At 59.0% G+C, this 50,238-nt stretch carries 46 protein-coding genes and 1 pseudogene (1 of these 47 cut by a window edge); 35 read left to right on the forward strand and 12 right to left on the reverse strand.

Annotated elements, in window-relative coordinates; all coding sequences use genetic code 11:
• Both ACTHXA_RS01820 and ACTHXA_RS01825 read right to left on the reverse strand, forming a co-directional pair.
• Positions 1 to 834, reverse strand: the 5' portion of a protein-coding gene (locus ACTHXA_RS01820) for a beta-ketoacyl-[acyl-carrier-protein] synthase family protein (RefSeq protein ID WP_441668752.1). It extends 459 nt beyond the left edge of the window; 834 of the gene's 1,293 nt are visible here — the first part of the coding sequence; its start codon is at positions 832 to 834; its stop codon lies beyond the left edge, outside the window.
• Positions 831 to 2,363 carry a class I adenylate-forming enzyme family protein gene (locus ACTHXA_RS01825; protein WP_441668754.1) on the reverse strand — a complete coding sequence of 511 codons (1,533 nt, stop codon included), beginning with the start codon at positions 2,361 to 2,363 and terminating at the stop codon, positions 831 to 833. The genes ACTHXA_RS01820 and ACTHXA_RS01825 overlap by 4 nt, the downstream gene beginning before the upstream one ends.
• A 200-nt stretch (positions 2,364 to 2,563) precedes the next feature.
• On the opposite strand from ACTHXA_RS01825, the gene ACTHXA_RS01830 reads away from it, so the two are divergent.
• On the forward strand, positions 2,564 to 4,081 hold the full coding sequence (locus ACTHXA_RS01830; RefSeq protein WP_441668756.1) for an MDR family MFS transporter: 1,518 nt from the start codon (positions 2,564 to 2,566) through the stop codon (positions 4,079 to 4,081).
• 62 nt (positions 4,082 to 4,143) lie between these two features.
• Complete coding sequence (locus ACTHXA_RS01835; RefSeq protein WP_441668758.1) at positions 4,144 to 4,464, forward strand: putative quinol monooxygenase; 321 nt, start codon at positions 4,144 to 4,146, stop codon at positions 4,462 to 4,464.
• Here the strand turns inward: ACTHXA_RS01835 and ACTHXA_RS01840 are convergent.
• Both ACTHXA_RS01840 and ACTHXA_RS01845 read right to left on the reverse strand, forming a co-directional pair.
• Positions 4,461 to 5,732 (reverse strand): alpha-hydroxy acid oxidase, encoded by a 1,272-nt coding sequence (locus tag ACTHXA_RS01840; RefSeq protein ID WP_441668760.1) that lies wholly within the window; start codon positions 5,730 to 5,732, stop codon positions 4,461 to 4,463. The two genes, ACTHXA_RS01835 and ACTHXA_RS01840, sit on opposite strands and share 4 nt — an antisense overlap.
• A 226-nt stretch (positions 5,733 to 5,958) precedes the next feature.
• The gene (locus ACTHXA_RS01845; RefSeq protein WP_441668762.1) at positions 5,959 to 6,636 is read right to left on the reverse strand and encodes a FadR/GntR family transcriptional regulator; all 678 of its coding nucleotides are present in this window, start codon (positions 6,634 to 6,636) and stop codon (positions 5,959 to 5,961) included.
• Positions 6,637 to 6,866: 230 nt separating this feature from the next.
• On the opposite strand from ACTHXA_RS01845, the gene ACTHXA_RS01850 reads away from it, so the two are divergent.
• Positions 6,867 to 9,164, forward strand: coding sequence for a sigma-70 family RNA polymerase sigma factor (locus tag ACTHXA_RS01850; protein WP_441668764.1), 2,298 nt, complete (start codon positions 6,867 to 6,869; stop codon positions 9,162 to 9,164).
• On the opposite strand, the gene ACTHXA_RS01855 is transcribed toward ACTHXA_RS01850, so the two are convergent.
• The gene (locus tag ACTHXA_RS01855) at positions 9,161 to 10,066 is read right to left on the reverse strand and encodes a TIGR01777 family oxidoreductase (protein ID WP_441668766.1); all 906 of its coding nucleotides are present in this window, start codon (positions 10,064 to 10,066) and stop codon (positions 9,161 to 9,163) included. The two genes, ACTHXA_RS01850 and ACTHXA_RS01855, sit on opposite strands and share 4 nt — an antisense overlap.
• Before the next feature lie 76 nt (positions 10,067 to 10,142).
• On the reverse strand, positions 10,143 to 11,222 hold the full coding sequence (locus tag ACTHXA_RS01860; protein WP_441668768.1) for a fatty acid desaturase family protein: 1,080 nt from the start codon (positions 11,220 to 11,222) through the stop codon (positions 10,143 to 10,145).
• Between the two features lie 261 nt (positions 11,223 to 11,483).
• On the opposite strand from ACTHXA_RS01860, the gene ACTHXA_RS01865 reads away from it, so the two are divergent.
• Positions 11,484 to 11,870: a hypothetical protein gene (locus tag ACTHXA_RS01865; RefSeq protein WP_441668770.1), complete on the forward strand. Its 387-nt coding sequence runs from the start codon at positions 11,484 to 11,486 to the stop codon at positions 11,868 to 11,870.
• Here the strand turns inward: ACTHXA_RS01865 and ACTHXA_RS01870 are convergent.
• From ACTHXA_RS01870 to ACTHXA_RS01880, 3 genes are read right to left on the reverse strand one after another with little or no spacing between them, the layout of a single operon-like run.
• Entirely contained in the window at positions 11,867 to 12,247 is a 381-nt protein-coding gene (locus tag ACTHXA_RS01870) for an AraC family ligand binding domain-containing protein (protein ID WP_441668772.1), read from the reverse strand. The two genes, ACTHXA_RS01865 and ACTHXA_RS01870, sit on opposite strands and share 4 nt — an antisense overlap.
• 6 nt (positions 12,248 to 12,253) lie before the next feature.
• The gene (locus ACTHXA_RS01875; protein ID WP_441668774.1) at positions 12,254 to 12,934 is read right to left on the reverse strand and encodes an FUSC family protein; all 681 of its coding nucleotides are present in this window, start codon (positions 12,932 to 12,934) and stop codon (positions 12,254 to 12,256) included.
• On the reverse strand, positions 12,916 to 13,395 hold the full coding sequence (locus ACTHXA_RS01880) for a hypothetical protein (RefSeq protein ID WP_441668776.1): 480 nt from the start codon (positions 13,393 to 13,395) through the stop codon (positions 12,916 to 12,918). The genes ACTHXA_RS01875 and ACTHXA_RS01880 overlap by 19 nt, the downstream gene beginning before the upstream one ends.
• 452 nt (positions 13,396 to 13,847) lie before the next feature.
• On the opposite strand from ACTHXA_RS01880, the gene ACTHXA_RS01885 reads away from it, so the two are divergent.
• The 14 genes from ACTHXA_RS01885 to ACTHXA_RS01950 all read left to right on the forward strand — a co-directional run bounded on the left by ACTHXA_RS01885 (position 13,848) and on the right by ACTHXA_RS01950 (position 28,286).
• A complete protein-coding gene (locus ACTHXA_RS01885) occupies positions 13,848 to 15,125 on the forward strand; it encodes a quaternary amine ABC transporter ATP-binding protein (RefSeq protein ID WP_441668778.1) in 1,278 nt (425 codons plus the stop codon).
• Positions 15,125 to 16,051 (forward strand): ABC transporter permease, encoded by a 927-nt coding sequence (locus tag ACTHXA_RS01890; protein WP_441668780.1) that lies wholly within the window; start codon positions 15,125 to 15,127, stop codon positions 16,049 to 16,051. Before ACTHXA_RS01885 ends, ACTHXA_RS01890 begins: the two co-directional genes overlap by 1 nt.
• Positions 16,052 to 16,126: 75 nt before the next feature.
• On the forward strand, positions 16,127 to 17,026 hold the full coding sequence (locus ACTHXA_RS01895; protein WP_441668782.1) for a glycine betaine ABC transporter substrate-binding protein: 900 nt from the start codon (positions 16,127 to 16,129) through the stop codon (positions 17,024 to 17,026).
• Positions 17,027 to 17,264: 238 nt separating this feature from the next.
• Positions 17,265 to 18,632 (forward strand): trigger factor, encoded by a 1,368-nt coding sequence (gene tig / locus ACTHXA_RS01900; RefSeq protein ID WP_441668784.1) that lies wholly within the window; start codon positions 17,265 to 17,267, stop codon positions 18,630 to 18,632.
• A 159-nt stretch (positions 18,633 to 18,791) separates the two neighbouring features.
• The gene (locus ACTHXA_RS01905; RefSeq protein ID WP_441669033.1) at positions 18,792 to 19,418 is read left to right on the forward strand and encodes an ATP-dependent Clp protease proteolytic subunit; all 627 of its coding nucleotides are present in this window, start codon (positions 18,792 to 18,794) and stop codon (positions 19,416 to 19,418) included.
• 26 nt (positions 19,419 to 19,444) lie between these two features.
• Positions 19,445 to 20,125: an ATP-dependent Clp protease proteolytic subunit gene (locus tag ACTHXA_RS01910; protein ID WP_441668786.1), complete on the forward strand. Its 681-nt coding sequence runs from the start codon at positions 19,445 to 19,447 to the stop codon at positions 20,123 to 20,125.
• A 194-nt stretch (positions 20,126 to 20,319) separates the two neighbouring features.
• Positions 20,320 to 21,393, forward strand: a complete 1,074-nt coding sequence (locus tag ACTHXA_RS01915; RefSeq protein WP_441668788.1) for a LacI family DNA-binding transcriptional regulator — start codon at positions 20,320 to 20,322, stop codon at positions 21,391 to 21,393.
• A 96-nt stretch (positions 21,394 to 21,489) separates the two neighbouring features.
• Positions 21,490 to 22,749, forward strand: coding sequence for an ABC transporter substrate-binding protein (locus tag ACTHXA_RS01920; protein ID WP_441668790.1), 1,260 nt, complete (start codon positions 21,490 to 21,492; stop codon positions 22,747 to 22,749).
• A gap of 179 nt (positions 22,750 to 22,928) precedes the next feature.
• Positions 22,929 to 23,711, forward strand: coding sequence for a carbohydrate ABC transporter permease (locus tag ACTHXA_RS01925; protein ID WP_441668792.1), 783 nt, complete (start codon positions 22,929 to 22,931; stop codon positions 23,709 to 23,711).
• Positions 23,712 to 23,796: 85 nt separating this feature from the next.
• The gene (locus tag ACTHXA_RS01930; RefSeq protein ID WP_441668794.1) at positions 23,797 to 24,534 is read left to right on the forward strand and encodes a carbohydrate ABC transporter permease; all 738 of its coding nucleotides are present in this window, start codon (positions 23,797 to 23,799) and stop codon (positions 24,532 to 24,534) included.
• A gap of 89 nt (positions 24,535 to 24,623) precedes the next feature.
• Positions 24,624 to 25,421 (forward strand): glycerophosphodiester phosphodiesterase family protein, encoded by a 798-nt coding sequence (locus ACTHXA_RS01935; protein WP_441668796.1) that lies wholly within the window; start codon positions 24,624 to 24,626, stop codon positions 25,419 to 25,421.
• Between the two features lie 2 nt (positions 25,422 to 25,423).
• Positions 25,424 to 26,281 carry an inositol monophosphatase family protein gene (locus tag ACTHXA_RS01940; RefSeq protein WP_441668798.1) on the forward strand — a complete coding sequence of 286 codons (858 nt, stop codon included), beginning with the start codon at positions 25,424 to 25,426 and terminating at the stop codon, positions 26,279 to 26,281.
• A gap of 61 nt (positions 26,282 to 26,342) precedes the next feature.
• Complete coding sequence (locus ACTHXA_RS01945; protein ID WP_441668800.1) at positions 26,343 to 27,074, forward strand: glycerophosphodiester phosphodiesterase; 732 nt, start codon at positions 26,343 to 26,345, stop codon at positions 27,072 to 27,074.
• Between the two features lie 108 nt (positions 27,075 to 27,182).
• Positions 27,183 to 28,286, forward strand: a complete 1,104-nt coding sequence (locus ACTHXA_RS01950; RefSeq protein ID WP_441668802.1) for an ABC transporter ATP-binding protein — start codon at positions 27,183 to 27,185, stop codon at positions 28,284 to 28,286.
• Between the two features lie 22 nt (positions 28,287 to 28,308).
• Here ACTHXA_RS01950 and ACTHXA_RS01955 read toward each other — a convergent pair whose 3' ends face one another.
• On the reverse strand, positions 28,309 to 28,452 hold the full coding sequence (locus ACTHXA_RS01955; protein WP_441668804.1) for a hypothetical protein: 144 nt from the start codon (positions 28,450 to 28,452) through the stop codon (positions 28,309 to 28,311).
• Between the two features lie 170 nt (positions 28,453 to 28,622).
• Here ACTHXA_RS01955 and ACTHXA_RS01960 point away from each other — a divergent pair.
• Positions 28,623 to 29,030 (forward strand): annotated as a pseudogene (locus tag ACTHXA_RS01960) (ATP-dependent Clp protease proteolytic subunit); the annotation flags it as partial.
• Positions 29,031 to 29,109: 79 nt separating this feature from the next.
• On the opposite strand, the gene ACTHXA_RS01965 reads toward ACTHXA_RS01960, so the two are convergent.
• Positions 29,110 to 29,778 (reverse strand): heme oxygenase (biliverdin-producing), encoded by a 669-nt coding sequence (locus tag ACTHXA_RS01965; RefSeq protein WP_441668806.1) that lies wholly within the window; start codon positions 29,776 to 29,778, stop codon positions 29,110 to 29,112.
• Positions 29,779 to 30,023: 245 nt separating this feature from the next.
• On the opposite strand from ACTHXA_RS01965, the gene ACTHXA_RS01970 reads away from it, so the two are divergent.
• From ACTHXA_RS01970 to ACTHXA_RS02030, 13 genes are all read left to right on the forward strand, one after another.
• Positions 30,024 to 31,448: a hypothetical protein gene (locus tag ACTHXA_RS01970; RefSeq protein ID WP_441668808.1), complete on the forward strand. Its 1,425-nt coding sequence runs from the start codon at positions 30,024 to 30,026 to the stop codon at positions 31,446 to 31,448.
• Between the two features lie 217 nt (positions 31,449 to 31,665).
• Positions 31,666 to 33,132 (forward strand): HtaA domain-containing protein, encoded by a 1,467-nt coding sequence (locus tag ACTHXA_RS01975; protein ID WP_441668810.1) that lies wholly within the window; start codon positions 31,666 to 31,668, stop codon positions 33,130 to 33,132.
• A 183-nt stretch (positions 33,133 to 33,315) separates the two neighbouring features.
• Positions 33,316 to 34,485, forward strand: a complete 1,170-nt coding sequence (locus ACTHXA_RS01980; protein ID WP_441668812.1) for a WxL protein peptidoglycan domain-containing protein — start codon at positions 33,316 to 33,318, stop codon at positions 34,483 to 34,485.
• A 54-nt stretch (positions 34,486 to 34,539) separates the two neighbouring features.
• Complete coding sequence (locus ACTHXA_RS01985) at positions 34,540 to 35,052, forward strand: LPXTG cell wall anchor domain-containing protein (protein ID WP_441668814.1); 513 nt, start codon at positions 34,540 to 34,542, stop codon at positions 35,050 to 35,052.
• A gap of 33 nt (positions 35,053 to 35,085) precedes the next feature.
• A complete protein-coding gene (locus ACTHXA_RS01990; RefSeq protein WP_441668816.1) occupies positions 35,086 to 36,348 on the forward strand; it encodes a heme/hemin ABC transporter substrate-binding protein in 1,263 nt (420 codons plus the stop codon).
• On the forward strand, positions 36,345 to 37,496 hold the full coding sequence (locus ACTHXA_RS01995) for a FecCD family ABC transporter permease (protein WP_441668818.1): 1,152 nt from the start codon (positions 36,345 to 36,347) through the stop codon (positions 37,494 to 37,496). Before ACTHXA_RS01990 ends, ACTHXA_RS01995 begins: the two co-directional genes overlap by 4 nt.
• Positions 37,493 to 38,347, forward strand: a complete 855-nt coding sequence (locus ACTHXA_RS02000) for a heme ABC transporter ATP-binding protein (RefSeq protein WP_441668820.1) — start codon at positions 37,493 to 37,495, stop codon at positions 38,345 to 38,347. The genes ACTHXA_RS01995 and ACTHXA_RS02000 overlap by 4 nt, the downstream gene beginning before the upstream one ends.
• Positions 38,344 to 39,621 carry a hypothetical protein gene (locus ACTHXA_RS02005; protein WP_441668822.1) on the forward strand — a complete coding sequence of 426 codons (1,278 nt, stop codon included), beginning with the start codon at positions 38,344 to 38,346 and terminating at the stop codon, positions 39,619 to 39,621. The genes ACTHXA_RS02000 and ACTHXA_RS02005 overlap by 4 nt, the downstream gene beginning before the upstream one ends.
• Complete coding sequence (locus ACTHXA_RS02010; RefSeq protein ID WP_441668824.1) at positions 39,621 to 42,356, forward strand: HtaA domain-containing protein; 2,736 nt, start codon at positions 39,621 to 39,623, stop codon at positions 42,354 to 42,356. The genes ACTHXA_RS02005 and ACTHXA_RS02010 overlap by 1 nt, the downstream gene beginning before the upstream one ends.
• Before the next feature lie 118 nt (positions 42,357 to 42,474).
• Positions 42,475 to 43,773, forward strand: a complete 1,299-nt coding sequence (gene clpX / locus ACTHXA_RS02015) for an ATP-dependent Clp protease ATP-binding subunit ClpX (protein ID WP_441668826.1) — start codon at positions 42,475 to 42,477, stop codon at positions 43,771 to 43,773.
• A gap of 250 nt (positions 43,774 to 44,023) precedes the next feature.
• Complete coding sequence (locus ACTHXA_RS02020; protein WP_441668828.1) at positions 44,024 to 44,542, forward strand: hypothetical protein; 519 nt, start codon at positions 44,024 to 44,026, stop codon at positions 44,540 to 44,542.
• Between the two features lie 193 nt (positions 44,543 to 44,735).
• A complete protein-coding gene (locus tag ACTHXA_RS02025; RefSeq protein WP_441668830.1) occupies positions 44,736 to 45,401 on the forward strand; it encodes a hypothetical protein in 666 nt (221 codons plus the stop codon).
• A 135-nt stretch (positions 45,402 to 45,536) separates the two neighbouring features.
• Positions 45,537 to 46,295 carry a lipoprotein LpqH gene (locus tag ACTHXA_RS02030; protein WP_441668832.1) on the forward strand — a complete coding sequence of 253 codons (759 nt, stop codon included), beginning with the start codon at positions 45,537 to 45,539 and terminating at the stop codon, positions 46,293 to 46,295.
• On the opposite strand, the gene ACTHXA_RS02035 is transcribed toward ACTHXA_RS02030, so the two are convergent.
• Entirely contained in the window at positions 46,292 to 48,013 is a 1,722-nt protein-coding gene (locus tag ACTHXA_RS02035; RefSeq protein ID WP_441668834.1) for an MBL fold metallo-hydrolase RNA specificity domain-containing protein, read from the reverse strand. The genes ACTHXA_RS02030 and ACTHXA_RS02035 overlap by 4 nt on opposite strands.
• Positions 48,014 to 48,121: 108 nt before the next feature.
• Between ACTHXA_RS02035 and ACTHXA_RS02040 the strand changes: the two genes are divergently transcribed.
• Genes ACTHXA_RS02040 through ACTHXA_RS02050 form a run of 3 tightly spaced genes read left to right on the forward strand, consistent with a single transcriptional unit; the run spans position 48,122 to position 50,141 of the window.
• Positions 48,122 to 48,505, forward strand: a complete 384-nt coding sequence (locus ACTHXA_RS02040) for a GntR family transcriptional regulator (RefSeq protein ID WP_441668836.1) — start codon at positions 48,122 to 48,124, stop codon at positions 48,503 to 48,505.
• Positions 48,502 to 49,383: an ATP-binding cassette domain-containing protein gene (locus ACTHXA_RS02045; RefSeq protein WP_441668838.1), complete on the forward strand. Its 882-nt coding sequence runs from the start codon at positions 48,502 to 48,504 to the stop codon at positions 49,381 to 49,383. Before ACTHXA_RS02040 ends, ACTHXA_RS02045 begins: the two co-directional genes overlap by 4 nt.
• Complete coding sequence (locus tag ACTHXA_RS02050) at positions 49,380 to 50,141, forward strand: hypothetical protein (protein WP_441668840.1); 762 nt, start codon at positions 49,380 to 49,382, stop codon at positions 50,139 to 50,141. The genes ACTHXA_RS02045 and ACTHXA_RS02050 overlap by 4 nt, the downstream gene beginning before the upstream one ends.
• Positions 50,142 to 50,238: the final 97 nt, after the last annotated feature.

Raw genomic sequence — 50,238 nt, forward strand, 5'->3', positions numbered from 1 at the left:
CGCGAGTTCGGCCAACGGTGTCGCACCGCGCGCTCGCGCAGTGTCCTCGGCTTCGAGTAGCATCGCGCTCGCTCCCGCCGACATCACGAATCCCGAACGGCCGCGATCAAAAGGCCTGGACGCTCGGGTCGGTTCGGACTCAAAGCCCTTCGCAAGCGCCCGCATATTTGCATTGGCCGAGAAATTGACCGGATTCACGCAATCCTCGTAACCCACGACGAGGATGGAATCGGCATAACCGTGACGGATTCGCCGCAGTGCTTCGCCGAGCGCAACCGCGCCGCTCGCGCAGGTTGCCGAAACGCCCTGAGCCGGACCGAGCGCGCCGTACCGCTGACTCAATAACGCGGCCGCCGCATCCGGAGCACCGTGCATCGAGACGAAGGGAGTCACCGCCCGCGGCCCACGTGTCTCGTAGGTTCGAGTCGCGTCTTGCATCGCCTGGATGGGGCCAGAGCCTGTTCCGGCGATGATCGCGAACCGCAGCGGGTCGCCCGGTAAGGATGCGCCCGGCATCGATGCGCTCGCCATCGTCTCTGTCAGGCCAGCCTGCCCCATTGCTTCGTCGGCCGCCGCAATCGCATACCAGAGCACTTCACTGAGCCGGCGCGACTCACGCGGCTCGAGCACCGCATCCGGGGTGAAACCTCGGATCTGACCGCCGATGCGTACCGCGACATCGGCAAACTCTTCACCCTGGAGCAGGTCGATACCGCTGCGGCCCGAGGCTATCGCATCCCAGGTGCTCGGTGCATCCAACCCCGAGGGGGTAACTGCGCCGAGCCCGGTGACGACAACGCGGCGCCGTTCTGCTTGCAGATTGATTGCGGTCATAGTCGCACCACTCTTGTCGCACCAGCCAGTACGAGTTCTTGGGTCTCGCCGCGACGGATTTTGCCGCCCACCGTTCGGGGCAGACGGTCGATCGAGTAGAACCGATGGGGGACGGCCTGCGGGGGGAGTTGTTTTCGGGCATGGGCGAGTAGCTCAGGCTTCGGTGGCACCGCTGCTGCCTCGAACACGATGCCGATCACATTGCCGAGCCGCTCGTGCGGAATACCGATTGCGCAGACCGCACCAATCTGGGGAAGCGTTTCAAAGGCTTGTTCCACTTCGATGAGGGAGACTTTGTGCCCGCCCGTCACAACGATGTCACCCGCCCGGCCCGCCAGCAGGAGCTTCCCCGCGACGAGACTGCCCTGGTCATTCACGGTCGCCCATCCATCTGGCCCGCGAAGCTGCGCGTCGGTGGTCGCGGTAACGTAGCCCTTTGCCGTGGACGGAACGCGAATCCAGAGCGTACCGATCGTCCCCTCGGGAAGGGCAGCCCCTGCTGGATCGCGAATCTCCGCTTCGACGCCCTCGTAGAGCGTGATTTGCGAACCATCACCCGCACGACTGTCACCGATGAAGCCAATCTCTGCGGCACCGTAATAGCTCGTGAGCCGTGCGTGGGGGACTGCGTCCGCGAAGCCGTCACGGATTGCTGCAGAAAGATTGGCCCCGCCGGTCACGACGAGCTCGAGCGAGGCAAACCGTTCCGGGTTACGTCGCGCAGCTGCGGCGAAGCCCTGTACGACTGCGGGCACCGCAACCACACGAGTGATCTGCTCCGCCGCAATCCGCTTCGCGGCGGTTAGGACATTGAACTCATCAGCGACGTGGCAAGAGCCGCCCGAGTTGAGGCACTCGACAAGCGCGAACAGCGTCAGGCTGTAGGAGAGCGGTCCCGGTGCGAGGGTGGCAACTCCGGGTTTCGCCTCGAGATAGTGACTCGAGACCTTAGCGTTGTAGCGATATTCGCGGCGAAGTCGCATAAATGCCTTTGGCGCGCTCGTCGTTCCGGAAGAAAACAGGAGCAGGAACGGCTCCTCCGGGTCGCGCATTTCGGGTGCTCCTGCGGGCGGCAAATTCCGCTCGAGCGCGCGAAACTCCTCGAGACCGATTACGGTACCCGTCCAGCCCGCATCCCGGAGTGCCTCTCGCAGCGCCGCCGAATCAGTAATGACCAATCCGACGCCGACCTGTCGAATCACCCCGAGTTGATGCTCGAGCGGCCAGCGCGGGTCAATCGTGGCTGAGACAGCGCGAAAACCAGCAAGCCCGGCAATAATCCGTGCGGTGTGGAAGGCATCCGTCGCACTAATGGCCGTAATTGGGATGCCCTCGGCCTCGCGTGCGGGTGTGGGCGGCGGAATATCGGCTCGCGCCGAAGCACGCGCATGTAGGTGCTCGACCGCGGCACGGACGCGTGCACCATCCTCGACGAGCTCGCCATAGGTAAGTCGAGCGTCATCGCCCACGATCGCCAACCGATCCGGATGCGTGGCCGCCACATCCAGAACTGTGCGGGTAATCGGCATAGACGCGTACTCCTTCGGCGGTGGAAAAATCTGCCACCAGTAATTTCTGGACCGCGACTAAGTATATTCGGCGCGGAGCGTTCAATTCTTTGCACTGTTGACAATCGCAGATACGGGGTACTCTAGACCGTTCGCATTCGCGACCCCCTTAGCACCGCATCTCGTGCTTTGCCGCATTACTTGTCATATCAGGAGTCACCGTGACGTCCACGGACACTGGGCCCATCCGCGCAGTTAATAATCCTTCGGAAGTGAAGCACGAATCGCTGCCACCTGGCGCAGCGCGTGTGATTTGGCTGCTCATCGTTGCAGCCTTCGTTGCGATTCTCAACGAAACCACGATGGCTATCGCCATCCCACATCTCAATGTCGATCTCGGCATCCCGCCTGAGCTCGGTCAATGGTTTACGAGCGCGTTCATGCTCACGATGGCCATCGTAATTCCCACGACCGGCTACATCATGCAACGCTTCACCACGCGCCAGGTATTCATTGCCGCGATGGTTGCTTTCACAATTGGCACGATCGTGTGTCTCATCGCGCCGGGATTCACGGTGTTGCTCATCGGACGAGTAATTCAGGCTGCCGGCACCGGCATCATGATGCCGCTGCTCATGACGACACTCATGACCGTGGTACCCGCGAGTCAACGCGGTCGGTGGATGGGCATGGTCAGCATGGTGATCTCGCTCGCACCAGCGCTTGGACCAAGCCTCTCGGGAGCGGTACTCGACTCGCTGCACTGGCGCTGGCTCTTCGGTATCGTGCTGCCAATTGCACTGGTCGCCCTGGCCGTGGGTGCGAAGTGGCTCACGAACCTCGGTGAAACGACCAAAGCACCGCTCGACATTCTGTCGGTGGTACTGTCGGCGATCGCATTTGGCGGCATCGTGTACGGCCTCAGTCAGTTCGGCATGGACCCTTCCGCAACACCTGCCGGTCAGCTTTCACCGATCACTCTCGGCGGGATCACCGTGGGTGTGGGCGTTGTGATGCTCGCGCTGTTCATTTGGCGGCAAATCATATTGCAGCGGAACGATGCCGCACTGCTCGATTTGCGCACCTTTAAATCACGCAACTTCACGATCGCAGTGGTGACCATGACCGTGCTCGCGATCGCAATGTTCGGTACCCTCACCCTGTTGCCGCAGTACCTGCAAAATGTTGCCGGTTTGGATGCGTTGCAGGCGGGTCTGGTGCTCATGCCGGGTTCCATCATGATGGGTATCCTCGGCCCGTTCATGGGGCAGATCTACGACGCTAAGGGGCCGCGGGCGCTGCTTGTTCCCGGAACAATCATGGTCAGTGCATCCCTGTTTGCCTATTCGCTGGTTGGCGAAAGCACCCACGTCGCCTGGCTGATTGCCGTGCAATCGGTGATGTCGATCGGTCTGGCAATGTCGTTCACGCCGCTGTTCTCCGCTTCGCTCGGATCACTGCCGATGAAGCTGTATTCGCACGGCTCCGCTTCGTTGAACACGATGCAGCAAGTTGGCGGTGCCATCGGTGTTGCGCTGCTCATCGCGGTTTACTCAAGCATCCTGCACCAGGGTGAGCTCGAAGGCTTGTCGGTGGCGCAGGCGGGAGCACCCGGTGCTCGGGCAGCCTTCCTCATTGCCGCGGTGATTTCGCTGGTTCCGGTGATCCTGGCCTGGTTTGTGCGTCGACCGAAAGACCAGACCGAACCCGTGAAGGCGGAAGACGCCGCAAAGGAGTAGTGAACGGTGGTTAGCTTGCCGAGGTTAAGGTCTCGGCAAGCTGACCGTGCTTTGCTTGAGCAATGATTTTTATTGTGGTCAAGTACGACGTGAAGCCTGAATTCGCCGACAACTTCATTGAGATCAATCGAGAATTCACCGAAGCGACGCGCGCTGAGCCGGGGAACAAGTGGTTCGAGTGGAGCCGCAGCGTGGAAAACCCGAACGAGTTCGTGCTCGTGGAGGCCTTTGACGATGACGCGGGGGAGGCACACGTGACTTCAGCGCACTTCGCCAAGGGGCTGGACGCGATGCGTCCCACGCTCGCGAGCACACCCAAAATCGTGAGCCGTCAGATTGAAGGTGAGGACTGGGACGAGATGGGCGAACTGCGGATCGACTAGCTCCGATCGAGATGCGCCTCAACTGAGCGGGGTTCCTGCTTTCTGGGTATCATGCGCACGAGTTGCGTGACGTGTTTCGGTTCGAGCTCCGCCAGTGACGACACTTGGAGCAGCCGCATCGTGCGTTCGATCTCGCCGCGAAGAATCGCAATCATGCGGTCGACACCCGCGCGACCGCCCGCCATGAGTCCGTAGAGATATGCGCGACCGACGAGCGTGAATTTGGCACCCATCGCGATCGAGGCGACGATATCGGCGCCATTCATTATTCCGGTGTCGATCGCAACTTCGGTGTCTTGTCCCACTTCCCGAACAACCTCGGGCAGCAAGTGGAAGGGGACCGGTGCGCGGTCAAGCTGCCGACCCCCGTGGTTTGACAGCACCAGGCCGTCGACACCGAGATCGACGAGTCGTTTCGAGTCTTCGACGTTCTGCACGCCCTTGACGACGATATTGCCGGGGAACAATGTTCGGATGATGGCGAGATCGTCGAAGGAAATGGATGGATCCATCGCGGAATCAAGGAGCTCGCCCACCGTGCCTCCCGTGGAACTGAGCGACGCAAACTCCAAGGCTGGAGTGGTGAGAAAATCGATCCACCACCACGGCCGGGGGAGCGCATCCAACACCGTGGCCGGCGTGAGCTGCGGCGGAATCGAGAACCCGTTGCGAATATCGCGCAGTCGCGCACCCGCAACCGGGGTGTCAACAGTGAAGAAGAGGGTGTCGTAGCCCGCCTTTGCCGCGCGTTCCACGAGGCCGTAGGAAATCTCGCGCTGCTTCATGACATAGAGCTGAAACCAATTCCGGCCGACCGGATTGACTGACTTGACGTCCTCGATTGACGTCGTGCCAAGCGTGGACAGTGTGAACGGAATCCCAGCGTCACGGGCCGCGCCGGCACCGGCAACCTCACCTTCGGTTTGCATGAGCCGGGTGAACCCGGTCGGTGCAATTCCGAAAGGCAGGGCCGAGGGGCCGCCAAAGATTGTTGTTCTCGTATCCACCACCGAGACATCGCGCAGAATCGAGGGGTGAAACTCGACATCGCGAAACGCGCGGCGCGCGCGAGCCAGCGAGATTTCGCCGTCGGCCGCCCCGTCCGTGTAGTCAAATGCCGCCTTTGGGGTGCGGCGCTTTGCAATGCGTCGGAGGTCTTCGATGGTGAGAGCCGAACTCAACCGACGCTTCTTGGCGTTCAGCTCAGGTTTCTTGAACTGCATGAGTTCAAGGAGATCTTTCGGGTTGGGAAGCTGACGTTTGACCACTATTTCCTCCGTTGCCTAAGGGTTCGATGAAGTCAGTTTGTTCGCCATTGAGATGACTTCACTTGTGAGGTGAATGAGGGGTATTCGATGTACTCCGGCCCATAATCGCGCATGTAGCTGACTGTGAGGTAAGACCATGTGGTCTGACCTCATGAATGTAGCGCTGTCGGATGACGGCGTCAACCCTCCAACGCGGTTCGATTCACTCGCGACCGACGCAGCGGAATTAGGCGGTTCGTTCGTAGTAACCAGTAATGTGCTGCTCAAGCTGGGACGCGGCGAGCTCATTTTCGCCGTTCTTGAGAGCCTGCAGAATTGCCCGGTGTTCACTGCGCAATTGCGCACCGAGGTCGTCCCAGTTTTCGACTGCGTGGGAGCGCGTCTGAGTTTGATCCGAGATCGACAGCCGCAGCGCATCCATCATGATGCTGACCAGTGGATTATTCGCCGCGCTTGAACAAATGACGTGAAACTCCGTGTCTAACCGCAAGAACGTGGGGATATCGAGTGCCGGGTCGTCCATGCGGTTGAGGACTTGCTCAGCCGCATCCCAATCGCCGAGCGCGGGATCGGCATTCGTTGCACACCAGGTTTCGAGCAGGATGCGCAACTGCACCATGTCGTATGCCTCAACCTGGCGGGTGGCGATCTGCAGATTCAGCGCGAGGCTGAGCCCCTGTTCTCCTGTTGCGGTGATGATCGTGCCGGAGGTCGGACCGGAACCCGTGGAAGTGCGAATAGTGCCGAGGACTTCGAGCACACGAAATGCTTCGCGAATTGCGCTGCGTGACACCTCAAGACTCTGGGAAAGGGTCCGCTCGCTCGGGAGATGATCGCCTACGCGAAGGCGACCGCTGCGCAATTCATTGGTCACCCATTCAAGGACGATCTGGTGTGCTTTCATCCGTACCAGTATCCCAGGGTTCGAGCCCGTACTGTCCGCGGGCCTGTTGCGTAGCGGATTGCTCGCACGTTCCGTAAATCGCGAAACATCGCCTCCGCAGATTTTAAAGGGTCGTTGCTGGCACGGTAAGCCCGAATCGTTCAATTCTTGCGGCACGGTAGTCGCGTCGATGCACACGCAAAAACTTTGCGAGAACGGGAAAGTCGGTGGATGTCGTTAGAGTGCACCCCGTGAGCCTGAAACCGACAATTGCTGCAAGTTCAAATGAACGAGTCCGACTACGACCTGTTTCCGAAGCGTCAAAAGCTGACGAGTTCAGCGAAACACTCGGGGGCGTTCGTCTGAAAACCGATGCCACGCAGTCTTGGGCAAAAACAATTCGTCGTTATGCGCTTTTGACTGCAGAGGATGAAGTTGAGCTTGCGCAAGTAATTGAAGCGGGATTGGTAGCGCGGGCGCGGCTCAACGGTGAATTCGGCGTCCCTGAGACTCGTCGTGAGACGAAAGACTTGCGGCAATTGGTGCGGGACGGAGAACGGGCGAAGCATACGTTCATTACGGCAAATCTTCGTCTCGTTGGGAATATCGCGAGGAACTATCATGGGCGAGGCTTGGATGACCTTGATTTGATGCAAGAGGGAACGTTGGGGCTCATCAGGGCACTGCAAAAGTTCGACTATCAGCAAGGTAACAAGTTTTCTACCTACGCAACATGGTGGATTCGGCAGGCCATTACCCGCGCGATTCAGGACCAGGGGCGAACGATTCGTGTACCAGTCCATATGGGCGAACAAATCAGCAAGGTCAACGTCGCACGCGCGTCAATTGAGACGCGAACCGCAGAGTCAGCCACGCGAGAACAGATCGCAAATGAACTCGGAATTTCACACGCTCAGGTCCGGCAGATCGAAATGGCTGACACCAAAATCCTCGCGCTCGAGGAGGTTCCAGAAAGCCTATTGGTTGCTTGCGAGGACACTGAAGCGCTTGTTGATGAGCTGGTGCTGTCGAGCGACGTCGCCATGGTGTTGGAGACGTGGGTCACAGATCGCGCTCGACAGATTCTTGTTGAACGCCACGGGTTGAATGGTGGCGAGCCAAAAACACTGGATGCGATTGGTGAATCACTCGGGGTCACGCGCGAACGCGTAAGGCAGCTGGAAGCGGCCATTGTCACATCGCTCGCGATTCATCCGGCTACAAGTTGGCTGCGTGATTTCCTCTTTGTCGAAGACGAATCCGAGGGAGTCCGGATCGGTCCCGGGGGAGACGACAGTCTTATCTCTGGCTCGACGAAAATGGACACCGCGCCGTCAATTGTTGATCTGAAAAAGCGCCGCCACATGCTGCGCCGGTCCTTCGAAGACGCCGGCAGAGTGCGACTCCCGGAGCCAAATTCAATAGAACTTGTTGGCACAGAACAAATCTCAGCCGACCAAAGCATCGCACCGCCCACGTCTGAGGAAACCACATGGGAAGTACCGCTCTGGGAATCGCGAGAAGCGCCACCTTTGGAGGAGGTAGAAACCATGCTGAATCAACACAGTGAATCACTCGATTCCATGACCGTTGAGTCAGCCGAGACTCACATGGCGAATGCCGAGCCCAAGTCTCCCGAGGTGCCCAAGGCTAATGCGACGTTCGTTGTGGCGACTCCTGGTGATTCGGAGCGCGTAACTGAGGACCCCACCACTCAAGCCGCAGAGTGGAAAGCGCGACCCAAATCGGGATTGGGACCCCGCGGCAAACAAAAGCTTCGGCATCTTCTTTCTGGGTTCTCCGGTCATCCGGTATTTGATGCCGGCGTATCGTCGAAGTCTTCGAACGGAACGATTCCAGAACGTCCGATTGAATCGTCCAACCTGAACTTGGCCGAAGCTCCCGATATTGAAATAGAGGAGCAATTTGAGAGCGCTGATCAAAGATCTCTTGACTCCGAAATTTCTCTTGAAGCCGAAGTTGGTTTTGAACCTGAAGTGACTCGTGAACCTGAGGTGAAACCGCAGGCCTTTATTTCACGGGTATCGGAATTTCACGCCTTTGATGCCAGCGGCGAAATCGGTAAGCTGCTCAAAAAGCTCGCCTTGGAACTCGATCCCATCATTGCGGATCGACTAGCCAGGCACTTGTCGGGTCTCGAATGGACACAAGTTCTCACCATGCTTGATGAGATGAAATCAAGACCTTACAAGGCCTACGACACCGGCGACTTGCATGTGCAATTGCGGATGTTCACGGAACGACTTGGCGACTTGGGATTTCCCTTCGAAGTGGGTAAAGATCGTCGGGTGTCCACGATTGCAAATGAACTTCGTATCGTTCGAAATGAATGGGCCCATATGAGCACCTTCGGCGCATTGGATGCGTGGCGCACGGCAGATTTCTGCGCCCGACTGCTGCAGTCCTTGGGCGAGCGAGATAGAGCCGAGAAGTTTGTGAGGAAACGCAGCGCCTTGTTTATCGAGGTATTTCATGAGGGCCAACACAGTGGACCGGAACGCTCAACCCAGGTGAATAACCAAAGTTAGGCTCGCTTGAGCGCCGCCACGACCGCGTCGCGGACGGTTGGATGTGAAAATTCGAAGCCCGAATCAAGGAGCACTTGCGGTCGCGCAACGACATCGCACAGCAGAAGCGATTTGGCTGCGTCGGATCCGAGTACTGCCTTGAGGACAAACCCGGGAACCGGAATGGCATATGGCCGACGAAGCCCGACTGCCAGTGAACGACCGAGCCCGTTGGCGCTCGCCGGTGTCGGACCCGCGAGGTTGACGGGCCCGGTGATCTTGTGATCAATGATGTGCCGAATCGCACGGACCTCATCCTTTAGGGAGATCCACGGCCAGATCTGATGGCCACCCGCGAGTGGCCCGGCCAAACCGAATTTCGTCAGGGTAATCATCGGCTTGAGGACACCCTCCGGATGTACGACCGGCGCGGTTCGGATCAGCGCGACTTGAGCATCCTTGCCGGAGGTAAGCGCCGCCGCCTCCCATTCAGCACACAACTTTGCAAGAAAGTCGGTGCCTCCGACAGAACTTTCAGACACGGAGACACCGGGGTTCACGCCATAGAATCCAGTCGCTGAAGCCGAAATGAACAGCGGTGCGTTCGCGCCGAGTTCACGGATCGCGGCGGCAAGCGCCTTGGTCGGCTCAAGCCGGGAGGACCGCAGTGTCTCGCGATAGGACTTGGTCCACGGAAACTTGCCGATGCTCGCACCGTTCAGACCGACCACCGCGACCGCGTCAGCAAGCACTGCCGGGTCCAATGGGCCGTCTTCTTCGCGAAGCCACGCGACCTCATCGGGGCCGCGCGGGGTACGTCGAACGAGTTGCACGACACGAAAACCGTCCTCGCGAAGAGACTGTTTGAGGGAGGTACCGATCAGTCCCGATCCTCCCGCTAGGACAACTTTTCGCTCGGCCATGACACTCTCCCTCACAATGAACGGTCCTCACGTTGCCACCGTATGGTGATCGCTGACTGGAAGTCAGGCCCGCCATCTATCGGACACTGCGGTACTGCGCGGTGATGGGGCACTCGAACGGATCGCGCGCGGCGAGCCCCACCCGGTTGAGGTACTCGATCACGATGCCGTAGGAGCGCAGCAGTGAAGTCTCGGTGTAGGGCACTCCGTGAGTCGCGCAGTATTCACGGACAATGCTGCTCGCGCGACCGAGATAGGGTCGCGCCATGTTGGGGAAGAGGTGGTGCTCGACCTGATAATTCAGACCACCCATCAGTGCGGTTGCCCACCAGCCGCCACGAATATTGCGGGAAGTGCGAACCTGCTTGGTGAAGAAGTCGAGTTTGGCATCCTTCGCGATCACCGGCATGCCCTTGTGGTTCGGAGCGAAGGCAGCCCCCATGTATACGCCGAACACTGCCAACTGCACACCAACGAAAGCGAATGCCATTCCCAGAGGTAGGTACAAGAAAATTGGCGTGAAGAAGAGCACATGTCGAAGAGTGATGAGTGACAGCTCGATCCAGCGGAACTTCACCGGACCGCGGGCAAAGAGGTGCGCGTAACTATGCTTGTGCAGGTTCAGGCCCTCAAGGGTGAGGAGCGGGAAGAACAACCAACCCTGTTTGCGCGTGAGGAGGCGACGGAAGCCGCGGGCGCTTTGCGCATCCGTATCGAGGAAAGAGATCGTGTCGATCTCGATATCCGGGTCTTTGCCAACCCGATTCGGATTGGAGTGGTGGCGGGAGTGCTTGGAATCCCACCAGCCATAACTCAGCCCCACGAACGCGGCGAGAATGAGCGCAAGTCGATCGTTCTTTTTGCCCGAGGCGAAAACAATTCGGTGTGCCGCTTCGTGCGTAATGAAGGCGATTTGAGTGAGGATGATGCCGAGCGCACCCGCTATGAGCAGCTGAAACCAGCTGTTACCGAGCAGAATAAAGCCGGTAATGGCACCGCCGAAACTGAGGGCGAGGGCGATGCCGACTATTAGATAGAACCAGGATGCGCGTCGCATTAATCCCGATTCTCGGACCACCTGGGTCACCTGTTTGAACGCTTTCGCCATCGGTGGGAAGGTATCGGAACTTGCGTACGTCTGACGAAGGGGGCCCATCGTGCCGCCAAATGGATTGACGGCAGTCTCTGTGGTTGAGATTTTTCTTACCCGTGTTTCGATCGGTCACGACGCAGAAACGCCTGTGCATGAAGCCAAAGGCGGTCGCCGATTGCTAGTGCCAAGCTAACGAATCATCCTGTGGGTGTACACAAAGCGCGAGTGAACTTTTCCTCGTCTCCACACGACCTTGCATTAGAGTGGTTGCCGCTCTTCTAGTCGGAGAGCAGCCGCAAGTATCGAACCGCGAACGGAGTGACCATGCCATCATCTTTCGCGGAACTGCGTGAACTTGCCGAACTCGAACGAGAATCAATCATTGAGCAGCGCGTTCGCGGGGGAGAGGATCCGGCACAGATCTTTGCCGAGATCCCCGATACCGACGAATATCTCGTGTTGCTACTGCGCGATGACGCGTTGGAGGCTCGCGGGCTCACCGCAGAATACTCGCTCGCGCGTCTAGCCGAGCAAACGGCGCAGGAGGGTGCCGATGACCTCCGACGAACGGCCGATGGCATCGACGCGAAACTGTATCGGGCAATCGCGCGGCAGTACCCGCAACTCAGTCGGGCAGTGTGGCGGATGCTCGGCGAGGTCGAAGAGGAAGGCTCACTCATCGAGCCGAGTTACCGAAAGAACGTGGGTTAGTCGCCCTCTCTCACCGTGGGCATGAGAGGCTCAACCACACGCCGTTGATGCACGGTGAGGTAGGCGAGTCCCTGGGCTCCCGCCTGGTATCCGCGGAGCGAGCGTCGCGGCAGCCACACCAGTTGCCCCGGGCGAAGGCTAATCGGGCCACCTTCCGTGCGGAGCGTGCCGCTACCCGAGACCACCACGATGAGTGAATCAATCTCCGGTCCGGTGAAATCACCAATTTGCTCGTCAGCGGGCAATCGAATGAGATTCGAATCGAGATCTCGAGTCTCATCGGTGAGTTTCCAGACCGCACCTCGAGCATCCGCATCCACCTCATCGAGGATGCTGAGGTCGCCAATCACTCGCGGCTGATTCGTGTGCTTCATCATTCATTCCTATTCCTCGGGGATATCGGTGAGGTCGATTGCGCGCGTGGGCTGGACGCGTCCCAGGACCCATTTGCGCCAGGCCCAGGGGATCAGCACACAGATCATGCCGACCATTGAACCGATCACCGTTTCAATGGTGCGGTCCGTGAGCAATTGCAGCTTGTCGGGCTCACCACCGGTCCCCGATGTGGCCAGCAGCGTTGCGAGCAGCGCCAACGGTGTCGTCACGACGGCCGCAAGCATGTATTGGCGGGCAATGAAAAGTTCTGCGCAGCACTGCAGCACCGCGATGATAATGATCATGAGCCAGGGCTCGAGGTCGATAAGCAGCAGTAGCGACATCAGTCCGACCCCGAAGAAGGTGCCGATAATGCGCTGGAACCCGCGGCTCACTCGGTAGCTGGTGGAGTGGCCCACCAGCGGAACCACTGCAGCGACCATCGCCCAGTAGTTGTGTTCCATATTGATGACCGGTCCAAGCGCAGTTGCGATGGAGCCGGCAATTCCAGCGGCGACCACGTACCAGAGGCCCTCCAGCCAGATGACCTTACGTTCGGTCGCGGTGAAGGGCTCATCTGCGGGCCAGACGATTGGCTTTTGACGACCGGGGAAGATGATCCGTGCACTCAGTCCAATGAAGAGGGCGAACACCACGGTGGCGATGATCGTCAAGAACGAGTCGCGCAATGGCGGCTGCGTAGGAACGGAGGCAACCGCGGCAAAGGCAAAGATTTGAAAGAGCGATCCCGCGGGCGGAGTCGCCAAAATGCCGCGATCACCGAGACAATTCCGGCGACCAGCGTCGTGCAAGCAACGAGTGCCCAGGGGTTCTCGCGTTCAGAGACTCCGTAGTGCCCGGCCACAGTCGCGAGCAGCAAGACCACGGTCATGAGGAGCCCCGCTCGCAGCTGCATCTTCAACCGGGAGCCGTGGTCGAGGTTGCGACCGTAGATCGCGGTGAAAGCACCGAAGGATGCAAAAATCGCCAGGTCAATCCGGTCGATGAGCAGCAGGGCCAGCAGCGGGACGAAGACAGAAATGCCGCAACGAATTCCCACCTCGTGGTCACGATTCGCCGGAGCAATCGTGAAGAGCTGTGGAAAGGGGTTGATCTCGGCGAAGTGTGTTGCTGTGGTTCGCTTCGCCATTTCTTCCCCTCATTATTCGACATCGACAGTCCTATCATGACCACTTCGTTGCCGAAGATGAGGGGGTTATCGGCAAAGATTGTGAGTCAAGTTAACGATCTTGCAACAGTGGGTTTGAATGCGCACTCTGGCGCATGTTGCCGCGGATGTCGGTGACCTGGTGACGGTCAATATGGTGCGCAATCCGCGCAAATCCGCCGTTCTGAGCCCGAGGCGCGTTACCTCCCGGCGTAAGATTGAACCCTGGAGCTTCCCATGGGTGGCCTTGATTTTGGCTGCCGGAAAGGCCCGAATTTACTGATTTAGAGATGACCCCTGCCCGGATTCGGCGATTGATATTCCTCGCCGAAGTACGTAATTAGACCGAGAGTTACGACGACAGCCGCAGAGTCGTCATCACGTGAACTGTGACACCTCACCTCGAACGAGTCGAGATATCGAAGGAGTCTTCATTGACCACGACCGCTATTACCGTTGAGCATCTGTATAAGGTGTTCGGCAAAAATCCACGCGAAGGAGTCAAACGGCTCGAGCGTGGTGAAACCAGGGCAGATCTCGCACCGGCCTCGACTGCCGCAGTAGTTGACGCATCTTTCGAGGTGCGTACCGGCGAGATTTTTGTCGTTATGGGGCTCTCGGGTTCCGGAAAATCGACGCTCATCCGCATGCTGAATGGTCTGCTGGATTCGACCGCAGGGTCGATCAAAGTGCAGGGCACTGAGATTATCGGTGCCTCACCCGCCACCATGCGTGAAGTACGCCGAAATCAAATGTCGATGGTCTTCCAGCACTTCGCCCTCTTGCCGCACCGTACGGTGCTCGAGAATGTTGCCTTCGGGCTCGAGATCCAGGGCGTGAATCGTGCTGACCGCGAAGCACAGGCCCGACGAGTCCTCGAAACCGTGAGTCTTGACCAATGGGCGGAGAGCTACCCTGGCGAGCTGTCCGGCGGTATGCAGCAGCGTGTGGGTATTGCCCGCGCGCTGTGTGCCGAAACCGAGATTCTCCTTATGGATGAAGCGTTCAGCGCGCTTGACCCGCTCATCCGCCGTGAAATGCAAGAAGAGCTTGTCGAGATGCAGCAGCAGCTCGGCAAGACCATCGTGTTCATTACGCACGACCTCAACGAAGCAATGTTCCTCGGCGACCGTATCGCGGTGATGCGTGACGGCGCGATCGTACAGATCGGCAGCCCCGAGGAAATCCTCACCGAACCCGCCAATGACTACGTCGAACAGTTCGTTCAGGATGTCGACCGGTCGCGCGTGCTGACGGCCTCGGCAGTCATGCAGCCCGCCCGTGCGGTGCTCCCCGTCTCGGCAGGTATCGCCGGGGTGGAGAAGCTGATGCGTGAGCTGCAGGTGAGCGGCGTATTCCTGATCGAGAAGGGTCGCCTCGTCGCCACGGTGAACGAAGTGCAGATTGGCCGGGCGCGCCGCAAGGGTCAGCACGAACTCCAGGCAATCATGGATCGCGAGCTGATCACCGTCGGCCCCGATACCGTGCTCAACGAACTCTTTGAGCCATCGGTGGACACATCACTGCCGCTGCCGGTGATTGACCCCGAGGGTCGTCTGCTTGGGGTCGTGCCTCGAGTCGCACTGCTCAGCTCGATGACCACCACGACCGGTGCCATCGATCTTCCTGTAACCGTTGGCTACACCGACCCACAGATTCCGCTAGCGACCGCAAATATCGAAACGGTCACCGAAGGTGAGGGGGCGCACTAATGTTTGAAATTGACTTTGGCATCCCCTGGGGCCAATGGGTCGAGACAGCAACCCGCTGGATCGTCGACGTGTTCGGGATCGTCTTCGACGTCATCGGCGTCATCCTTGACGCCCCGTATGACTTCTTCTACATGATCTTGTCATTCGTGCCCAACTGGGTCGTGATGGCAATCGTCGTTGTCCTCGCAATCCTTGCGAAGGGAACTCGCGGCATCGTGCTCGCGATTGGAAGCGTCATCGGCATGCTCTTCATCGTATCGGTGGGCCAGTGGGACAACGCGATGCGGACGCTTTCGCTGGTCCTGGTGGCCAGTATCCTCGCACTGGTAATCGCGATACCCACCGGAATTTGGGCCGCAAAATCGGAGCGCGCATCCCGCGTGATTCGACCAATCCTCGACTTCTTCCAGACCATGCCCGCGATGGTGTATCTGATTCCCGCACTGCTGCTCTTCGGAGTCGGTGTGGTCCCAGGCATCTTCGCGACCGTGATCTTCTCGCTCCCGCCAGGTGTGCGAATGACCGAACTTGGCATCCGCGGAGTCGACAAGGAAGTGGTCGAAGCTGGCCGCGCCTTCGGCGCGACCCCCAACCGCATCCTGCGACAAATTGAACTGCCGCTTGCCCTGCCTTCAATCATGGCCGGGGTCAACCAGGTCATCATGCTCTCGCTGTCGATGGTTGTTATCGCCGGTATGGTCGGCGCGGCCGGCCTTGGCCAGCAGGTAACCCAGGCACTGCAGAGTATTGACCTCGCGCTCGGATTTGAAGCGGGCCTGTCGGTAGTGGTGATCGCGATGATCCTCGACCGCCTCACGGGTGGCATTGGCAAGAAGCGCAAGCGGGCTGCTGACTCCACTAAGTCGGCTGAACAAAAGGCCGAGCAAGACAATCAAGAGCAAACCGCTGCGCCCGTCACGGCCTAACGGACTCACTCACGAAACCCCACACATCCATTCACATCACTGAACTGAATGAAATAAGTAGAGAAGAAGGAACGAATGCGTAAGGGAACTTTCACAAAAATTGTGGCAATGGCTGGTGTCGCTGGCCTCGCCCTGACTGGATGCGCGGCCGATGGCGGCGGCGGAGACACGGTCGAGAACGGTGACGAAGCCGAGGTCACTATTGCGGTCTTCAACGGCTGGGACGAGGGCGTCGCGGTGAGCGAGCTCTGGAAGTACGTACTCGAGGGCGAGGGCTACACCGTCAACCTCGAATATGCTGACCCGGCACCGGTCTACACGGGACTCGCAGATGGTGACTACGACCTCACCCTGGACACCTGGCTGCCACTGACGCACGCCGAGTACGTGGAGGAATACGGCGAGAACATCGTTGACCTCGGTGCCTGGAACGAGGAAGCCTCGCTCACCATCGCGGTGAACGAGGATGCCCCAATCACCTCGCTCGCGGAACTCGCGGAGAACGCAGACCTGTTCAATAACGAGATCATCGGTATTGACCCGGGTGCCGGTCTCACCAAGACCACGCAGGAACAGGTCATCCCGACCTACGGTCTTGAGGACATGGAGTTCGTCATCTCCTCGACTCCGGGAATGCTCACGGAGCTTGAAGCTGCCACGGCTGCTGGCGAAAACATTGTCGTGACGCTGTGGCGTCCGCACTGGGCATACGACGAGTACCCTGTCCGTGACCTCGAAGACCCCGAAGGCACGCTGGGCGGTGCCGAAGGAATGCACAGCTTCTCGAGCAGCGACTTTGAAACCTCGCACCCGACCCTCGCGGGCTGGATGCAGAACTTCCAGATGGACTCGGAGACGCTCTACTCGCTCGAGAACGCCATGTTCAACGAGAACGAGTCGGACGACTACGGTCCCGCTGTTGAGCAGTGGGCCGGCGAAAACCAGGAGTTCATCGACGGTCTGACCGCCGAATAAGCACTCTTCGCAATGCGGGCGGGGCACTTCTTGGAAGTGCCCCGCCTTTGCGTTCCCAGGGCCACTGCATCCGTTTCTGAGTAATTCCGCGCGAAGATTAGGGACTGCAGGTCCGTAAGGCGTATCGTTAAGGTTTGTTTGTGTCTTGTCACGCCATTTTTAGGCTGATACGCATCGCCACAACTGATCGTCCGGTCGCCAAAATGTGGCGCCAACCAACCCGCAGGAGTACCCGCACGTGAAGACTTCGGTCGAAAAGATCAACCCGACGCACGCCAAGCTGACCATTAACGTGGCGCCGGAAGACCTCAAGCCCTACCTCGATGGCGCATACCGCACCATCGCGAACCAGGTGCAGATCCCTGGCTTCCGTAAGGGCAAAGTACCGAACCAGCTGATCGATCAGCGCGTCGGCCGCGAGGTTGTCCTGGACCAGGCCATCTCGGATGGGCTCGACTCGTTCTACCAGCAGGCGCTTGCTGAGAACGAACTCCAACCGCTTGGACGTCCGGAAGCGGACGTCACCGAGACCCCTGAGATTAAGGACTTCTCGGGCGACGTCGTGGTTGTCATCGATGTCGACATCCGCCCCGACGTTGAGATCAAGGACTGGAAGGGTCTCAAGATTGAGGTTGAGACCGCCGAGATCACCGATGAAGACATCGAAGCAGAACTGCAGACGCTCCGCGAGCGTTTCGGTACCCTCACCACTGTTGACCGCGCAATCGAGAACGGCGACTTCGCCACGATCGACATGGTCGCTAAGGTCAACGGCGAGGTAGTGGACGAGGCTAGCGGCCTCTCGCACGAGGTCGGCTCAGGCGAACTGCTCGAGGGCACCGACGAAGCAATCCTCACGCTCACCGCGGGTGAAGAAACCACCTTCAACTCGACCCTCCTGGGCGGCGACTACGCAGGCGAAGAAGCAGAAATCACCATCACCGTACAGTCGGTCAAGGAGCGCGAGCTTCCTGAGGTTGATGACGACTTCGCACAGCTTGCGAGTGAGTTCGACACGGTAGACGAGCTGCGCGAAGACCTCCGTGACCAGGCCGCGAAGACCAAGACCTTCGCCCAGGTCGACGAAGCTCGCAAGAAGGCTATCGAGATCCTCATCGAGCGCAATGAAGTTCCTGTGCCCGAACAGATGGTTGAGGATGAGGTCAAGCGCCACCTCGAGCAGGAAGGTAAGGAGCTCGACGACCCACACGGCGAAGAGGTCCGCGAAAGTGCGCAGCGCTCCTTCCAGCAGCAGGTCATCCTCGACGAGATCATCAAGGTGGAGGACGTCCAGGTTGAGCAGAACGAGTTCACCGAGTTCCTGTTCCAGCAGGCGCAGCAGTACGGTATCTCCCCGCAGGAGTTCGTCGAGGTCATGCAGCAGAACAACCAGATGCCGCAGATGATCGGTGAGGTTGCACGCTCGAAGGCAGTGCTGTACGTCCTTGAGGACGCTGAGGTCGTTGACGGCAACGGCAACGCGGTCGACATCTCCGAATTCACCGCGGTCGTGAAGCAGGCTCGCGAAAAGGCTGACGAAGCCGAAAACGCACCTGAAGAAGACGCCGAAGCGGCAGCAGAGCCTGCCGCCGAAGAAGCGAAGTAAATAAGACCCTGAGACCGGCCGGTTGACTGCGCGAAATGCGCGGCCAACCGGCCGGTCTCATCTCACGCCGAGGGCGAACAGGCCCCTAATATCAAGCTTGCCTCGGATAGATTCATTGCGACACCTGACGAAGGAGAAGTATCCGTGGCTGAACTGCAAATGCCAAACAGTGTCTTCGACCGACTCCTCAAAGACCGGATCATCTGGCTTGGTGAGGATGTCCGCGACGACAACTCGAACGAAATCTGCGCGAAGATGCTGTTGCTCTCCGCGGAGGACCCCGAGCGTGACATCTACCTGTACATCAACTCTCCCGGTGGTTCGGTCACCGCGGGTATGGCGATCTACGACACTATGCAGCTCGTTCCGAACGACATCGTGACCGTGGGTATCGGCATGGCCGCATCGATGGGGCAGCTGCTGCTCACCTCGGGCGCACCTGGAAAGCGCTACATCACGCCGAACGCTCGCGTGCTCATGCACCAGCCGCTCGGTGGTATTGGCGGTACCCAGTCCGACATCCAGCGTCAGGCACAGCTCATTCTTGACATGAAGCAGCGCCTCGCCGAGATCACCGCCTCGCGCACCGGCAAGTCGGTTGAGCAGATCCACGAAGACGGTGACCGCGACCGCTGGTTCGATGCCGAAGAAGCACTCGAATACGGTTTTGTTGACCACATCTCCGACACAGCAACGAGCGTTGTTGGCGGTGGTGGCACCGACCGTCGCATCTCCGACAAGCCTGATGAGGCATCGGGTAACGGCTCAGACGAGTCGGACAAGTAGGCGTCGAGGAACGAAGGAATAGCACTATGTTGAATCTCCCCACCGGCCCGATTGTCCCCGCCGGAATCTCCCGCGACCCAGCCGTGGAATCGCGTTACATTCTCCCTTCCTTTGAAGAGCGCACCGCATACGGTTTCAAGCGTCAGGACCCCTACGCGAAGCTCTTCGAAGACCGCATCGTCTTCCTCGGCGTGCAGATCGACGATGCTTCCGCGGATGACGTCATGGCGCAGCTGCTCGTGCTTGAGTCGCAGGACCCTGACCGTGACATCACGATGTACATCAACTCACCGGGTGGCTCGTTCACCGCGATGACGGCGATCTACGACACGATGCAGTACATTCGCCCCGAGGTGCAGACCGTGTGCCTCGGCCAGGCTGCCTCCGCTGCTGCGGTGCTGCTTGCTGCCGGCCAGCCCGGGAAGCGACTCGCACTCCCGAACGCTCGCGTGCTCATCCACCAGCCGTCTTCGGGCGGCGGGAGCCAGGGCCAGGCTTCGGATATCGAGATTCAGGCTCGCGAGGTACTCCGGATGCGCGAGTGGCTCGAAGAGGCACTCGCTGCACACTCGGGCAAGGATCAGGACGATATCTCGAAGGACATCGAGCGCGACAAGATCCTGTCGGCGACCGAGGCCCTTGAATACGGTCTGATCGACCAGGTGCTGACGAGCCGTAAGGGCGCTCAGCCGGTCATCGTCGATTAGTCGGTCGCGCACTCCGACGCATCCCACAATAGGCGGCCTTGTACCAAGTTGGTTCGAGGCCGCCCGTTTGTTGCCTATCGTGCTGGCAGTCGAGCATCGATTATTCGTGGTAGTGAGTGGGTGTCACGGAAGCGCGGCTAGCCTCGTCTGGCATTCTTAACCCCATGATGAGGCCGCCAAATGAAGATCCGCACGTGAGTGGTTTGAATCAGCGTGGTGTCGCTGAGTCAAGTATTCACGGGGATAAACCGTGGCGCCGAGCGACGATCATTGATGTGGCGAAAGCCGCAAACGTATCGAAGTCGACTGTGTCACTTGCACTACAAGGCAGTACTCTGATTCTGCCTGAAACTATCGACCGAGTGAACGAAGCGGCGCGCGAGGTCGGCTACGTGCGAAACGAGTCAGCCCGCAAACTCGCATCAAAGGCGCAGCGCACACTCGGGTTTTTCGTACGCGACGTGTATGAGCCAGTTTACGGGGCCATGCACCGAGCAGTTCAAGCGGCGTGCGATGCTCGGGGCATCGAGCTGCTCTCCACTACGATCGGCGCCAAGACCGATCCGGAGCGCGAATTGCAGTCGCTGCAGAAACTCGTTGGCTCGGGGATCTCGGCGCTCATTGTAGGTTCGGGCACGAACAATCCCGAAGACCTCAAGCGCCTCGGTCGACTCTTGCCTATCGTAATTGCGGGGCGCCCCCAGCGTGTCGACGGACTCATCAGTGTCGGCAACGACGAGGAGACCAACGGTCGAACCGCGGTCGATATTCTAGCGGGTCAGGGCCACCGGAGAATATTGCTGTTGCGAGTCGCGCACGAAGGGTCGTACTCGATCGCCCTACGGTTGTCGGCCGCACGCGAGCGGATGCGGGAGCTCGGGCTGGAGCTTGTGGACCTCGAACTTCCGACGGGGCAGCTAAATGAGATCGGCGAAGCTCTGGGACCCCAGTTCGGCCCGGTAGAACGGCCAACCGCCATTTTGTGCCGCTCAGATGCTATGGCGATGGATGCTCTGCGGTGGCTGCGTGCCAACTCCATCCGCTCGCCGCGAGATGTCTCCGTCATCGGGTTCGGCGGATGGACGCTGGGACTCGACCTCATTGGACTCTCAACGGTCGAGCTAGCCGTAGACCTCGTCGCGGAAGAAGCGGTGTACTGGGGGGATCGGCTGATGCGTGGAACGACAGCTGAATCCACATTGCTCTCGTTGATTCCCGGCAAGTACCAGGAAAACGGATCCATTGGACCCGCAGCCGTTCACGAATAGTCTTTAGGCCGTTTGCCGGTCATTCACGTGCCACAGCTATTTTCTAAGCATTGGAACGTTCCCATGAACGGGAGCTTCGATTGCAAAGGAGAGAACATGCTCAAGAAGACTGGTGCAATCGCTGCGGTCGCTGCCGTGGCGACATTGGTGCTGAGCGGTTGCAGCGGCTCAATGGCGGGGGAGAGCGGCGGGACCACGAACCTCAGCGTGATGATCTGGGATGCTAATCAGCAGGCCGGCGTGCAGAACGCAATCGACGGATTCACCGCGGCACATCCCGGGTATAACGTCACGCTCGAACTCGTACCGGACGACCAGTATTACACCAAGCTCGACGCATCGCTTGGCGCTCAGTCCGGTCCCGATGTCATGTGGCAGAGTTCCAAGGTCACAGACTACGTCGAAGGTGGTGCCCTCGAACCGCTGGATGAGTACATCGTTCAGTCGAACCTCGATATCGAGCAGTTCGATGAGACGATCACGAGCCTCTACAACTTCGACGGCGTGCAGTATGGCATCCCGAAAGATATGGACACATGGCTGTTCCTCTACAACGCGGAGACGTTCCGTGAACTCGGTATCGAAGAGCCGACCGACGATTGGACTTGGGACGACATGCTCGACGTCGCGGAGGAGATCAAGGAAAAGTCTGGAGACTCCGAAACTGCGGTTTACTACAACAGCTCCATGTGGAACGGTATTGCGACGCTGGTCGAGCAACTCGGTGGTCACGTAGTTTCCGAGGACGGCCCGACCGCGACGCTCGACTCTCCCGAAGGCCGTGAAGCTTTTGAAATGATCATGGACTTGGTGGATCGAGGTCTGGCGCCCGACCTTTCGGAGCAGGCGGACTTTGACCCGCTCACTGCTCTGATGTCGGGGAACCTCGCCATGTCGGCAGTCCCATCATGGCACGTCAGCGCGGTTGCGCAGGCCGACGGCGAATTCAATGCAGTGCGGTTCCCTTCGGTAAACGGGTCGTATGTAACGGACTCGAACGGACTGAGCTACGTTATGAACGCGTACTCCAAGAACAAGGAGGGCGCATGGGAACTCATCGAGTACCTCACCTCTGTTGAGGGCGCGGAAAAGCATGCGGAAGCGGGTGGGGCGCTGCCTGCAATCCCTGAAGCGCAGGGAGCGTGGATCGGCGCGAACAACGCCATCGGCAACATCGAGGTGGTTGAAAATGCTGCCGAAAACATCTTCCTGCGCCCGTCCACGGCTTATCCTGCGGCGCGGGAGGGCGTGGATAAGGCGAACAATACCGTCATTCCACAGATTTGGTCTAAGCAGATCAGCATCGACGACGGGGTCAAGCAGATCAACGATCTTATCCAGGCCGCACTCCAATGACGTCTGTAACCTCCGCCACTGCTGACACCCGTACGGCTGACAACCGTGCGGGTGCCCGCCAGCTCCGAAAGCCGGGATACTCCAGAAAACGGAACATACTACCGGGGATCATTTTTCTCATACCGTTGTTGAGCGGGCTCGTTGTGTTCAAAGCATATGGGTTTGGGCTCAATTTCTGGATGTCGTTCACGGAAGCAGGCGCGTTCGGCCCCGCAGAGTACATCGGCTTGGAGAATTACTCAGAGCTCGTCGGTGACTCCACTTTCCATCAGGCGATCATCAATACCTTGAAATTCGTCGCATTGGGAGTGCCTGCCATTGTGGTGGTCTCGCTCGGCGCTGCGTTGCTGCTCAACATGAAGATCAAGCACATCGGTGCATTTCGCACAATCCTGTTCTTGCCTGCCGTCACGTTGCCTGTTGTTCTATTCATGGCATTCGGCTGGATGTTCAACACCGACTACGGAATAGTCAACGGATTCGTGCAGATGCTCGGGGGCGAGCCGGTGAACTGGTTCGGTTCGAATGTCGGCGTCACCACCGTTTTTATCGTTGTGATGACGTATTCGAGCTTCTCAGTTCCAATGCTCGTGATTCTTTCGGGACTCACGCAGATTCCAGAGGCCTATTTTGAAGCTGCCGAAATCGACGGCGCAACACCGTGGCAGGTGTTCTTGCATATCAAGTTGCCATTGCTCACCCCATCGATTTTCTACGTCGCTACGACCAACATCATTTCGATGTTCCAGATGTTCAGCCTCGTCTACATCATGTTGCCCGAAAGCTCCGCTGGCATGCAGTACGGGCAAACGATCGTCCACTACTACTACCAGCATGCGTTCGTGTATTCGGGTGGCCGTGGGTACGCAGCAGCGTTGTCGATCGCACTATTCTTCATGATTCTGGTCATTACTGCGATCACCTTCCGACTCCAGAAATACTGGGTCGTCTACGACAAGTGAGTGCACCATGAAAACCAAAACCGGTCTGTGGGCCAGAATCGCGCTCACCGTTGTCGCAATCATTACATTGGCTCCGTTCGCATGGATGGTGCTCAGCGCATTCAAGACGTTCGCTGAGACCATGATGGCGCCGCCCACCCTGATTCCCCAGGATCCAACGCTCGACAACTTCGCCGCAGTGGTGGAACGGATTCCCTTCTTCACGCTTCTGTGGAACACGATCATCGTGTCTGCAGCGGACGTCGTGCTGACGGTGCTGATTGCTTCGATGGCTGCGTATGCGCTAGGCGTCCTCGACCTGCCCGGAAAAAACGTGATACTGGTGGCACTTCTCGCGATCATGATGGTCCCGGGCGAGATCTTCATGATCCCTCAGTACCAAATCATTGCGGCCATGGGCCTGACAGACACACTAGTCGCCCTCGTACTGCCGTCAGTCTTCTCGGTGTTCGGCGCCTTCCTGATGATGCAGACTTTCTCGTCCATTCCGAAGGAACTCACGGAGGCGGCGACACTCGACGGTGCCGGACACTTCACGATCTTCTTCCGGATCATGCTGCCTAACGCGAAGGGTGGAATGACCGCGCTCGGGGTCATCACGCTGTTGGGAAGCTGGACGAGCTTGCTCTGGCCGATTGTCGTGAACCAATCACTCGACAAACTGACCCTTGGTCCAGGCCTGGCCATGCTTCAAGGGTCGTTCTTCACTGAGAGCAACTTGATGATGGCGGCTGGCGTAATGGCCGCGATTCCAATGATCTTTTTCTTCTTCCTGATCCAACGCCAGTTTATTCAGGGGATCACGCAGAGCGGTATCAAATGACGAACTTGCGCACTCACCTCGGATCACCACGGCACAGGATAATGAATCAAATGCTTGCTGACCGGGCAACCTCGCACTACCCATTGGTCATGGTTCATCGCGGATCAGCCAAAGGCAGCGTCGCAGAGAACACCATCAAGGCAGTACAGGCGGCTCAGGCACATGGCGGTGACATTTTTGAGATCGATGTGGTAGCCTCGACTGACGGGGACTTCTTCGTGTTCCACGATGGATACGAAGGGCTGCACTTCGGCATCGATAAGCGAATCACTGAACTCTCTACAGTAGAAATTCGAGCATTGACCTATCGATGGAGTGATGCGCGTCCGGGTGCGTATCCAGTCGTTCGTCTTGACGACATGCTCGATCGTTTTGCGGAGTCGTTCTTCGCCATCGATCGTTCGTGGCGGTGGTGGCCGCAGGTGTTGGATTTCTTAGCCGCGCGCGGTCACACTGAACGGCTAATGCTGAAGAGCTTCATGGACGAACAGTCGTTAAAGGATCTGGCAGCGCATCCGGTCAAGTTTCCATTCCTGCCGATCGTGAAGACGCCCGAGCAAGTCGAGCGAGTTCTTGGCGATGAAGGTCTGAATACGGTCGCACTTGAGTTGATTGCGTCGTCGATCGACCACCCGTTCACGGATGTGGGATACCTGCGAGAACTTCAGGCTCGAGGTGTGTTGCTGGTCGGCAATGCATTAACACTTGCAAATGGTTCCACGCTGTACGCCGGTTACGACGACGACCGGTCCATCACCGAGGGCCCGGAGGCGGGTTGGGGTGTGCTATATGACAAAGGATTCGACGTGATCCAAACCGATTGGCCAGGCCTGGTCGTAGCGTTTCTGCGATCGCGCGCTCGAAAATCAATGAACGAAGGGAAGTAGCGATGTCTACTCCAATAAAAGGGGTCCACATCCAGGATGCCATTGAGGAACTGGCGATCCGGGCGGCTCGGGCTTGCGGACGGTTCATCTTCGATGAACGCCCGGAACACGTCGACGTTGCGGCCACCAAATCGAGCGCAACCGATGTAGTCACTGAAATGGATCGTGCGGGTGAGGCTCTCATCCGAGAAGTGATTCTTGCGAATCGTCCTCGGGACGGCTTTCTAGGGGAGGAAGGCAACGAGGTCGTCGGTGACTCGGGCATCACATGGGTTGTCGACCCGATCGATGGGACAGTCAACTATCTCTACGACATCCCGTCGTTCGCCGTATCGGTCGCGGCTGTCGAAGGCTCTCCGTCTGTGGACGGTGACTGGCGGCCGCTCGTCGGGGTGGTGCTCAACCCTGTGCTAGATGAGATGTACGTCGCATCCCGGGGGCGCGGTGCCTGGTTGGCGATCGCGGGTACACGCCGCGCACTCATGATCACGGAAGTAGATCAATCGCAGGCGCTCATCGCCACTGGGTTCAATTACACCCGAGACACTCGCGAGTGGCAGGGGCGGGTAGTGTCCGAATTGCTCCCGAATGTGCGCGATGTCCGACGTATGGGTTCTGCGGCACTGGATCTGTGCCACGTCGCGTCCGGGCGAGTCAACGCCTCGTACGAGTCGTGCTTGCACGCTTGGGACTTCGCTGCAGGATGGCTCATCGTCGAGGAGTCTGGCGGTGTTGTCCGCGGACTCGATGGCGGACGACCAAGCCCGGACCTTGTGCTCGCCGGCCCTGAGTCACTAGTGGCCGAACTCGCTCGCATGATCGTTCCATCGACGCGAAGGGCATTCCGTCCGTATGAATGACCACCGAGACTTTCCTCACGTCCGAAACCATCAACGTTATTGCTCCATGAAAGGGGCATGAATGCCCGTCCTACACGAACAGTTCCTGCTCACCGCCCATCGCGGGGCCGTCGACCGTGCGCCAGAGAATACGCTCTTGGCATTCCAGGAGGCCGAAAAGCTGGGCATTGCCGAATCAGAACTTGATGTCCGTTTGTCGGCGGACGGCGTGCTCATCATCGGCCATGATTACACGACCGAGAACCTCGCGTTCACGGGTGAAGTCCGAGCTCCGATGTCGGAACTCACCTTTGCCGAACTCCAACGGCTTGATTTAGGGCTTGGACAAACGGTACCGAGCTTTGACGAGGTCATGAACGGCACATCGTCATTGCTCCAGGTGGAAATCAAGGATCGCGGCGCTGCCCGTGCTCTTGCACACTTCATGCGGGGGAGGAGTGAACGGGACCGTGCTCGTTGCATGGTGACCAGTTTCGACCCGTTCGCCCTCTCCGAATTCCAATCGCATGCGCAGGAGATGCCCCGAGGAACTGGGCTATTAATCTGGTCGCTCGATTCAGATTGGCGGTACGCAGCTGAATCGCTGGGGGTTCGTAACCTGCTCCTGCACTGGCCAGGGCTCACGCGTGAGCGGGTACGTATGCTCCAAGACGAGGGATATCGCGTCTGTTCGTCCATGTACAACTCAGCAGCTGACCTCCGCCGCATCATCGAGACCGGGGTCGAGGGCAGCAGCACCGATCGACCGGCCTATGCCAAGAAATTGATCGAATCTGTGTCACAACGAGCCTGATGAGGTGGCAGCGCTTGGCCCCATTGACCCAAGCGCACAACAGGCAAATCTCGCCGCATCAACTTCCGCGGACTATCCGGCACGAGCTTGCCGGGAAGGAGAAAAATTATGGCCTCAGTAACGTTCGATAACGCTACTCGAACCTACACCGAAGGAACGCGTCCTGCAGTCGACAAGCTGAACCTCGAAGTCGCCGACGGCGAGTTCCTAGTGCTTGTCGGCCCCTCTGGGTGCGGAAAGTCCACATCGCTCCGCATGCTTGCGGGTCTTGAGGAGATCAACAGCGGACGCGTCCTCATTGGAGGTCGCGACGTCACCGACGTCCGCCCGAAGGACCGCGACATTGCGATGGTTTTTCAAAACTATGCGCTATATCCACACATGACTGTCGGGGAGAACATGGCCTTCGGCCTAAAGATCGCGGGTGTCAGCAAAGAGGAACGCGGCAGGAGAGTGACCGAAGCCGCCAAATTGCTTGATCTCGAGGAGTACCTGAAGCGCAAGCCAAAGGCCCTCTCAGGCGGTCAGCGTCAGCGAGTGGCTATGGGCCGTGCCATCGTACGCCAGCCGCAGGTGTTCCTTATGGACGAGCCATTGTCGAACCTCGATGCGAAGCTTCGTGTGCAGACCCGCACTCAGATAGCGTCGCTGCAGCGTCGTCTAGGCGTCACCACCATCTACGTTACGCACGACCAAACCGAGGCACTCACCATGGGCGATCGAATTGCGGTGCTCAGCGATGGTCACCTGCAGCAGGTCGGCACACCTCGCGATCTCTATGAGAGGCCCGAGAACGTCTTCGTCGCAGGTTTCATTGGGTCGCCCGCGATGAATCTGTTTACCACCGATCTCGTCGAGGGTGGGGCGCAGTTCGGTTCTGAAGTGGTACTCCTCGACCGAGACACCATCGGACGCGCGAACGGAAAACGAATCACGATGGGTGTGCGACCCGAGGACTTTGTCGTCAACCCGGCGGACGGCAAGGGGCTTCCTGTTGTCGTCGACTTGGTCGAGGAACTGGGAGCGGATGGGTACCTTTATGGACACACCGAAATCGGGGGCGCGCGTCAGCAAGTCATTGCCCGCGTCGACGGCCGAAGCCACCCGCACGCCGGCGAGCAGGTCACGCTGGCGGCGACCGCAGGGCATGTCCTCGCGTTCGACTTTGAGTCAGGAGTTCGCCTCAACCATCGTTCGCGGGACGCAACTTGACTTCGCTCCGCGAACGCGCGGGTCAGTGCGCCGTCGGGCTTTCGGGTAGTGTGAGGCCCATGTCGACCGTGACGCCGGCGACGCGCTCGGCTGGCGTGCCCTCGCCCGCCTCGACGGCGGCGCCGACCTTCACAGGCTCCGGCTCGGTGAAGGCGTCGAAGGTCACCTCGAAGTGCCATACAGGGTCGGGTTCGCAGGCGGGCGTACCCGAGTAGCCGGTGAGGAACGCGACGTCGTCGAGTCACGCGATCTCGTGGCCGCTGCGCTTCGCGAACTCGAGGTGACAGCCGGGAAGGCGAGTAGCAGCCTCCCGCGCTCAGGAGTCGGCTCGAACTCGCGTTCACCGCGATGACGGCGATCTACGACACGATGCAGTACATTCGCCCCGAGGTGCAGACCGTGTGCCTCGGCCAGGCTGCCTCCGCTGCTGCGGTGCTGCTTGCTGCCGGCCAGCCCGGGAAGCGACTCGCACTCCCGAACGCTCGCGTGCTCATCCACCAGCCGTCTTCGGGCGGCGGGAGCCAGGGCCAGGCTTCGGATATCGAGATTCAGGCTCGCGAGGTACTCCGGATGCGCGAGTGGCTCGAAGAGGCACTCGCTGCACACTCGGGCAAGGATCAGGACGATATCTCGAAGGACATCGAGCGCGACAAGATCCTGTCGGCGACCGAGGCCCTTGAATACGGCCTGATCGACCAGGTACTGACGAGCCGTAAGGGCGCTCAGCCGGTCATCGTCGATTAATCAACCGGTTCGACCAAACAAAACTGGTCCGGATGCTGTACTTCAGCATCCGGACCAGTTTTTGTTTCCGAGGTGAGCGTTAGACCGCTACTCGAGCTGTGCCGTGTATTTCATTCAGCTCGGCAAAGATCTGCTCATTGGCCTCGAAGCTCACGATTGCCTCGTCGATGAGGCGCCCCGCTTCTGCATCGGACAGCGAAAGATTGTCGAGCCCGATGCGGTAATTGCGCTTGAACGGTACTGGCTTCTCAATTTCTTCGAAGCGGAAGAATGCGGTTTCCTCATCGGTGAGGTCATAGTGGCGACTGAGCCAGACATGCATGACCTGACCTCCAGAGAGGTCACCGAGGTAGCGCACGTAGTGGTGCGCGAGATAGCGGGGTGCGTCGTTTGCGGTGTCCAGGATGCGTTCGACATACGCGCGGGTCGATGCCAGCATCCCGACCGGATCGACCGTGACTCGCTTCGCGAGTGCCTCCAGGTCGCGTTCGATTGACTCGAACCGGTTGAGCTCGACCGAGAGCAGCTCGAGGCAGGGATCGTTGTCACGCATTTTACCTGCGGTCTCTTCCAGCGCGGAGTAGATGTACCGGTATTGCTCGAGCAGGTGATACCAGGCATTGACGTCGAGTTTGCCACCGAGGAGTTCGGTAAGGAACGGCGAGTTCTCGGCGTTTTCGTGCGAGGTCGCAGTGAGTTTGCGAAGTCGTTCACTCAGCGTCGCGGGAGTCGTCGTTGTTTGTGTCATTCTCTAATCCAATCGATCCTGTACCAGCTGGGTCCAAGAAGCCTAGTCAATTGAAGGCGAGCCTAAAGCGTTTAGCTTGACGCATCTAGGGCAGTCAGCCCGCTGTGCTTCGCCTCTCAGCATACCCTAAGCTTAGGTTTGCCTTAGCGAGGATAGCCAAGCCTAACTCGACCGTGTGGGTGGCATTTGATTTTCGGTAGTGCCTGTGGAGCGAAGGGCACTGTCGAACATTGAAACGGAGAATAATGACGGAAAAACTAATCGGGGTGCGCAGAGTGCCTTGGATTAACCGCGCGGCTGTTGCGCTCGGGGTGAGCGCACTGCTGGTAGGCACCGGTCTCGGCGCGATGCCCGCAACTGCGGCGACAAATACCGTGACCGACGCGACGTTCTCGTGGACAGTCAACGTGGAGTCGGGCAGCCGCGCAGCGATCCCTGGCCACTACAACTTCCTGTCGGCCGGGATTGCCGGTGACGCCGGTGCTTCCCGTGTGTGGAAAGAAGAAGACAACCTTTATAAGGCAGAAGATGGCAACGTGACGATCACGAAGCCGGATGCTGAAGGTAATCAAGTCCTCGCGTCATGGGACACGAAGCACCTTGACCCGAATGGGGCGGTGCTAGGCTTCAGCAACCCCTCGCACAACCAGGTAAACATCACGGGTGGTTCCGGAACTGTGGACCCTGAGGCGGACAACGCTGAGATTCAGTGGGAGGGTAGCTTCTCAATCGTCTACTACTCCGGCCTCACCTATTGGTCGCTTTCCGACATTAAACTTGAGGTAACTGACGGTGTTGGGCAGTTCACGGGTTGGGCCACGGGCTATGGCGCATCGATGAGCGACCGTACCCAGTGGGAGGCTTTGGAGGGTCGTGAGATCGTTGTGGCCGACCTGCCTGCGGTTGACGTGACCGAAGATGGTTTTGTGGTGAAGCCTGCCTACGAAGGTGTGGCAGTTGACATCAACACAGAGACGATGATGGACCAGGTGCTTACTGGCTCCTACCCAGGTTCGTTCCCGCAGAGCTGGGTCGATTTCAGCGAGTTTACGCAGCAGTCGTCCTACTGGTACTCCTCGGGCGGCAGCTTCGACCACAAGAAGGAAGCGGCACCGATTACGGTGTCGTATGTTGCCGAGACTGAACTGCCGAACGAAGGTGGACCCGGTGACATCGATGTGACCATCCCGGAAGATGACGGATCCACCGACCCCGGTCCCGTGACCGGAGCGCTTGAATGGGCATGGGAAGGTGCGGGTTCAAGTGCTGCGAGCCTCGGCACGGCTGATCAGGACGGCGATACGTTTGTCGCTACCGGTTCGCTCAACGACGTGGTCGTCACCGATACGCGTGAAGGTGGCGCGGATGCATTCAACTGGACGCTGAGCGGCCAGGCTTCGGCATTCGAATCAGCGTCTGACTCATTTGCTTCGACTTACCTCGGTTGGACGCCAAATGTAGTCCAGGCATCTTCGGATGCGGTCACCGAGGGTGATCCTGTTGCCCCTGGGTCAGGTGAGGCTAATGGTCTGCAGACTGCACGCACGCTCGCCACTTCGACCGATGCTGCAAATGCGACTGTCGATGCAGCGCTTGAGCTGGTTGTTCCGACGACTACCGCGGCCGGAGATTACACCTCGACGCTCACAATCAGCCTGATTAGTGAGTAGTAAATCGCTCGGTAGTAGCTAGGTGAAGTGCCGAGTCGATTCCCAGTCCGTATACCTCGAACTGGCCCTTTCAGCTAGTTGTAAGGTTTCAGGAATGCCGATAACATAAGGGCGCCCTTAGTTAGTTAAGGCAACCCTTAATCTATCGTTTGGGCTTTCTGGGGATTGGTTCGGCGCTCCACCGATCGGTTACGCCGGGCAACTGAATGGAGAAAGTATGACGAAACGTCAGAATTCGGCGCGTAAGGCGTCGTGGCTTAGGCGAGGAGGTGCCGTTCTCGGCGCAAGTGCAATTGCACTTGGCGCGGGCTTCGGTGCAGCGCCAGCTTTTGCAGCAGAGAGCAGTGTTGACGATGTGAGCTTCTCATGGCGAGTCAACGACGAGTCCGGTGGTGGCGCCTTCTTCGGCGGCTGCAACTTCCTTGTTGCGGGTGAAGCCGGGGATAACGGTCTTTCAGGCGTATGGTCGGGCGAGTTCGCGACTGCGAACTATAAGACTGAAGCAGGCAACGTAACCGTTACGAAGCCTGACGCCGACGGCAACCAGGTACAGCCGACATGGACCACCAAGTGTCAAAACCCGGCTGGTACAAACTTGAACACCACCGTTGGCTCGACTTCGGGTAACCAGGTCAACTTCACCGGCGGTAGCGGTACAGTCGACGCGGACGCGGACAACGCCTCGATTCAGTTCGACGGCTCCTTCACGATTGTGTACTACGGCGGTATGACGTACTGGAGCATTAGTAACCCGGTGCTGACTGTTGAAAACGGCGTCGGAACCGTGCGTGGAACCGCAAGCGGATACGGCGCGGACATGTTCGACCCCTCGAAGTGGGTCGAACTGCCAGAGCAAGAAATTGAGGTCGCAACCCTCACCGGTGTTGACGTGACTGATACCGGAATTGTGGTCACGCCTGAGTACGCTGGCGTTGAGGTCGAAGGTGACGACAGCGGCGTCTTTAGCCCGCAGAACCGCACCAAGGATGGCTGGGGTTCATTCCCGCAGTCGTGGGTTGACTACAACCTCCTGACCGGCCAGTCCGCGTACTGGTACACCTCGGGTGGTCTTGTTGACCCGAAGAAGCCTGCCGCACCGATCAGCATCGGCTACACGGTTGCTGGTGAGGAAGAGCCTGAGCCAGAAGAACCCGGCGATGAAAACGCCGGCGACATCGACGTCACCATTCCTGAGACAGATGACCCCGGTGAGCCTGGGGAGCCGGGTGAGCCGACTGACCCCGAGGGTGAGTTCTCCTGGGCATGGGATAGCGAACAAACGGTAGACCTCGGCACCGCATCGCAGACCGAAAACGGGTTTGTTTCGAACGGTGACTTGAACGATGTCACGATCACGGACACCCGTACCGGTGGCGACGAGGACTACTCGTGGAACCTCAGTGGATCGGTTTCGGAGTTCACTTCTGGCAGCAACAACTTCGCTGGAACCTACCTCGGGTGGACCCCGAACCTGGTAACTGGTGACGCTGACGTTGTAACTGTCGGTGACTCAGTTGCTCCGGGCTCAGGTGCGACTGACGGTCTCGCGAGCTCGAAGGTGCTTGCGAGCTCAGGGGCAGCTGCATCCGCAGTAGTGAGCGCTGGCGTTCAACTGCAGGTTCCGCTGGACACCGCTCCTGGTGACTACTCGGCAACGCTGACGATCACCGCAATTAGCGAGTAATTGCAACTCACAAAACCGCGCACGTCCTACTGAGCGCGTAACACCGGGCCGGTGCGAGCAGCGAAGCTGCCTGCACCGGCCTCCGGTCTGAAGGACTTCACTTCAGGCAACCGAGCCACAACACGTCAAGCGGTCATTGACGACCGCAACCAATCAATTCCTTCCGCTGGAGAAACCTAGAACATGCCCCCAACTGCCCGCCGATATCGGACCGCTGTTGGTCCCAAGACCATCGCCCTTTTCGGAGCCATCGCATCCCTCGCACTTCTCGTGGGGGGATTGGTCGCTCCCGCCTTTGCCACACAGAGCGAAGGTGAATCGTGGTCGGTGTCCACAGTCGATGGCGAGCAGGGGGAGAACCGGTCAAGTTTCTCGTACGAGCTCGAACCTGGTGCAACCGTCGAGGATGCGATTCAGGTAAGAAACACCGGAACCGAACAACTCAGTCTCAACATCTACGCGGCCGATGCATTCACGACGAGTGATGGCGCCGTCGACATCCTGCCCGCAGACCAGCCCTCGGTTGACGCCGGCATGTGGATTGTCCCCACCACCGAATCCATTGACCTCGCGCCAGGCGAATCAACCACCGTCAACTTCACGATCACTATTCCGAACAGTGCAACACCGGGGGACCACTCAGCGGCTCTAGTCGCTTCGCTGCTCGAAGCGGATACGGGCAGTCAGGTGCAAGTTGAGCGTCGCCTTGGCCTCCGCGTCACGATTCGCGTCCCCGGTGATCTGACGGCTAATGTCACTCTTGATGCCGTGGAGACGAACTACTCCGCGACCTGGAACCCGTTTTCTCCCGGCCGCGTCAACGTCACCTATTCCCTCACCAACACGGGCAACACCCGAATCAACGTCGTTGATGACGTGCGGCTGTCAGGGCTCTTTGGCTGGTTCCCAAGCGCGACCTTTGGCACCGAAGCCACCGACCTCCTGCCCGGATCGACCGTGAATGTCACTCGAGAAGTGCCGACCGGGGTGATTGGGCCAGTGTCCGGCGAACTCACCATCGTCAACACTCCTAATGACGAATCTGTCGCCGCTCCCGAGTCGCCGCTCACCCAAGAAGTATCGGCGGTGGCGACGCCATGGATGCTCATCCTGCTGCTGGTCATCGTGCTCGCAGCCATCATCGTCGTCATCGTGATCTGGATCAGACGACGACGGATGGCGCAGTGGATTGCGTACGCGCGTCGGAAGCAAGAGGAAGAAGAATCCGAAGAGCCGGACGATGTGAGCCTCTTGGACTCAGCCGATGACACGGCAACACATGCCGAAGCAGATTCCGAATTTACGGGAGCCGGTACCACGCCCCGCGCGGAAGATCAGGACAGAAACCATTAGCTATTCGTATCAGGTGAGCCTATCCTTACTGGAGAGCAATCGTTGGAGTAAACATTGAGTGAATTTAGTCGTCAGGATGAAATGCGCGATCGTCACCCCGTTCGGGGCGTGCGCAATTCGCGCCGCGGCATAACTGCAGGTCTGGCTCTGCTAGCTGGTCTGGCACTCGGTATCGGCGGTGTGACCGGTCCCGTAATTGCGGCTACCGATGAGGGCGAGCCTGAAGTAACGGCCACCAATGACGAAAAAAGTATCGATATCGAAGTGACGATTCCGAAGTCTTCGACCAATGAAGACACCGGTGCCGGGGCAAACGTCGATGCTGACAGCGACGGCTCGGATGCTGACAGTAACGGTTCTGGCAGTAACGCGAACGGTAGTGCTGCAACTGGCGGCAACAGCTCCGGCGGTAGCAGCTTCGGAGGCGGCAACTCTGGTGGCGGTTCCGGCGATAACTCGCTCGCCAAGACCGGTGTTGAAGGGTTCGGAATTATTGCGCTAATCGGCGGCGCAGCCCTCGTAGGTGGAGCAGTCGTGTTGTTCTCACAACGACGCGACCACGCCTAGCCGGTATTTAGTTTTTGAATTTGGAGTTCTTTTATGGCGATGCCACGGTTTATCCGGCGGTTTAAGCCCAGCACGGTTCGCAAAGTGACGTGGAGCGTGGTCATTGGCGCGCTCGTCGTGGGCCTGAGCGTGAACGGTTTCCACAACGTTGGAACAGTCTCCACCTCCGCGAATGAGAATTGCGTGAGTGTCCCGGCCCAGACGGAGCCGGCTCCGCCAGATCTGCCAGAGATCACGTCGGCCGACCTCGAGAAGCCACGAGACATCGTCGGACCGACTACGGCCTACACTTCCTCGGCCGAGATCCCACCGATTACCGACGCACCACAGTCGCTACAACAACTTCCGGTAACTTTTGAAAGCGCCGATGGTGAGACGACCACGGTTACTGATACCTCGCGCATCCTGGCACTGAACCAAAACGGTGGTCTTGCGGCCGCAGTTATCGGTCTCGGCTTCGGTTGCAACTTGGTCGGTCGCGACACCGCGACGAGCATCACCACGCTGATGCCCGGCAACGAAGACTTGCCCCTCGTGACCCAAAACGGTCACGAACTTGCGGCCGAAGCGATCCTCAACTTGGCTCCGACGCTGGTCATCACCGACGGTTCTGTTGGCCCGTATGACGTGCAGCTGCAGCTTCGCGAGTCGGGCATCCCGGTCGTCATGGTGCCGACACCGTACGAAGCCGGTGTGGGCGGCGTCGGCGAGCAGATTCAGTATGTAGCGGATGCGCTCGGCGTGAGTTCGCTCGGAGAAGCGCTCGTCGAGCGAACTAACCAAGAGATCAACGCCGTCATCCAGTACTTTGGACGACTTTCGCCCACGGATCCAGAAGAGAAGCCGCGAACGGTATTCCTCTACCTCCGCGGCAGCATCTACTACTGGTTCGGTATTGGTTCCGGTGCCGACTCGATCATCCAATCCATCTCCGCACGCGATGTGGCGAGTGAAGTTGGTTTCGAGGGTATGTCACCGACCAACTCTGAGGCGCTCATCAAGGCTTCACCGGACGTGATCATCGTGATGACGCTGGGGCTCGCATCCGTCGGTGGCATGGAAGAAGCCCTCGAGCTACCCGGCATTAAACAAACACCTGCTGGCCAAAACCAACGCATCGTTGACATGAGCGACTACGAGGTTATGAGCTTCGGTCCTCGAACTGCCTATGTGCTCGCCGCACTCGGAATGGCCATTTACGCCCCCGAGTACAGCTACCAACCCGGACATGGTTCGGATGCGCTGGAGCAGCGGCTTGACGAGATTGACGAAGAAATGGAAGAGCAAGAAGGATGAGCGGAACCACTGCGACGAGTGTGCCGAAGAGCGCACCGAAAAGTGCGCAACGGGGGCTGCGAACTGTAGTTCCTGAGCCGCTTAAGGCGCCCGAGATCGCGCCGCCCAAACCCAAGCGTGCGCGGGCAACCGTGCTCATGATCGTTCTGTCGATCGCATTGGTCGCCGGTTGTCTGCTGTCGGCAATGGTCGGGCAGCTTTTCATCCCACCGCAAGAGATCATTGGCTTTGTCCTACAGTCGGTAGGAATCAACTGGATTCCCGGCCCGAGCCACGAGTTCGGTACGGCCGCGCTCACCGAAGTTCGATTCCCCAGAATTGTGCTCACAGTACTCGTGGGTGCCGCGCTGGCAGTCGGCGGTGTGCTTATGCAGGGAATCTTTGGCAACCCGCTCGCTGAGCCCGGTTCGATTGGTGTCTCTTCGGGGGCCGCTGTCGGCGCGAGCTTCTCGATTCTCTTCGGCCTGACCTTCCTCGGACCGTTCACCACTCCAGTATTTGCGTTTACTGCGGGCCTCATCACGACCTTCGTTGTCTACATGGTCTCCCGCACGGGCGGACGCACCGAAGTGATCACGCTGATTCTTACCGGCGTGGCCGTCAACGCGGTGTGTGGTGCCTTGATCGCGTTCATTACCTTCCGCGCACCCACCCAAGCTCGTGAGCAGATTGTGTTCTGGCAGATGGGTAGCATGAACGGCTCGCGTTGGGAGCAAGTGGTTCTCGTTGCCCCGCTGATTCTCATCGGGATCGTGCTTTCGGTCATCATTGCGCGTCAGCTTGACCTGCTTTCGCTCGGTGAGAAGGCTGCTCGCCACGTCGGCGTCAACGTTGAGCGTCTTCGTGTGTACGCGATGGTGCTTGTCGCGCTGCTCGTCTCCTCGGCCGTTGCGTTTGCCGGTGTCATTGCATTCGTCGGTTTGGTGGTCCCGCACATCATCCGCATGATCATTGGTCCGGCCCACCGACCGCTCCTCATCGCATCCGTACTTGGTGGCGCGCTACTGCTGACCATCGCCGACCTGGCGGCTCGAACCCTGGTGGAATTCGCAGACCTCCCAATTGGCATGCTGACATCGCTCATCGGTGGGCCGTTCTTCTTCTACCTCATCCGCGCAAGCCGCAAGAAGGGAAGTGGTTGGCAGTGAGCACCATCCTGATGTCGCCCCCGCGCCAGCCTGGCGCGCCGGTCATAGGCGAAACCGTACTGTCAATCCGAGACGTGGTCGTCGCCTTCGGCGAGAACCAAGTCCTCAAAGGCATCGACCTCGATATTAAGGCGGGGGAGGTGCTCGCCCTTGTTGGCCCGAATGGCGCGGGTAAATCGACGTTGATCAACACCATCACAGCCGACGTCGAAGTGCTCTCCGGCGAAGTGCTGCTGCAAGGATTCCCAAACCACGCGTGGACCAACAGGGAACTCGCCATGCGGCGTGCGGTGCTCTTGCAGCAGGTCGATATTGCGTTCCCCTTTACGGTGTCCGAAGTGGTCGACATGGGACGAGCCCCGTGGAAGGCGACGTCCTCGGCAAAGATGGATGATGTGATCGTCGCTGGTGCGATGGAACGCACCGATACGGTCCGTTTTTCCGAACGACACTATCCTTCACTTTCCGGTGGTGAGCGCGCCCGAGCTGCACTCGCTCGCGTGCTTGCCCAAACCGCATCCGTGATGCTGCTTGACGAACCGACAGCAGCAATGGACATCAAGCACCAGGAACACGTTTTGGATCTTGTCCGAAACTACGCGTCCACCGGATGCGCAGTCGTGGTCATCTTGCACAACCTGGATCTCGCAGGCGCCTATGCGGACAGAATTGCGTTGCTTTCGCAAGGCCGCATCGTGGCAGATGGCCCACCCTCCGAAGTCCTCACCTCCGAAATGATCTCGGAAGTGTACGACTACCCCGTTCATATCGTGAATGACCCGGTCACCGGCGACCCGATCGTGGTCCCCACCCGGCAGGCGCGAACTTCGTCAGAAAGGACACACGCATGACGCTGTCCCGAACTCGTACATGGGGCGCCCTGCTCGTCGCTTTGCTGGCCGCGCTCTTTACCCTTCCCTTCGTCGCACAGCCAGCACACGCGGCGCCGCAGGTCACCATTAACGGAACCCCCAGTGCGGATGGCGCTACTACGGTCCAGCTGCAGGGATCCGGATTCCAATCCGTCCAGGGCGGCTTCGGCGGCATCTACGTTCTCTTTGGCTGGGTTGATGACCCCTCCGGTGGTAGCTGGAAGCCAAGCGAGGGCGGTGCCACCGGTACCAACTATCGCTACGTCTACGACGATGAAACGAACCCCACTGGTTACCAGTTGTTTGTCACCTTCCCGGGGAGTTCCACCGCAAGTGCCGCTAACGGTGGCGAAGTCGCCTCAGATGGCACCTGGTCGGGCAATCTCATTATTCCCGGCGCTGTGTTCAATACCTACGATCGCCAACTCAACGAAACGACCGTGGACTGCAATGAGGTCGTGTGCGGCATCATCACCATCGGTGCGCACGGTGTGAAGAACGCAAATAACGAATCGTTTACTCCGGTCACCTTTGCGGGTGGCGGAGCTGCGACGGCGCCGAGCCAGGAAGCTGCCGCCCCGGATGCGGACGCGGCTGCCCCGGATGCGGCTGCAGAAACCGATACTGCTGAAGAGGACACGGCGACGGATCCAAACGCTACCCAGCAGCAGACCACGCCGGTTGCGCCGGTCAATACGTCGAATGGAGAAGATGTGGGCTCGAGTTTGGTAACGCTGGGTTGGCTCGCCGCACTTCTGCCGGTGCTCCTGCTCGTTGGGGTGTCAATCATTGTCCTCGCTGCCGGTGTCGGCGGATATCTGGCGATGAAGTCACTCCTTCTTGGTGTGAACCCCGAAGCGCTGGAAAAGGTGCGTGGACAGCGTGAGCGTGCGGGGATCCGCCAGCGTGAGAAACAGAAACGCAAGACGCGAGCGCTTGAAAGAAAACAAGAGCTTCGCACCGCGCGTGCCGAAGATCAGGATGCGGCGTTGGTCGCGCGAGCGGAGATGCGACAGAACCGCGGCGTTCACGCTGCTCCTAAGCAGAAGCGTAATGAGGAATCAGTCGATCAGTGGCTTGAGTTCTTCCAGAGCGGTAGCAAGGGTGCCGCTCCGAATGACGAGTTCGCTGACTCATCCGGTAATCGAGGGGGCACGCCGCAGCAGGGCGGCCAGGCAGACCCGAGCAGTCAAAACAATCCGACTGTCGTCATGACGGCACCACGGAATAACGATTCGAGGAGTGAGCACTAATGGCTGGCGGTTGGGGAACCTGGGTGACCCGGATCACCGCAACTATCGGGGCGGTCTTGTTGGTCGCGGGTGGCGGATTGTTCGTTGCGCAGTCGGCGCAGGCTGCAGAGTCGACTATTGATGATGTCCCCCTGTCGTGGCGGGTGAATGACGAATCGGGCGGCGGTGCGTTTTTCGGTGGTTGCAACTTCCTCGTCGCTGGTGAAGTCGGCGACAACGGGGGATCATCTGTCTGGCAGAGCGCATTTGCCGACGTCAATTACAAGACGCAAGTAGGAAACGTCACAATTACCAAGCCGGATAGCTCCGGTAATCAGGTTCAACCGACCTGGGCGAACAAATGCCAGACTGCAAACGGTAGCAACGCGACCACAGCAGTCGGTTCGACTACCGGAAACCAGGTCAACTTCGACGGTGGTACGGGCACGGTTGACCCTGACAGTGATAGTGCGGAGATCCGTTTCAAAGGTGCCTTCACCATCGTCTATTACGGCGGCATGACTTACTGGTCAATTACGGATCCAGTGCTTTCGATCAAAAACGGAAAAGGCACGCTTTCCGGGACTGCATCGGGTTATGGCGCGGACATGTTCGACGTGACTAAGTGGGTCGAGCTTCCTCAACAGGAAATTGAACTGGCGACATTGAGCGATGTGAAAGTCACTGAGTCAGGTATTGAAGTGACGCCGGACTACTTCAGTGTCGAAGTTGATGGTGATGACAGCGGTACCTTCAACCCGCAGGACCGCACTAAGGAAGGTTGGGGGTCTTTCCCGCAGTCATGGGTGGATTACAACATCCTCACGGGTCAGTCCGCGTATTGGTACACCTCGGGTGGGCTAGTTGACCCGAAAAAACCTGCAGCTCCAATCGAGGTCGCCTACACGATTACTACTGGCGCAATCCCTAAGTACGATCGCATACCCCAGGGTTTGGAGACCGGGCTCGAAATCGGGTTGCAGGAACTGGGAAACGTAAATGGCACGGTGGAAGCTAGGCTTCAAAGCGGAGACGAGCCGGTCGCACTTCCTCTTCATGGCTCGAGTGATTCTCCGGTGATCGCAAACGGCAACGCCACAGGAATATGGGATGTATCGAATCTTGAAGTCGGCAGCTACAAGGTCGAATTCCATCTGGCGGATAGCGATTCGCTGCTGACCGATAAAGATGGCCAAACGATCATCGCAGAATTTAGCGTTGTGGAATGGCCTTCGGAGTCCGAACCCCAAATCAGCAGTAAGAACGCTACACACACATCTATTTCATTGGCGTGGTCTTGGACGCCAGGCGTTGAGCCGCCGGATAATTATGAGGCCGCCATATATGAGGGAACTTCGGTGTCTGGAAAGTTAGTCGAGTCGAAACCCAACAACGATGCAAGCGTGACTTTCGGAACACTTGAGCCAGAAACCAACTACACCGTCAAAGTTACGCCAACACTTGCGACCATACCCGGAGAGTCCGTCACTACGACGATAAAGACCGGTAAAGCACCCGAGTCGGGGGGCGACACAGGCGGTCAGAGTAACACGGATGACACTACCGATAACAACGGCAATAACAACAATGGCGCATCCGACGGCGTGACCTTCTACTGGGGCATGAATATGGAAGCAACCGGGGGTGCCTACTACGGCGGGTGCAACTTCTTCTCCGCTGGCGCAGCTGGCGACACCGGCTCCTCTCGCCTCTGGACACAAGGTGACTTCCAAGCGAGCAACGGAAACACCACAATCATCAAGCCGAATAGCAGCGGCACGATGCAAACCACTTCGTGGGACAGCAAATGCCTTGACCGTAACGGCACCCAGGTCAGCGTGACTGGCCAAAACTCCTACACCGAGTCGCAAGTGCAGATTTCAAACGGACAAGTCGTGAAGAACGACTCGTCGGGCGTCCGCGTCGAATGGGACGGCAGCTTCTCGGTCGTGTTCTACGGAGGCCTTACCTACTGGTCGGCCTCGAACCCAGTGCTCGAACTCGACGCAAACGGCAACGGCAGCGTGACCGTGACAGCATCCGGCTACGGCGCATCCATGCACGATGCCTCGAAGTGGGAAAAGTTGGAATCAGAGACCATCACTCTCGCGGATCTTTCTGGTGTGGACATGTCGACGGTCGGCTCAGGGGGTGGATTCATCCACACACCTGACTATCTCGGTGTTAGCTACGGGGGATCGGGCGCGAGCCAGGGTGTTCCCGGCGGCGGCGACGAAACCGCGACCGGGCAGGCAGCTCGTACCACAGAAAACGAGGCCATCTGGGGTTCGTTCCCCAGCAGCTTCGTGGACTTCCAGAACAAGACGGGTCAGTTCTCCTACTGGTTCACTTCGGGAGGTCAGCGTGACCCCTACAAGCCAACACTGCCGATGACGGTGAGTTTCTCGGACAACTTCGTACCGACTGCAGGAGATTACTCGGGTACCGGGTCACCTACCCTGGACCAAACCCAACCCAATAGTGCGGTCACGAGCCCGAATGCGAGCGCCGATCTGAATGCGTCGGCTCCATCGTCAATCGACTCGGCATTGGAGTCTGGCGATGTGAACTCCGCGTTTAACATTCCGGAGCTATTGGGTCTCCCGGGCTTCAGCTGGCCGGAGTTTTCCTTGGAAACAACACCCGCAATGCTTACGGTTGGTGGACTCGGGTTCCTTGGCGTCGCCGGGGCAAACTGGGCAGGCGTCCTGTTCTTCCGCCGAAGACTGGGACTGGACCCCACGGCCTTCGTCTAGCCAAATTGCGGAGCCCACTCGACTTCCAAACCGACTCGTCGCGTCACATTGCGGTGTTGCTCGGTCGGATGTCGGGTGGGCGGGTTAGGCTATTTCCGATCCATTTAGGGAGGTATCCATGGCACGCATCGGTGAAAGTAGCGATCTGCTGAAGTGCTCATTCTGCGGAAAGAGTCAAAAGCAGGTTAAGCAGCTCATCGCTGGCCCTGGTGTGTACATCTGCGACGAATGCGTTGAACTCTGCAACGAGATCATTCGCGAGCGGATGGATGAGCAGGCCCCAGAAGAAGTACTCGGCTTCGATCTTCCGAAGCCTCGAGAAATTTACGATTTCTTGGAGCAGTACGTAGTGGGTCAAGAAGACTCCAAACGTGCACTGTCCGTCGCGGTCTACAACCACTACAAGCGAATCCGTGCACGCGGCGAGTTGGCAGCGGTTGAGAGCAAAGAGAAGGAAGACGACGACGACAAAGTCGAGATCGCCAAGTCGAACATCCTCCTCATCGGTCCGACCGGTACGGGAAAGACTTATCTCGCGCAGTCGCTCGCACGTCGCTTGAATGTGCCATTTGCCGTCGCTGACGCAACTTCGCTCACCGAAGCGGGATACGTCGGTGAAGACGTCGAGAACATCCTGCTCAAGCTCTTGCAAGCGGCTGACTACGATGTCCAGCGTGCTGAGACCGGCATCGTCTATATCGACGAGATCGACAAGATCGCCCGCAAGGCAGAAAACCCGTCGATTACACGCGATGTCTCCGGTGAGGGCGTCCAGCAGGCACTGCTGAAGATCCTCGAAGGGACGACCGCTTCGGTGCCACCGCAGGGCGGACGTAAGCACCCGCAGCAGGAGTTCATCGAGATCGACACCACTAACGTGCTGTTTATTTGTGCTGGTGCCTTCGCCGGTCTCGAGGACATTATTTCCTCACGCGCAGGCAAGAAGGGCATCGGCTTCGGTGCGCCGCTCAGCACGCCCGGCCTGACCGAGGATGTATTTGCGGACGTGCAGCCTGAAGACCTGCACAAGTTCGGACTGATCCCAGAATTCATCGGTCGCCTGCCGGTAATCACCACGGTGGAGCCGCTCGACGAGGACGCACTCGTGCGCATCCTCACCGAACCCCGCAATGCGCTCGTGAGCCAGTACCAAAAGATGTTCGAGATTGACGACGTCGAACTGCACTTCGAACACAGCGCGCTCGAGGCAATTGCGGAACTTGCGGTCGAGCGTAAGACCGGTGCTCGTGGCCTCCGCGCAATTCTCGAAGAAGTCCTCGGTCCGATCATGTTCGACATCCCCTCGCGAGAGGATGTCGCGCGAGTGGAGATCACTGCCGAAGTGGTGCGGGAGAACGCCGCGCCGAGCATTGTGCCGAAAAAGCCAAAACCGATTCGCAACGAGAAGACTGCCTGACCGAAACCTTAGATTTGCGGCTTAATCGTCACCGAGTGCGCCGACGAGGGCTATAGGCTTGGCGTCTAGAAAACGGTCGGAGCGCCGGCCGCCGCACCGACTTTTGGTGAAATACGAAGGAACGGTTTTGACCGCACGACTAGGGAAGATCTCGCGATCCGCCGCTGTATTGGCATTTGCGAGCGTTCTATTCGTGGGGTGCGCCGCTGAAAGCACACCGGTCGCGCCGGCACCTTCCACTACTGCTGCTATGTCAGGGGAGAGCCAAACAAGTCCGCAACCCACGCCCACGGTAACCGAATCCTACGGCCCGGACGAGGGACGCCCGATGCCAACCGATGGCAGCGAACCGGTCATGCAGCCGCCGTCCGAAACGCCAACACCCACTGCCGCGGAAGCCGTTGAAGTCCGGATTGGAGAGGACGATCATTCGCGCCTTGACTGGCGCGTGACCTGCAGCAGCCTCGACACCAGCCCGACGGTGATCGCCTCCGCGACCGACGAGGACGAAACGGAGTACGTCGTGGTCGTGGTTGGCGCCGGGACAGACGCGCTCGCATCCTTCACCTTCACCCGGACAGAGCAAGACCAATCCACTCGCGAGCGAGCCGGACTCACCGTCAACCCCGGCGGAAACCACGGCAACGGCTCGCTCATCGTCGATGATGACGTAGTCTCCTCGACAGGACGAGGCATTGCCTACGATGCCACCAACGTGGATACCGAAGCATCTACAACCTATTCGGTGAAGTTCTCCTGCCCGCAGTAGCGGCGGTGGCCCGCAGGCGTGGGTAGGTGCAGCCTAGGCAGGTACTTCTTCCAGGCGATCACCCTTACGACGGACAGCCATGCACGGCCTTCGGCGGACAACAATGCACCGCTGTCGAAGGATGAAGGGGCCTCATCGGTCAACTAATCTGATCGGGACAATTTCGTTTCGTTTGAGAGATGAGCTTCTGTCCATGGGGAATCTGAATCGCGTTCGCAAGGGTCTCACCCTCGGTGCCATCCTGCCACTGAGCTTGTTTGGGCTCGCGGCCTGTGCTGCCGGTGGCGAAGACATTGATACCGAACGTACTCGCGCCCCTCGCGCAGAGGCACCAGAAGACGGTGGTTCCGGCGTCACCGGTGACGGCGACGCTCCATTCGAGTTTCCCGGCCAGAATCCACCTGAAGACGATGCTCCCGAAGATGACGCTGAATCTGAAGCTCCCCAAGACGACGCCTCGGATTCCGGCAGCAGCGGTAATGATGACACCGTGGTGAAATTTGGCGATGTTGACTACTCCTCGGTGAACTTCGACGTCTCTTGTGACCCCGACCCCGAATTTGGGTACATCCTCGGCCGCGAGGAAGGCAACACCTCGAGTACGGCTCACGCTTTTCAAGCGACGTATGACAATGACGGCGTTGTCGACTACATGATGGTCACCGACGGAACCTATGAAGACGGCACCTCACTGTACTGGTCCGACTACTCGGGTGAAGGCGGCAGCGTTGAGATGACCATCTCCGGTGACAAGTTCACGATCAGCGGTGACGCGTTTGACTACAACGACTACCAGTACGACACGGTGATTCCGTTTGAAATCTCCGGGACCTGCGACACGGTTTTCGACGTCGATTAGCGCCACCGGTTCGCTGGCAGCATCATTCCTTGGTCGCACACGCAGGCAATACCCATGACGATGATCTAGCGCTGACAAACGCCTAACATTGGATGCGACGTGTTCCCGCTTCTCCCCAAGAAACGAGTTGCAATCATGAGTAATTTTAGGCTGTTGCGAAAAGGCATTGCGCTCGCTGCGATCGTGCCAATTACTGTGCTTGGACTTGCTGCTTGCGCGAGCAACAGCGGTGACGACGAACCCGAGCGCACCCGCGAGCCGAAAGCTACCAGCCAAGAAGGTCAGGGCAGCGGCGGCTCGGACGGTGGTGGGGGCTTACCATTCCCCTTCCCAGACGGCAGCAGCGACAGCGACTCCGGCAGCAGTTCAAGCAGCGACTCGAATGGGTCAGCAAGCAGCAGCGGATCCGGGAACAGCGGCAGCGGTTCAAGCAGCAGCAACTCCAACAGCAACGGCTCTTCCGATAGCAACGGCTCTTCCGATAGCGGTGGCTCGAACACCGGCGGCAATAGCTCCGGAGGTGGCGACAGCGTCGTGAAGTTCGGCGATATCGACCTTTCCGATGTCAACTGGCAAACCATTTGCTCAAGTGATTCGGGCTCCTCGCAGTACATGATGGCCACCGACGAGGATGCGACGGACAGTGGTGAGGCAGCCACCATGATGGTGTCGACCGACGAGGCAGGCAAGCCCGACTACGTCCTGGTCACCGACGGCAGCTACGAATCGGGCACCACCCTGTACTGGTCGAACACGATGGATGCGGGCTCGGTGGAGATGTCATTCAACGGTGACGAGTTCACCGCATCCGGTGAAGCCTTCGACTTCAGCGACTATTCCTATAGCGACCCGATTCAGTTTGAAATCTCGGTCACCTGCGACGTCAGTTACTAACGTCGAATAACCGCCTGTAAGTACGTGGCAGTGCCGCCGACAACGCCCATACTGGGATCCCCGAACGGCAAAAAACCCTGCGCGAGCAATTCCTCGACGCCGCGAGAGAGCGCATCCGGAGTCGAGGCCGTGACGAGCTGATAGCTACTCACTGCAGCCTGAGAGGCGGCCTGCGGCAGTGAGTCAAGCGGCGGTGTCTCGCGCGTCTGCAAGGGCGCGGCAGACACTGGCGATGCGGCAGCACGCTGTCGACCTCGGGCCACCGACCGGTCGAGGGCTTTTGCGCTTACGGGTTTTGTCGCGTCGGCGACCGCGTCGTCAAGGATGACCACCTCGCCGTGTGTGGGCACGATCGCATCGATATGCGGATAGGTCTGCTCGATGATGCGTGCGAGCTCGTTTGCGGCACCCACCTCACCGTGCACACAGAACACCGTGTGCGGTTGCGGGTCGAGTTCCCCGAGCCACTCGAGTAGGTCGCCACGATCTCCGTGGACCGAGAAACCCTGATCCTGATAGATCTCAGCATTGACGTGAATGTACTTCCCGCGCATTTTGAGTTTGTCGACGCCGTCTGCGAGGAGACGACCGCGGGTACCGACCGCTTGATAGCCAGTCAACACCACCGAGTTCTTCGCATCGCCAAGCATCGCCTCGAGGTGGTGGATGACTCTACCGCCGGTGGCCATACCGGAAGCGGCAATGATGATCGAGGGCTCACGGCCACCCTTCGCGGTGAGTGCCTTCGATTCTTCGACCGAGCGGATGGGATAGAGATCAGGAAACTCGAGGAAGTCCTCGGGCTGCATATCGGAGCGCAGCTCCTCGGGCATCGACAAATACACCGAGAGTGCTGCATTCGCCATAGGGGAGTCGATATACACCGGCACGTGCGGGATGCGCCCCGCACGACGAAAGTCACTGAGCGTCTTGAGCACCACTTCGGTGCGGTCGACCGCGAATGCGGGGACAAGGACACTGCCGCCGCGATCAATTGTTCGGCGAATGATATCAGCAAACTCCTCATGCGGAGGGCCGTCTGGTTTTGGGTGATCGCGGTCACCGTAGGTCGACTCGATCAGCGCAAATGGCGAACCCGGCGGGGCCTCACGGTCGCGCAGCACCGGGTGTTCGCGCGAGCCAATGTCGCCCGAGAACGTGACCGAAGACGTATTGGTCCAAAGCGTGATGGATGCTGAGCCGAGGATGTGCGCGGCTCGCGTAAAGCGCGCGACGATGCCGTCGTCAAGGTCGATGTCCTCGTCATAGGGCACCGGGATGAGCAGTGGCAGCGTCGCCTCGACGTCCTCGGTGGTGTACAGGGGCAGCGCCGGGGAGTGCTTGGAGTAACCGTGCTTATTGGCATCGGCCGCATCCTGCTCCTGGATCTTCGCGCCATCGCGCAGCACGATTTCTGCGAGCTGTGCGGTGCCCTCGGTGCACAGGACAGGACCGGAGAACCCTGATCGCACGAGCCGCGGAAGTAGACCAACGTGATCCATGTGCGCGTGCGTGAGCAGCACATCCGAAATTGTCAATGGGTCGAAAGGGAAAGGCTCCCAGTTTCGATTACGGAGCTTCTTCGGCCCTTGAAACATGCCGAAGTCGGTCAGGATGCGCCGCTCGCCAACGCTCAGCAAATATTTCGATCCGGTCACCGTTTCTGCGGCACCGAGGAACTGCAGGGACGTGTGCATCGTTGCTCTCTCGCTCGACATGCACCAACCATGCCAGGTCGGGTTGAGCAAACTCCGGGGAACCGGGGCTTGCTTCTTCGTTAGTCATGTGGTTCATTAGTAGAGTAATGAACCAAGGGGGTGAGGTGGATGGAGTTCACCGACCGAGAACCGATTTATCGACAGATCGCGAATGACCTGCGAAGGCAGATTCTCGCCGAAGCACTCGCGGAAGGAGACCGCATTATGTCCACAAACGAATACGCCGCCGCCTACCGAATCAACCCGGCCACCGCAGCCAAGGCATTTTCCGAACTCGTCGCGCATGAGCTCGTGGAACGCAGACGCGGCATCGGGATGTTCGTCAAGGAAGGCGCTCGCCAACGACTTGTCGATGAGGGTCGCGAACACTACATCGCCGACACACTCACACCGGCCGTAGAAGCGGGACTTGCGCTCGGGCTCACGAGCGAGGAAATCGCGGCGCAGGTGCAAGCAATCGTCAGTGCGGATCACAAGGAGGCCGCCAAATGATATCCACGAAAAATCTCAAAAAGACCTATCGCGGTACGGAAGGGCCCGCCCTTGACGGCATTGCGATAGACATCAAAATTGGCGGCATTACCGCGATCCTTGGGCCCAATGGCTCCGGGAAGACGACGCTCTTGCAAATGCTCGCCGGTCAGCTGGAGCCGGATGAGGGCGAGGTGCGGATCGGTGACCACAGGGTCTCGACCGATGACCGCATCCCGTACTTTGCGGTGGCCCACGAAGGCAATAACTTCGGCGAAATGCGGATGCGCGACCTGCTCGTGTTCGCGCGATCGCGACCTAACTGGAACGAACAGGAGTATCAGCGGCTCGCGAAACGCTTTGAGATTCCGAAGCCGCGGAAGCAGATCAGCAAGCTATCCACCGGACAACAGTCCGCGTTCGCGCTCATTTTGGCCATCGCAGCCGGTGCGCCGGTACTCATCGTCGATGAGGCACATGCGGGCATGGACGTCCCCAAGCGACTCGCGCTCTACGAAGAACTTGTGCGGGTGAATGCTGAAGATGGCCGCACGATTCTGATCGCCTCCCACAACGTGGGGGAACTCGAGCGAGTCGTTGAAGACGTCATCATCCTCAACCGAGGCAAAGTCGTCGAAGCAAGTACCGCAGATGCAATCGCACGCCGATTCGCGCGGATTATCGGTCCGCATGATGCTGTGCAAGCAACTGCAGGTACCCGCACGGTCCGTTCCGCTCGTCGCCTCGGCCCCACCGAAGAGTGGACCGTCGATGTCTCGAATGCACCACTTGACCACCCCGAAAATGGCGTCGTTGTGACCCCCGTCGAATTCCAGGACGCATTCGTCGCGCTAATCGAGGACGCCCCGAATGAGCTTCGAAAGGAGCGGACATCATGACCGCAAATCAGATCATCAAGGCCCCTCAAGCATCCTTCTCGGCCCGGCTCCGGGCGGCGCTGCGCGTCGATATTCTGCCAAGCCTCTTGGGCGGCGCAATCGGGTTGACCTGCCTGCTCGTGGCACCGGCGCTCGCGGCGTGGATTACCTCGCGGCTCGGTGGCATGGCTGAGATCAATCTCGGATCGCCAGCTGGATTTATCGCGGGACTGTGCGTCGCACTCGCCATCATCATGACGAGTGAGGCAAGCACTGGCCGACGCGAGTCGACGATCGGGGGATGGACCAGACAAGAGCGCCTTCAGCTCACGACGATCATCGCCGTCGGTATGGCCATCGTGACGGCCCTCCTCTTGCTCCTCGCTTCAGCCATCACCCCCGCGCTCGAGAACGTGCTCCAGAGCATTGCCGCGAATTCGCAAGTCACCTACACCGTCACCGGCCCCTCAACCTCGATTGTGGCGGCAATAGTGGTGGCCCTGGCCGCATTCGCGGGCGCCTTCGTCCCAGCATTCCTAATGCGCCTCAGCGGGATTCACTGGATCGCAGTCGTCGGTGGTTCGATACTGCTGCTGGCCATCCTGCAAATCTTGTTCGTCGCGTACTACCTGCACGCCGAACCGAACGGCGAATTGTTCACCGCCTTCGCGCACACACCCGAGCTATGGTTTGTGCTCTCAATTATCGTGACAGCTGGATTCGTGCTGCTGACGATTGCCATGACACGAAAGGCACCGATCCGCCGCTATCGTGCTTAGCGAAGGCGGGCTGACATTGGCAGCAACGAAACGACCGGTGGCGGGTGGGGCTTGGTTTGGACCCCCCCCCCGGCGGGTTTGGGGCTTAGGGGGGCGG

Origin of the sequence: Gulosibacter sp., from assembly GCF_052090685.1 — a bacterium.
Classification (GTDB): Bacteria; Actinomycetota; Actinomycetes; order Actinomycetales; family Microbacteriaceae; genus Gulosibacter.

Excerpts from the sequence above, each read along its gene's own strand:
- ACTHXA_RS01825 (WP_441668754.1), bottom strand. The coding sequence starts at position 2,363 with ATGCCGATTACCCGCACAGTTCTGGATGTGGCGGCCACGCATCCGGAT.
- ACTHXA_RS01835 (WP_441668758.1), top strand. The coding sequence starts at position 4,144 with ATGATTTTTATTGTGGTCAAGTACGACGTGAAGCCTGAATTCGCCGAC.
- ACTHXA_RS01845 (WP_441668762.1), bottom strand. The coding sequence starts at position 6,636 with ATGAAAGCACACCAGATCGTCCTTGAATGGGTGACCAATGAATTGCGC.
- ACTHXA_RS01855 (WP_441668766.1), bottom strand. The coding sequence starts at position 10,066 with ATGGCCGAGCGAAAAGTTGTCCTAGCGGGAGGATCGGGACTGATCGGT.
- ACTHXA_RS01860 (WP_441668768.1), bottom strand. The coding sequence starts at position 11,222 with ATGGGCCCCCTTCGTCAGACGTACGCAAGTTCCGATACCTTCCCACCG.
- ACTHXA_RS01865 (WP_441668770.1), top strand. The coding sequence starts at position 11,484 with ATGCCATCATCTTTCGCGGAACTGCGTGAACTTGCCGAACTCGAACGA.
- ACTHXA_RS01870 (WP_441668772.1), bottom strand. The coding sequence starts at position 12,247 with ATGATGAAGCACACGAATCAGCCGCGAGTGATTGGCGACCTCAGCATC.
- ACTHXA_RS01880 (WP_441668776.1), bottom strand. The coding sequence starts at position 13,395 with ATGGCGAAGCGAACCACAGCAACACACTTCGCCGAGATCAACCCCTTT.
- ACTHXA_RS01890 (WP_441668780.1), top strand. The coding sequence starts at position 15,125 with ATGTTTGAAATTGACTTTGGCATCCCCTGGGGCCAATGGGTCGAGACA.
- ACTHXA_RS01895 (WP_441668782.1), top strand. The coding sequence starts at position 16,127 with ATGCGTAAGGGAACTTTCACAAAAATTGTGGCAATGGCTGGTGTCGCT.
- ACTHXA_RS01905 (WP_441669033.1), top strand. The coding sequence starts at position 18,792 with ATGCCAAACAGTGTCTTCGACCGACTCCTCAAAGACCGGATCATCTGG.
- ACTHXA_RS01910 (WP_441668786.1), top strand. The coding sequence starts at position 19,445 with ATGTTGAATCTCCCCACCGGCCCGATTGTCCCCGCCGGAATCTCCCGC.
- ACTHXA_RS01920 (WP_441668790.1), top strand. The coding sequence starts at position 21,490 with ATGCTCAAGAAGACTGGTGCAATCGCTGCGGTCGCTGCCGTGGCGACA.
- ACTHXA_RS01925 (WP_441668792.1), top strand. The coding sequence starts at position 22,929 with ATGTCGTTCACGGAAGCAGGCGCGTTCGGCCCCGCAGAGTACATCGGC.
- ACTHXA_RS01930 (WP_441668794.1), top strand. The coding sequence starts at position 23,797 with ATGGTGCTCAGCGCATTCAAGACGTTCGCTGAGACCATGATGGCGCCG.
- ACTHXA_RS01935 (WP_441668796.1), top strand. The coding sequence starts at position 24,624 with ATGGTTCATCGCGGATCAGCCAAAGGCAGCGTCGCAGAGAACACCATC.
- ACTHXA_RS01940 (WP_441668798.1), top strand. The coding sequence starts at position 25,424 with ATGTCTACTCCAATAAAAGGGGTCCACATCCAGGATGCCATTGAGGAA.
- ACTHXA_RS01945 (WP_441668800.1), top strand. The coding sequence starts at position 26,343 with ATGCCCGTCCTACACGAACAGTTCCTGCTCACCGCCCATCGCGGGGCC.
- ACTHXA_RS01950 (WP_441668802.1), top strand. The coding sequence starts at position 27,183 with ATGGCCTCAGTAACGTTCGATAACGCTACTCGAACCTACACCGAAGGA.
- ACTHXA_RS01965 (WP_441668806.1), bottom strand. The coding sequence starts at position 29,778 with ATGACACAAACAACGACGACTCCCGCGACGCTGAGTGAACGACTTCGC.
- ACTHXA_RS01970 (WP_441668808.1), top strand. The coding sequence starts at position 30,024 with ATGACGGAAAAACTAATCGGGGTGCGCAGAGTGCCTTGGATTAACCGC.
- ACTHXA_RS01975 (WP_441668810.1), top strand. The coding sequence starts at position 31,666 with ATGACGAAACGTCAGAATTCGGCGCGTAAGGCGTCGTGGCTTAGGCGA.
- ACTHXA_RS01980 (WP_441668812.1), top strand. The coding sequence starts at position 33,316 with ATGCCCCCAACTGCCCGCCGATATCGGACCGCTGTTGGTCCCAAGACC.
- ACTHXA_RS01990 (WP_441668816.1), top strand. The coding sequence starts at position 35,086 with ATGGCGATGCCACGGTTTATCCGGCGGTTTAAGCCCAGCACGGTTCGC.
- ACTHXA_RS01995 (WP_441668818.1), top strand. The coding sequence starts at position 36,345 with ATGAGCGGAACCACTGCGACGAGTGTGCCGAAGAGCGCACCGAAAAGT.
- ACTHXA_RS02005 (WP_441668822.1), top strand. The coding sequence starts at position 38,344 with ATGACGCTGTCCCGAACTCGTACATGGGGCGCCCTGCTCGTCGCTTTG.
- ACTHXA_RS02010 (WP_441668824.1), top strand. The coding sequence starts at position 39,621 with ATGGCTGGCGGTTGGGGAACCTGGGTGACCCGGATCACCGCAACTATC.
- clpX (WP_441668826.1), top strand. The coding sequence starts at position 42,475 with ATGGCACGCATCGGTGAAAGTAGCGATCTGCTGAAGTGCTCATTCTGC.
- ACTHXA_RS02020 (WP_441668828.1), top strand. The coding sequence starts at position 44,024 with ATGTCAGGGGAGAGCCAAACAAGTCCGCAACCCACGCCCACGGTAACC.
- ACTHXA_RS02025 (WP_441668830.1), top strand. The coding sequence starts at position 44,736 with ATGGGGAATCTGAATCGCGTTCGCAAGGGTCTCACCCTCGGTGCCATC.
- ACTHXA_RS02030 (WP_441668832.1), top strand. The coding sequence starts at position 45,537 with ATGAGTAATTTTAGGCTGTTGCGAAAAGGCATTGCGCTCGCTGCGATC.
- ACTHXA_RS02035 (WP_441668834.1), bottom strand. The coding sequence starts at position 48,013 with ATGTCGAGCGAGAGAGCAACGATGCACACGTCCCTGCAGTTCCTCGGT.
- ACTHXA_RS02040 (WP_441668836.1), top strand. The coding sequence starts at position 48,122 with ATGGAGTTCACCGACCGAGAACCGATTTATCGACAGATCGCGAATGAC.
- ACTHXA_RS02045 (WP_441668838.1), top strand. The coding sequence starts at position 48,502 with ATGATATCCACGAAAAATCTCAAAAAGACCTATCGCGGTACGGAAGGG.
- ACTHXA_RS02050 (WP_441668840.1), top strand. The coding sequence starts at position 49,380 with ATGACCGCAAATCAGATCATCAAGGCCCCTCAAGCATCCTTCTCGGCC.